The sequence below is a fragment of the Chryseobacterium bernardetii genome (assembly GCF_003815975.1).
GTDB classification, from domain to species: Bacteria; Bacteroidota; Bacteroidia; order Flavobacteriales; family Weeksellaceae; genus Chryseobacterium; species Chryseobacterium bernardetii.
In genome coordinates this window covers 4,989,332-5,047,002 of sequence record NZ_CP033932.1, presented here as the reverse complement: position 1 = coordinate 5,047,002, position 57,671 = coordinate 4,989,332, and the positions used below count along the sequence as shown (strand labels likewise).

At 35.5% G+C, this 57,671-nt stretch carries 49 protein-coding genes, 3 tRNA genes and 1 riboswitch (2 of these 53 running past the window's edge); of the genes, 25 read left to right on the top strand and 27 right to left on the bottom strand.

The features are described from left to right. The 4 genes from EG339_RS22920 to EG339_RS22905 all read left to right on the top strand — a co-directional run. Positions 1–20, top strand: the 3' portion of a protein-coding gene (locus EG339_RS22920) for a hypothetical protein (protein ID WP_123872348.1). The gene continues 6,211 nt to the left of window position 1, outside the view; only the last 20 of its 6,231 coding nucleotides appear in the window; the start codon falls outside the window, past its left edge; the stop codon is at positions 18–20. A gap of 86 nt (positions 21–106) precedes the next feature. Further along, positions 107–1,813 carry a hypothetical protein gene (locus EG339_RS22915; protein WP_123872345.1) on the top strand — a complete coding sequence of 569 codons (1,707 nt, stop codon included), beginning with the start codon at positions 107–109 and terminating at the stop codon, positions 1,811–1,813. A gap of 2 nt (positions 1,814–1,815) precedes the next feature. After that, positions 1,816–3,459: a hypothetical protein gene (locus tag EG339_RS22910; protein ID WP_123872343.1), complete on the top strand. Its 1,644-nt coding sequence runs from the start codon at positions 1,816–1,818 to the stop codon at positions 3,457–3,459. A 2-nt stretch (positions 3,460–3,461) separates the two neighbouring features. After that, positions 3,462–5,027 carry a hypothetical protein gene (locus EG339_RS22905; protein WP_123872342.1) on the top strand — a complete coding sequence of 522 codons (1,566 nt, stop codon included), beginning with the start codon at positions 3,462–3,464 and terminating at the stop codon, positions 5,025–5,027. Positions 5,028–5,162: 135 nt separating this feature from the next. On the opposite strand, the gene EG339_RS22900 is transcribed toward EG339_RS22905, so the two are convergent. Both EG339_RS22900 and EG339_RS22895 read right to left on the bottom strand, forming a co-directional pair. After that, positions 5,163–5,235, bottom strand: a tRNA-Phe gene (locus EG339_RS22900). 281 nt (positions 5,236–5,516) lie between these two features. Then, positions 5,517–5,589: transfer RNA gene (locus EG339_RS22895), tRNA-Phe, on the bottom strand. 223 nt (positions 5,590–5,812) lie between these two features. Between EG339_RS22895 and EG339_RS22890 the strand changes: the two genes are divergently transcribed. After that, the gene (locus tag EG339_RS22890; RefSeq protein ID WP_123872340.1) at positions 5,813–6,244 is read left to right on the top strand and encodes a hypothetical protein; all 432 of its coding nucleotides are present in this window, start codon (positions 5,813–5,815) and stop codon (positions 6,242–6,244) included. A 318-nt stretch (positions 6,245–6,562) separates the two neighbouring features. Here the strand turns inward: EG339_RS22890 and EG339_RS22885 are convergent. The 3 genes from EG339_RS22885 to EG339_RS22875 all read right to left on the bottom strand — a co-directional run bounded on the left by EG339_RS22885 (position 6,563) and on the right by EG339_RS22875 (position 9,847). Further along, positions 6,563–6,635: transfer RNA gene (locus EG339_RS22885), tRNA-Phe, on the bottom strand. Positions 6,636–6,744: 109 nt separating this feature from the next. Continuing rightward, a complete protein-coding gene (locus EG339_RS22880) occupies positions 6,745–8,586 on the bottom strand; it encodes a lysophospholipid acyltransferase family protein (protein ID WP_123872338.1) in 1,842 nt (613 codons plus the stop codon). 22 nt (positions 8,587–8,608) lie between these two features. Then, complete coding sequence (locus tag EG339_RS22875; RefSeq protein ID WP_123872336.1) at positions 8,609–9,847, bottom strand: aspartate kinase; 1,239 nt, start codon at positions 9,845–9,847, stop codon at positions 8,609–8,611. 514 nt (positions 9,848–10,361) lie between these two features. On the opposite strand from EG339_RS22875, the gene fbp reads away from it, so the two are divergent. Together fbp and EG339_RS22865 are read left to right on the top strand one after the other, a co-directional pair. Next, positions 10,362–11,378, top strand: coding sequence for a class 1 fructose-bisphosphatase (fbp, locus tag EG339_RS22870; RefSeq protein ID WP_066690732.1), 1,017 nt, complete (start codon positions 10,362–10,364; stop codon positions 11,376–11,378). Further along, positions 11,378–12,382, top strand: coding sequence for an o-succinylbenzoate synthase (locus EG339_RS22865; RefSeq protein WP_123872334.1), 1,005 nt, complete (start codon positions 11,378–11,380; stop codon positions 12,380–12,382). Before fbp ends, EG339_RS22865 begins: the two co-directional genes overlap by 1 nt. 2 nt (positions 12,383–12,384) lie before the next feature. Here the strand turns inward: EG339_RS22865 and EG339_RS24410 are convergent, their stop codons facing one another. From EG339_RS24410 to EG339_RS22860, 3 genes are all read right to left on the bottom strand, one after another. After that, positions 12,385–12,543 (bottom strand): bacteriocin-like protein, encoded by a 159-nt coding sequence (locus tag EG339_RS24410; protein WP_164465384.1) that lies wholly within the window; start codon positions 12,541–12,543, stop codon positions 12,385–12,387. A 153-nt stretch (positions 12,544–12,696) separates the two neighbouring features. Continuing rightward, positions 12,697–12,861, bottom strand: a complete 165-nt coding sequence (locus EG339_RS24405) for a bacteriocin-like protein (protein WP_164465383.1) — start codon at positions 12,859–12,861, stop codon at positions 12,697–12,699. Positions 12,862–13,334: 473 nt separating this feature from the next. Next, on the bottom strand, positions 13,335–14,465 hold the full coding sequence (locus tag EG339_RS22860; protein ID WP_164466480.1) for an alpha/beta hydrolase: 1,131 nt from the start codon (positions 14,463–14,465) through the stop codon (positions 13,335–13,337). A gap of 155 nt (positions 14,466–14,620) precedes the next feature. Here EG339_RS22860 and EG339_RS22855 point away from each other — a divergent pair, with 155 nt between their 5' ends. Further along, on the top strand, positions 14,621–16,294 hold the full coding sequence (locus EG339_RS22855) for a glutamine--tRNA ligase/YqeY domain fusion protein (RefSeq protein ID WP_123872330.1): 1,674 nt from the start codon (positions 14,621–14,623) through the stop codon (positions 16,292–16,294). A gap of 76 nt (positions 16,295–16,370) precedes the next feature. On the opposite strand, the gene EG339_RS22850 is transcribed toward EG339_RS22855, so the two are convergent. The 3 genes from EG339_RS22850 to EG339_RS22840 all read right to left on the bottom strand — a co-directional run bounded on the left by EG339_RS22850 (position 16,371) and on the right by EG339_RS22840 (position 20,261). After that, positions 16,371–17,267, bottom strand: coding sequence for a 3-hydroxyacyl-CoA dehydrogenase (locus EG339_RS22850; RefSeq protein ID WP_123872328.1), 897 nt, complete (start codon positions 17,265–17,267; stop codon positions 16,371–16,373). Between the two features lie 85 nt (positions 17,268–17,352). Further along, the gene (locus tag EG339_RS22845) at positions 17,353–19,293 is read right to left on the bottom strand and encodes an oleate hydratase (RefSeq protein WP_123872326.1); all 1,941 of its coding nucleotides are present in this window, start codon (positions 19,291–19,293) and stop codon (positions 17,353–17,355) included. An 89-nt stretch (positions 19,294–19,382) separates the two neighbouring features. Further along, positions 19,383–20,261 carry a helix-turn-helix domain-containing protein gene (locus EG339_RS22840; protein WP_123872324.1) on the bottom strand — a complete coding sequence of 293 codons (879 nt, stop codon included), beginning with the start codon at positions 20,259–20,261 and terminating at the stop codon, positions 19,383–19,385. A gap of 304 nt (positions 20,262–20,565) precedes the next feature. On the opposite strand from EG339_RS22840, the gene EG339_RS22835 reads away from it, so the two are divergent. Further along, complete coding sequence (locus tag EG339_RS22835) at positions 20,566–21,747, top strand: MFS transporter (protein ID WP_123872754.1); 1,182 nt, start codon at positions 20,566–20,568, stop codon at positions 21,745–21,747. A gap of 98 nt (positions 21,748–21,845) precedes the next feature. Here the strand turns inward: EG339_RS22835 and EG339_RS22830 are convergent, their stop codons facing one another. Then, positions 21,846–22,826 (bottom strand): YpdA family putative bacillithiol disulfide reductase, encoded by a 981-nt coding sequence (locus EG339_RS22830; RefSeq protein WP_123872322.1) that lies wholly within the window; start codon positions 22,824–22,826, stop codon positions 21,846–21,848. Between the two features lie 222 nt (positions 22,827–23,048). On the opposite strand from EG339_RS22830, the gene EG339_RS22825 reads away from it, so the two are divergent. After that, positions 23,049–23,693, top strand: coding sequence for a hypothetical protein (locus EG339_RS22825; RefSeq protein ID WP_123872320.1), 645 nt, complete (start codon positions 23,049–23,051; stop codon positions 23,691–23,693). Between the two features lie 47 nt (positions 23,694–23,740). Here EG339_RS22825 and EG339_RS22820 read toward each other — a convergent pair whose 3' ends face one another. The 6 genes from EG339_RS22820 to EG339_RS22790 all read right to left on the bottom strand — a co-directional run bounded on the left by EG339_RS22820 (position 23,741) and on the right by EG339_RS22790 (position 30,527). Continuing rightward, positions 23,741–25,033 (bottom strand): glycosyltransferase family protein, encoded by a 1,293-nt coding sequence (locus EG339_RS22820; protein WP_123872318.1) that lies wholly within the window; start codon positions 25,031–25,033, stop codon positions 23,741–23,743. Between the two features lie 101 nt (positions 25,034–25,134). Continuing rightward, complete coding sequence (locus EG339_RS22815) at positions 25,135–27,675, bottom strand: YfhO family protein (protein WP_123872316.1); 2,541 nt, start codon at positions 27,673–27,675, stop codon at positions 25,135–25,137. A gap of 31 nt (positions 27,676–27,706) precedes the next feature. Beyond that, positions 27,707–27,937 carry a hypothetical protein gene (locus tag EG339_RS22810; RefSeq protein WP_123872314.1) on the bottom strand — a complete coding sequence of 77 codons (231 nt, stop codon included), beginning with the start codon at positions 27,935–27,937 and terminating at the stop codon, positions 27,707–27,709. A gap of 65 nt (positions 27,938–28,002) precedes the next feature. Beyond that, positions 28,003–29,052, bottom strand: coding sequence for a DUF6263 family protein (locus tag EG339_RS22805; protein ID WP_123872313.1), 1,050 nt, complete (start codon positions 29,050–29,052; stop codon positions 28,003–28,005). Positions 29,053–29,084: 32 nt separating this feature from the next. Next, positions 29,085–29,828: a 23S rRNA (guanosine(2251)-2'-O)-methyltransferase RlmB gene (gene rlmB / locus EG339_RS22800; protein WP_066694653.1), complete on the bottom strand. Its 744-nt coding sequence runs from the start codon at positions 29,826–29,828 to the stop codon at positions 29,085–29,087. Between the two features lie 228 nt (positions 29,829–30,056). Continuing rightward, positions 30,057–30,527, bottom strand: a complete 471-nt coding sequence (locus EG339_RS22790) for a DinB family protein (RefSeq protein WP_066694648.1) — start codon at positions 30,525–30,527, stop codon at positions 30,057–30,059. 653 nt (positions 30,528–31,180) lie between these two features. On the opposite strand from EG339_RS22790, the gene EG339_RS22785 reads away from it, so the two are divergent. From EG339_RS22785 to EG339_RS22725, 13 genes are all read left to right on the top strand, one after another. Beyond that, positions 31,181–31,639, top strand: a complete 459-nt coding sequence (locus tag EG339_RS22785) for a hypothetical protein (RefSeq protein WP_123872311.1) — start codon at positions 31,181–31,183, stop codon at positions 31,637–31,639. Between the two features lie 4 nt (positions 31,640–31,643). Continuing rightward, a complete protein-coding gene (locus EG339_RS22780; protein ID WP_164466479.1) occupies positions 31,644–38,294 on the top strand; it encodes an RHS repeat domain-containing protein in 6,651 nt (2,216 codons plus the stop codon). 6 nt (positions 38,295–38,300) lie between these two features. Continuing rightward, on the top strand, positions 38,301–38,855 hold the full coding sequence (locus tag EG339_RS22775; protein WP_123872307.1) for a hypothetical protein: 555 nt from the start codon (positions 38,301–38,303) through the stop codon (positions 38,853–38,855). Between the two features lie 435 nt (positions 38,856–39,290). Further along, entirely contained in the window at positions 39,291–40,295 is a 1,005-nt protein-coding gene (locus EG339_RS22770; RefSeq protein ID WP_066694641.1) for an AAA family ATPase, read from the top strand. Continuing rightward, positions 40,295–40,750, top strand: coding sequence for a GNAT family N-acetyltransferase (locus EG339_RS22765; RefSeq protein ID WP_123872305.1), 456 nt, complete (start codon positions 40,295–40,297; stop codon positions 40,748–40,750). The genes EG339_RS22770 and EG339_RS22765 overlap by 1 nt, the downstream gene beginning before the upstream one ends. 103 nt (positions 40,751–40,853) lie before the next feature. Further along, a complete protein-coding gene (locus EG339_RS22760; RefSeq protein ID WP_123872304.1) occupies positions 40,854–41,717 on the top strand; it encodes a DUF58 domain-containing protein in 864 nt (287 codons plus the stop codon). 56 nt (positions 41,718–41,773) lie between these two features. Continuing rightward, a complete protein-coding gene (locus tag EG339_RS22755) occupies positions 41,774–42,670 on the top strand; it encodes a BatD family protein (protein WP_123872302.1) in 897 nt (298 codons plus the stop codon). After that, positions 42,663–43,652 (top strand): VWA domain-containing protein, encoded by a 990-nt coding sequence (locus EG339_RS22750; RefSeq protein ID WP_123872300.1) that lies wholly within the window; start codon positions 42,663–42,665, stop codon positions 43,650–43,652. Before EG339_RS22755 ends, EG339_RS22750 begins: the two co-directional genes overlap by 8 nt. After that, positions 43,652–44,659: a vWA domain-containing protein gene (locus EG339_RS22745; protein ID WP_123872298.1), complete on the top strand. Its 1,008-nt coding sequence runs from the start codon at positions 43,652–43,654 to the stop codon at positions 44,657–44,659. The genes EG339_RS22750 and EG339_RS22745 overlap by 1 nt, the downstream gene beginning before the upstream one ends. Positions 44,660–44,758: 99 nt before the next feature. Further along, positions 44,759–45,505, top strand: a complete 747-nt coding sequence (locus tag EG339_RS22740) for a tetratricopeptide repeat protein (protein ID WP_123872296.1) — start codon at positions 44,759–44,761, stop codon at positions 45,503–45,505. Then, positions 45,505–47,244, top strand: a complete 1,740-nt coding sequence (locus EG339_RS22735) for a BatD family protein (RefSeq protein ID WP_123872294.1) — start codon at positions 45,505–45,507, stop codon at positions 47,242–47,244. The genes EG339_RS22740 and EG339_RS22735 overlap by 1 nt, the downstream gene beginning before the upstream one ends. A 44-nt stretch (positions 47,245–47,288) precedes the next feature. Beyond that, complete coding sequence (locus EG339_RS22730; RefSeq protein WP_123872292.1) at positions 47,289–47,891, top strand: MarC family protein; 603 nt, start codon at positions 47,289–47,291, stop codon at positions 47,889–47,891. Positions 47,892–47,896: 5 nt separating this feature from the next. Then, entirely contained in the window at positions 47,897–48,094 is a 198-nt protein-coding gene (locus EG339_RS22725) for a hypothetical protein (RefSeq protein ID WP_066694630.1), read from the top strand. 482 nt (positions 48,095–48,576) lie between these two features. Here the strand turns inward: EG339_RS22725 and EG339_RS22720 are convergent, their stop codons facing one another. The 5 genes from EG339_RS22720 to EG339_RS22700 all read right to left on the bottom strand — a co-directional run bounded on the left by EG339_RS22720 (position 48,577) and on the right by EG339_RS22700 (position 53,208). Continuing rightward, entirely contained in the window at positions 48,577–49,545 is a 969-nt protein-coding gene (locus EG339_RS22720) for a chorismate-binding protein (RefSeq protein ID WP_123872290.1), read from the bottom strand. 221 nt (positions 49,546–49,766) lie between these two features. Beyond that, positions 49,767–50,195 carry a PaaI family thioesterase gene (locus EG339_RS22715; RefSeq protein ID WP_123872289.1) on the bottom strand — a complete coding sequence of 143 codons (429 nt, stop codon included), beginning with the start codon at positions 50,193–50,195 and terminating at the stop codon, positions 49,767–49,769. Between the two features lie 51 nt (positions 50,196–50,246). Then, on the bottom strand, positions 50,247–50,831 hold the full coding sequence (locus EG339_RS22710) for a 1-acyl-sn-glycerol-3-phosphate acyltransferase (protein WP_123872288.1): 585 nt from the start codon (positions 50,829–50,831) through the stop codon (positions 50,247–50,249). 317 nt (positions 50,832–51,148) lie between these two features. Beyond that, positions 51,149–52,867: a PspC domain-containing protein gene (locus tag EG339_RS22705; protein ID WP_123872287.1), complete on the bottom strand. Its 1,719-nt coding sequence runs from the start codon at positions 52,865–52,867 to the stop codon at positions 51,149–51,151. An 11-nt stretch (positions 52,868–52,878) separates the two neighbouring features. Beyond that, on the bottom strand, positions 52,879–53,208 hold the full coding sequence (locus tag EG339_RS22700) for a PadR family transcriptional regulator (RefSeq protein ID WP_066694610.1): 330 nt from the start codon (positions 53,206–53,208) through the stop codon (positions 52,879–52,881). A 448-nt stretch (positions 53,209–53,656) separates the two neighbouring features. Between EG339_RS22700 and EG339_RS22695 the strand changes: the two genes are divergently transcribed. Both EG339_RS22695 and EG339_RS22690 read left to right on the top strand, forming a co-directional pair. Continuing rightward, the gene (locus tag EG339_RS22695; RefSeq protein ID WP_123872286.1) at positions 53,657–54,361 is read left to right on the top strand and encodes an XAC2610-related protein; all 705 of its coding nucleotides are present in this window, start codon (positions 53,657–53,659) and stop codon (positions 54,359–54,361) included. A gap of 1 nt (position 54,362) precedes the next feature. Then, a complete protein-coding gene (locus EG339_RS22690) occupies positions 54,363–54,953 on the top strand; it encodes an HD domain-containing protein (protein ID WP_123872285.1) in 591 nt (196 codons plus the stop codon). Positions 54,954–55,003: 50 nt separating this feature from the next. Here EG339_RS22690 and EG339_RS22685 read toward each other — a convergent pair whose 3' ends face one another. The 4 genes from EG339_RS22685 to EG339_RS22670 all read right to left on the bottom strand — a co-directional run. Continuing rightward, on the bottom strand, positions 55,004–55,387 hold the full coding sequence (locus EG339_RS22685; RefSeq protein WP_047098292.1) for an acyl-CoA thioesterase: 384 nt from the start codon (positions 55,385–55,387) through the stop codon (positions 55,004–55,006). Positions 55,388–55,503: 116 nt separating this feature from the next. After that, a riboswitch (cobalamin riboswitch) is annotated at positions 55,504–55,684 on the bottom strand. A gap of 33 nt (positions 55,685–55,717) precedes the next feature. Continuing rightward, on the bottom strand, positions 55,718–56,515 hold the full coding sequence (locus tag EG339_RS22680; RefSeq protein ID WP_228459668.1) for a hypothetical protein: 798 nt from the start codon (positions 56,513–56,515) through the stop codon (positions 55,718–55,720). A 32-nt stretch (positions 56,516–56,547) separates the two neighbouring features. Next, positions 56,548–57,210, bottom strand: a complete 663-nt coding sequence (locus tag EG339_RS22675) for an ATP-binding cassette domain-containing protein (RefSeq protein WP_123872283.1) — start codon at positions 57,208–57,210, stop codon at positions 56,548–56,550. A gap of 409 nt (positions 57,211–57,619) precedes the next feature. Then, on the bottom strand, positions 57,620–57,671 hold the 3' end of the coding sequence (locus EG339_RS22670; RefSeq protein ID WP_123872282.1) for an endonuclease MutS2. It continues 2,096 nt past the right edge of the window; the window shows 52 of its 2,148 coding nt (coding positions 2,097–2,148); its start codon lies off the right edge, out of view — the gene reads right to left on this strand; the stop codon is at positions 57,620–57,622.

Below are 57,671 nucleotides of genomic sequence, written 5' to 3'. Positions count from 1 at the left end.
CTTTCATTGTAAGACCTTAATTAACCTTTCACATAAACAATAAAGATAAAACAGTTCCTCCTTACCGGTAGGAAAGGGGGAACTGATTATCAAAAAACAACAAATTATGGCAAAAAAAACAATTGCAGCTTTAAAAGAATATTTTAAGGCTGGAAAGAGACCAACTGAAAGCCAGTTTGGTGACCTTATAGACAGCTATGCAAACTTAGAAGATAAAATTATTTTCCCTGATAATTATAAATATAAAGATTTATACTTCAAATTTCCTCATCAACAACCCGATATGGCGGTAGATATTCTTTTAGGAAATAATTATCTGAATGGGAGTTTAGAAATTGAAATTACAGGTACATATATATACCAGTCAAGTGTGGGGATTATAAAAAAGCAATTTGTGATTGGGCTTAATCCTGATGGTTTTGATTGGTATCCCCCTACAGGAAGAGTTGTAGAAGCAGCAGGAACTATTTTAGATAATATTTATATTGGAGATATTGTATGGGATCCGGTAATACATGAATATAAACTGACCATTTACCACACAAAACCAACAGAAAATTCATATGCTATAAGGATTAAGCAGTTTTCTTATGAGAAAGCATTTGTAGATGAGGTTAGGCTTTCAGACATGTATGTTAAACCATTTGTTGAGCAAAAAAGACATTCAGTATACTATAATGGAAATATTGGGATTGGAACAGATAATCCAAAATCCAAATTAGATGTCCTGGGTAATATTCAGGCTGGTAGAAGTGATGCTACAGAAGGGATTAATGCATTTTCCATCCGTTACGAAAACGGCTCGGTAAATAACTGGGGCTCATTAAGAAGTGGTGCCGAAACGTATATGAGTTATGGGGTAAAAGCGGATAATACAACAGCTTATGGCTGGTTGTCAGGCAGTGGATCCTATCCTAGCTATAAAACAGCAGTAACTGTTGGTGGAGAAGGAATTAAGTTCTTGTCTTCCAGTTATCTGCAGGTAGCTCAGGATTCACCTGTTAACCTTTCTGAGCTAATGAGAATCGCTCCCAATGGAAATGTAGGAATTGGTACAGAAAATCCACAGTATAAACTTGATGTAAGGGGCTCAATTGCGTCGCAGATAGCCAGTAATGAAGGAGGAGCTTTCGTTTTACAGAATCCCAATAAAACAGCATCTGGTACCGCACATCAATGGGCAATTTATAATATGACCGGAGGATATGGGAACGGGCTGCAGTTTTGGAGCTATTCCGCGGATGGAAATAATTATGGATCCAGGATGACTATTGCAGATAATGGAAATGTGGGGATCGGAACTGCAAATCCTCAAGCTAAATTGGATATTGAAGGAGGAATCAATATTACATCCGGATCACCTGTTCAGTTAGCTGGAAATTCTTCATCTCATGGTTTGAAATATAAAAGATATAACACTGATAACTCCTTGCTGGATGGTCCTTTTCTTTATGGATGGACAGGGGGTGCTTTAGGAATTAAGAAAGATAATATTGAATTTAATGTTTTAAGCTGGAAAGAAAGTGGAAATGTAGCCGTCTACGGTAAATTGGAAGCAAAAGACGTAGTTATTACAGCTACACCTACAGCAGATCACGTTTTTGCATCCAATTATAACTTAAGAGAGATTGGTGAACTTGAAAAATTTATTTCTGAAAAAAGTCACCTTCCGGAAATTCCTTCTGCTAAAGAAATGACAGATAGTGGATTATCAGTAGGAGATTTTCAAATTAAACTCCTTCAAAAAATTGAAGAATTAACACTATACATGATCTCCATGAAAAAAGAGATTGATGTTTTAAAAGCAAAATAATCATGGCAAAAAAAACGAATACAGAATTAAAAGAATATTTCAAGGCAGGAAAAAGACCAACTGAGAGTCAGTTTGGAGATTTTATAGATAGTTTTGCTAATCTGGAAGATCAACAGCTGTTTCCTAAGAATTATCTTGAGAAAAGGCTAAGTTTAGATTTTCCTCATAACGTAGCTGATCAGGCTGTAGATATCCTCCTGGGAAACAGGGGAATGTCAGGGAAGCTTGAAATAGAAATTGTGGGAACATGGATGTACTGGAATAGCGTTGGAAATATTAAGAAACTGTTTCAGGTAGGATTCAATCCGGATAACGGAGTGTGGTATACACCCACATCAAGAATTGTAGAAGCAGCAGGACTTATTACGAATCATATTTATATTGGAGACATTGTTTGGGACGCTGCTATTAATCAATATAAAATACCTATTTATCACACTCATTTTTCAGGGAATATATATGATGTCAGAATTACTTATCATTGCCCGTTTGATACGCAGGACTTTAGTGAGGTAAAACTTTCAGATGTTTATACTAATGCTCTTACAGGGCAGAGAGTACATTATATTAACTATAATTATAATCTGGGAGTAGGAACCACTTTACCGGAAACAAGTCTCCATGTAAAGGCACCAAAAGATCAGGGGCACTCCAATGTTGTGGGAGCAATGTTTGATAGAAATGAAGCTGCCGGAGGAAGTAATATTGTACAATTAAAGTATCATTCTACAGCAGATCTTGAACTAAACTCTTTTTTTACCGGAACCAATTTCAGATATGGCTCTTATGGGGATTTTAATATTGTTAATAATATTGATGATGGTACTTATGGTGCTATTAATATGGTTACCAATAAACAAACAAGATTAAGTATAATGCCAAATGGGAATATGGGTATAGGAACCACTTTACCAGAAGCAAAACTACATGTTTTCCAGAACCCAAGTTCAGATCCTATTGATGCCATGACTATTGATGTGGGATCATTTGGAACCTTTCAGAATGCCAATAAGAGCCATTATTTTAGAGTAAGAGATATTGGGGGGAACAATAATGTACCTTTTATTATTAAAGGATCGGGAAATGTAGGAGTAGGTACTGAAACGCCAGCAGCAAAAATGCATCTTGTTTCTAGCTATGTTTTTCCTGACAGTGAAGGAACCTTGATAGTAGGGGATACCTCACAAGTCAATTTAAGATTCGGGTGTGCCGACCGATACAGTTGGATGCAGGGACATGGAACATCACCATTACATATCAATCCTCTCGGAAACAATGTGATTTTAAACAAAGACGGAGGAAATGTAGGAATAGGAACTCAAAATCCCGATCAGAAGCTTACCGTAAAAGGAAAAATCCATGCTGAAGATGTGATAGTAGACATGAATATCCCGGCAGATTATGTTTTTCAAAAATATTTTGAGGGACAATCTTCCATTAGACCAGATTATCAGATGCCAACGCTTAAGGAATTGGAATCTTTTGTCAAAGAAAATAAACATCTTCCGGAGATCCCTTCCGGAGAAGCTATCGTAAAAGATGGCGTTAATCTGGGGGATTTTCAAATGAAACTCCTTCAGAAAATTGAAGAATTAACATTGTATATCATTGCTCTTAAAAAAGAGATTGATTTAAAACCTAACTAATTATGGCAAAAAAAACAATTACAGAATTAAAAAATTATTTTAAAGCAGGGAAGAGACCTACTGAAGATCAGTTTGGAGATCTTTTGGATAGTTATTTACATCTAAGTGACCCAGCAGCATTTCCAGGTAATTTTAAGTATAAAGACCTATCGGTTAAATTTCCAAATCTGGAAAGTAACTTGGCGGTAGATATTTTGTTGGGAAATATAATACAAGGAAATATAGAGATACAGGTTGTAGGAGCTTGGAATAATGAAAATACAGTAGGGGTTGTCAAAAAACAGATTATCATCGGAGCTAACGCTAATGGAGGTATCTGGTATCAGCCTTTATCAAGAATTGTAGAAGCATCGGGACCTATTACAGATCATATTTATCTAGGAGATATTGTATGGGATAGCAGCATAGGTCAGTATAAATTAACACTTTATCATACACGTCAATCCGGGAATACATATGCTATCAGGCTGATACAGCATTGTAATTCAACTGCTGTAGTTGATAAGGCAGTATTGTCAGACATTTATACCAATGTCCTTACCGGGCAGAATAAACACTATGTCAATTACAATGATAACCTAGGAATAGGGACTAAAAAGCCACTAGCCCCTTTAGATATTCAGGGACGAATTTTATTGAATGCCGGCTCTACTGTTGTAAACGGTGTGGGAATTGTTGGGTACACTACCCAATGGGCCAGAGGGTATAACTTTGTATCGCCTGATAGCACACAATATTTAGGAGGTTTTGGTGCATTGGGTACCAATAACCAAATTGATCATTATTTTGTGGGGAAAAATGGCGGAAGTATTGCTAAATTTTTTGCTGCAGATGATCGTATTTTCCTTAAAGGAAATGTAGGAGTTGGAACCGAGGCTCCCTCAGCAAAACTTGATGTGGTAGGAGAAATACTATCAGGAAATAAATCTGCAACAGAAGGAGTTAATGCATTAGCTATACGATATGAAAGTGGCTCATTTAATAACTGGGGTTCTCTAAGAAGCGGAGCAGAAACATATATGAGCTATGGAGTAAAAGCATCATCTGCCACAGCCTATGGATGGGTGTCCAGCAATGCTTCATTTTCTAACTATAAAACAGCAATTACTGTAGGGAATGAGGGAGTGAAATTTTTGGGAAGTACCAATGCACAAACTAGCATAAATTCAGCAGTTACTATGAATGAATTTATGAGAATTACTCCAAACGGTAATGTTGGTATTGGAACTAAGAATCCTGATCAGAAACTTACCGTAAAAGGAAAGATCCATGCTGAAGACGTTGTGGTGGACATGAACGTCCCGGCAGATTATGTTTTCCAGAAGTATTTTGACGGACAATCTTCCTTAAGGCCGGATTATCAGATGCCAACACTCCAGGAATTGGAATCTTTTGTAAAAGAAAATAAACATCTTCCGGAGATTCCTTCCGAAGAAGCTATTATAAAAGATGGTGTTAACCTCGGTGATTTTCAAATGAAACTGCTTCAGAAGATCGAAGAGCTAACCTTGTATGTCATTTCTCAGAATAAAGAAATAGAAAATCTGAAAGCTATTATTGAGAAATAGTACCATTCAATGTAGTCATACAGTATTCTTTAAAATAATAATAACTCCCTCAAATTAATTTGAGGGAGTTTATGGCTTACCAAAATAAGGATGATATAAAAACAAAAAACCTCTGATTAATCAGAGGTTTTAAAGTGGTTTCTCCAGGAATCGAACCAGGGACACATGGATTTTCAATCCATTGCTCTACCAACTGAGCTAAGAAACCATATATTTGTTCGTTTGACTTACTTCGTTGTTTTAAAGTGTTGCAAAAGTATAACATTTTGTAATATCACGCAAATTTTTGAATGTCTTTTTTTAGAAATATACTTCGGTTGATCTGTTTAGAACACCAATGTATTGTCATTCAGTAAGTTGATTTTAGAAAATTCCATTTCTATTGTAAATGTTATTTTGCAGTATTTTATTACCCTATAAAACCATCACTCAGTATTATAATTTGAGCAAATAAAACAAAAAACCTCTGACTAATCAGAGGCTTTCAAGTGGTTTCTCCAGGAATCGAACCAGGGACACATGGATTTTCAATCCATTGCTCTACCAACTGAGCTAAGAAACCATATATTTATTTGTTTGACTTACTTCGTTGTTTTTAAAGTGGTGCAAAACTAATATATTTTTTTTATTCTGGCAATGTTTTTTATGTTTTTTTATTTTAGATCTGATGTTTTTCTTTTATTGAATTGTATATCAGTGTAGTTCGTATAGAAGCAATACAGTCTTTTGAAATAACTGGAAGATTAAATAAATATTTTTATATTTATTGATATTTATAAAATTTAATGGGAAGCACAATTAAACGGATTTTGATTATTGTAGGTATTGGAGCAGTAGTGTATTTCGGAATGAGTTTTTTAGTAGCCTCCTGGATAAGTTATTTCTCTTCAGCGAAAAGGATTAATAGTTTACCGAAGGAAAAGATTCTGTTTACAGCATTAAAAAAAGAATATCATTTAACCCAAATAGAAAGATCTCCTGATACAGAACAGAAACTTTTACACCCTGAAGATACATTGGTTTATACTCTTTACCTCTCTACAATAGTTTGTGATCAGAAAAAAGAAAATATAAACCGAATTTCCAGAGAAGTAGCTCAAAAGATTAATAGCCTCGGTTTACATCAGAATTTCTACAAATATGAATTGTTTTTTTATTGTAAGGAACTTCCTCCAGGACTTCTGAGGTATGAATTTTTAAGAAAAAATCTTAAATAGTTCAGTGTAAAGAAAGTGTTTTAAAAATTCTGATGTGCTGGCTATACCTCATATAGCTTCTTTACCCGAAAATTTAGTTTCATTATTAAAATGCTGTTTTGTCAGTTTATTTGTTTTTTTTCAACTGAGTCATGTTCGGCCATTAAAAATAAAAACTAAGCATATTTCAAGATTTGATATGTTTATGAGCACTGAGTTAGTAGAGGTGTAGGTTTCAACATGTATATAAAACTGGCAGATGAATATTGTACTATAATAAGCAAATCTGGGACCGGATAATAAAACAAAAAAACCTCTGACTAATCAGAGGCTTTCAAGTGGTTTCTCCAGGAATCGAACCAGGGACACATGGATTTTCAATCCATTGCTCTACCAACTGAGCTAAGAAACCATTATATTTTTGTTTGACTTACTTCGTTGTTTTAAAGTGATGCAAAAGTAGTAAGTTTTAGTATACAAAGCAAGTATTCATCGTGCTTTTTTTAATAAAACCTAAAAACCTATTGATTATCAGTTGGATTATTTTCCTGCTCTTTTCTGATTTGGTCACTCATCTCTTCCAATACAGGTTTAATCGTACTTTCAGGAAGATCACTGATTCTGATATACATCAATCCATCAATTGCATCATTGAAGTTTGGATCTACATTAAAAGCAATCACTTTAGCATTTTGTTTGATGTATTTTTTGATCAGGACCGGTAATCTCAATTCAGGTTCAAGGTCATCAATAATTTTATCCAGCTTGTTAAGGTCAGACTCCATTTCCTCAAAGAAGATATTTTTATCACGGTCACGAAGTTTTACCTTATACTCATTTCTCGGAGTAATATACTGAGCTACTGCAGAATCAAAATAATTGGAGCGCATAAACTCGATCATCAGAGATTTGGAAAACTCAGAGAACTTATTAGAAATACTTACTCCTCCCATCAGGAATTTATGATCAGGATTTCTCAGGCAAACATGCACAATTCCTCTCCATAAAAGGAAAAGAGGAAGAGGCTTCTGCTGATATTCCTGGCAGATGTAAGCACGGCCCATTTCAATCACTTTCTTAAAGAAAGGGTGGATGTCCTGTTCAAACTCAAATAAAGAACTCGTATAAAAGCCTTTGATACCATATTTCTTCATTACCTCTCTACCCAATGCCATTCTGTAGGCTCCGGCGAGTTTCTTCTCTGCATTATCCCAAAGGAACAGGTGATGATAATGCTTATCATACTCATCAAGGTCAAACGGAAGATTACTTCCTTCCCCCACTGCACGGAAGGTTAGCTCTCGCTGACGTCCGATTTCCCTCATAATAGAAGGAATTTCCTCATAAGTAGTAAAGTAGATTTCATAATTTCCGTTGCTGAACAACATCTTGTCAGTTCCCCTAAGTTTATCAACATCTTTCATAATGTCTTCAACAGGAGTTTCATCAATGATGTTCTGAACAATATTTTCCTCTTTCAATAAAGGAAATTTAACAGAAAGATTCTGAAGATTAATGCTTTGGGCCAGGGATTTTCTTTTTTCATAGTAAGATTTCATCATATAAACCTTACGTTTCAGAAATTCTCCCAGTTCTTCAATAGTTTCCATCTCATCCATTGCTTTTACAGAAATTGGTTTCCCAATCCTGATCCTGATAGGTTTTTCTCTATCATTCATCATTTCTGCAGGGAGCATAAGCGTCTGTAAGCTTGGGTGAAGCTTTGCTACCTGATAAAAAAGACGGCTGTTCTTGGCATGGAAATACATAGGAACAACAGGCACTTTAGCCATTCTGATTAGCTTAAGTGCCGTTTTTTCCCATTCCTTATCTAAAATTTCCCCATAAGGATTGTTCTTGTTAGAAACTTCTCCTGCAGGGAAAATACCTACACAGCCCCCATTCTGTAAATGCTTGAGGGTTTCACGCATTCCTGAAGCACTGCTGTAAGCTTCTTTTCTGTTTTCAAAAGGGTTTACAGCGATTACGTACGGTTCCATAGGCTTGATCTTTTCCAAAAGGAAATTTCCCATTACCTTAAAATCCGGACGAACCTCTGATAAGATCTTGCACATCAGAATTCCATCAATAGCACCCAGTGGATGATTGGAAACCAGAACAAACGGCCCTGTCTTTGGAATTTTTGCCAGATCTTCTTCAAAAGCTACATAGCTTAGGTTTCTTTCTCTTACAAATGAGTCGAAAAAGTCTTTGCCTTCCTTATCTTTTAATTTGTCGTATAATTTATTTACTTCATTTATTTTAGCAATGCTCATCACAGCAGATGCTATCGGGTTCTTTAGGAACCCAATTTTACTTAAGCCGGAAGCTTTGATCAGATCGTTTTTCGAAATTAAACTCATGTGTGTTTAGTCGCAATTAATATTATTGTGTTACCATTTGAAGCGTATTATTGGAAATTTGTTCCAATAATACATTTTTTTCATGGTAAAATCTATCAATGTGATCCATCTTCGCATTTCTTACTGTGAATAAAGATACATTTTTAATTGCTTCGGTTTTAAAAATTTTTTGAAGCTCTTCGTTAAGTTCTTCAAGGTGATTAAATTTATCTTCCAGACATAAAGCCAGTGAAATGGCAGAATTCTGCATTAGGGAAACCTTGATTTTATATTTAGATAAGTATCCAAATATCAGGCTCATATGGTCTTCCGCAATAAAAGAGAAGTCTCTTGTAGAAATCTTTAAAAGAGCCTGGTTTTCTTTAAGGATATAAGATTCTTCCTGCTGATTCTTGTTTGAAGCGCCTACTTTAGTTCCTTCCTTAGTAGGATCTACAAAAGATTTTACATAAAAAGGAATATTTTTCTGTTGCAATGGCTGCAAGGTTTTCGGGTGAATAACACTTGCTCCATAATAAGCCATTTCAATAGCCTCTTCATAAGAGATATTGGAAAGCAGAGATACATCACTGAATTTTCTTGGGTCTCCCGTCATTACTCCCGGAACATCCTTCCAGATTGTCATCGCTTCAGCATTTAAGCAATAGGCAAAAATAGCAGCAGAGTAGTCTGAACCCTCTCTTCCTAAAGTTACCGTAAAGTTATTGTCATCTGAACCAATAAAGCCCTGTGTTACATAGCATATTTCAGGATTTAAATGAGAAATGAACTCTTCAGTTTTTGCCCAGTCTACAACTCCTTCTCTATAAGAATTATCTGTTTTAATGTAATCTCTGGCATCCAGCCATTGATTGGTAAATTGGATCTCATTCAGGTATTCACTTACAATTTTGGTTGAAATCATTTCTCCACAGCTTACTACCTGGTCATATACGAAGTTGTAATTAGGAGACTTATTTCTTCTTAAGAAAGAATCAATATCGTCAAAGAAGAGATTGATTTCAGCAAAAACCGCATGATTTTCAGGAAAAAGACCCTCCGCAATCTCAATGTGTTTTCGTTTTATCTTTTCAATCTCAGTTTGATAGTTGTCCTTATTGAAATAAAGTTCTACAACTTTTTCCAACTCATTGGTCGTTTTGCCCATTGCTGAAATCACCAGCAAACATTTGGCAAATCCCTGGCTTTTTAGAACCATGGACACATTTTTCACACTGTCGGCGTCTTTTACAGACGCGCCACCAAACTTGAAAATTTTCATTAAATTATTAAAAATAAAATTGTTAGATAAAAATTACATGAGTTTTTTACGGACGTCAAAATTATAAATTTACAACGAGATATGAAATAGGGTGATGAGACCGGGGAATTAAGATTTCCTTAAAATACCCATATTTGAGATATTTGCCAATGATTGAATGCAGGAATAGAGCGGATTAGGATAACTGAAGATTCTTATTTATCCCATACTTTTAATTGATATTTATTTTAAACAGCAGAATGAAAAATTTTAATCTATAACATATGTATTGATAAAAATACACCTAAAACTCTGTTTCTTCATTTTTAATTTGTCTCTCAGTTGAAATAAAATAATCTGAATTTTTCAATGGTTTGGGATAACGAAATGGGAAGTACAATTATAAGCATACACTCCATATTATGTTTTATTGTGTTTGTATTATATTGATATACAGTGTATAATCTCTTTTGTAATTAAATTTTCTTAATGCAAGAAATTTTCCGAAATTTGGGGAAAACGTAAAAAGAAAAATATGTCAAATCAGCCATTACAGACTTTAGGAGAGTTTCTTATCGATAAACAGGACGATTTTCAGTATTCAACAGGTGAATTTTCTCGTCTTCTAAGCGCAATAAGATTGGCTTCTAAAGTGGTTAACAGAGAAGTAAATAAAGCCGGAATTGTAGATATTACAGGTGCTGCAGGAAACCAAAATGTTCAAGGTGAGGAGCAGCAGAAACTGGATGTAATTGCCAATGAAATTTTTATTACAGCTTTGTCTCAAAGAGAGGTTGTTTGTGGTATTGCTTCTGAAGAAAATGATAATTTCATTGATATTAAATGCGGAGAAAACGGTCATTTAAGTAAATATGTTGTGCTGATTGATCCTTTGGATGGATCCTCAAACATTGATGTGAATGTTTCCGTTGGAACCATTTTTTCTATCTACAGAAGGGTTACTGAACCGGGAACACCTGTACAGCTTGAAGATTTCTTACAAAAAGGAGTGAATCAGATTGCAGCAGGATATGTTATCTATGGTTCTTCCACCATGATTGTTTATACAACAGGAAACGGAGTGAACGGATTTACATTGGATCCGTCTTTAGGAACATATTATCTTTCTCATCCTAATATGACTTTTCCAAAAACCGGTAAAATATATTCCATTAACGAAGGGAACTATATCAAATTCCCTCAGGGAGTAAAAAATTACCTTAAATATTGCCAGATGGAGGAAGGCGACCGTCCTTATACTTCCAGATACATTGGCTCCCTGGTAGCAGATTTCCACAGGAATATGCTGAAAGGCGGTATTTATATTTATCCGTCTTATTCTCAGGCTCCTAACGGTAAACTAAGATTGTTATATGAATGTAATCCAATGGCTTTCCTTGCAGAGCAGGCAGGCGGAAAAGCTACGGATGGTTTCAGAAGAATTCTGGAAGTGGAACCTACAGAACTTCACCAGAGAATCCCGTTTTTCTGCGGAAGCATTGATATGGTGGAAAAAGCAGAAGAGTTTATGCGTATTGACAGCGTAAAATAATGAAAGCATCCTACTTTAAATATTTATTAGAATTCAAACGCCCGAGTGGAACATCTCGCGGCGTTTTGCTTGATAAGGAGACCTTTATCCTTGAAATTTCAGAGAATGAAAGGAAAGGAACAGGCGAGTGTGCTATCTTCAGAGGACTGAGTTTTGATGACAGGCCGGATTACGAAGAAAAGTTAAACTGGCTTTGTGGGAATATTAATGAAAACCCAGACTTACTGAAAGAAGAATTAAAAGATTTTCCATCCCTATGGTTTGGATATGAACAGGCTATTCAAAACCTGAAGTTTGGAGGAAATCTTTATTTTCCAAGTGAGTTCACCGAAGGAAAATCAGCTATTACCATTAACGGACTGATCTGGATGGGAGATGTTGGGTATATGGAAGAACAGATCCGGGACAAACTGGAAAAAGGATTTCACTGTATTAAGTTAAAAATAGGGGTTGATTGGAAATCTGAACATATTATTCTTCAGAAGCTGAGAGAAAAATTTTCAAAAGAACAACTTGAGCTTCGTGTGGATGCCAACGGTGGGTTCAGTAAAGAAGAAGCTGTTGCCGTTCTGCAGCAGCTGGCAGATTTACATATCCATTCCATAGAACAGCCTATTAAAGCTGGAAACTGGAATGATATGGCAGAATTGTGTGCTTATACTCCTACGCCCATTGCTTTGGACGAAGAATTGATAGGGATTACAGATCCTCAGGAGAAAAAACAGCTTTTAGAAACCATACGGCCACAATATATTATTTTGAAACCGGCTCTGGTAGGAGGATTTTCCGGTTCTGATGAGTGGATTTCTCTGGCAGAATCACAAAATATTGGCTGGTGGATTACTTCAGCATTAGAAAGTAATATCGGATTAAATGCTATTGCGCAATATACCTTCACAAAAAAAAGTCCAATGCCACAAGGTTTAGGCACTGGAGCTTTATTTACAAATAATTTTGAATCCAGTTTAGATCTCAGAAATGAGCTGTTGTGGTTCAAAATATAGAATCAGCCTAAACAAGTTGGGTTACCTGAGTGTTCCCAATCCCATTCTTTGCAGCATCTGGCTCTGAAGTCCCAGATGTTGCAACCTATTGGCACCACTGGAATATCTCCTCCATGAATATTTTTTAATTCTCTTTTTTCTAGTTTTCTTAAATTTTTCATAGTTGTTTTTTGGTGTTTGGTAATTCAACTTACTCTTGAATATAATAAAAGTCCAATGCTGTAAAGTTTGGCATTGGAGCTTTATATGTGAATCATTTTGAATCCGGTTCAGCCCGGAAAATTAGTTTCATTGGTTCAAAACGATGGTATTTACTAACAATATGGAGGTGGTGAATCCGGACAAGTTGTACCACAATATCCTTCTGCCCACGCCCTGCAGCACCCTTCTGCGGGGTCCCAGTTGTTACATCCCAGTGGAGGTCTTCCGCCATTAATTTGCTTTAATTCTCCTTTGTTTAATTTTCTTAGATTTTTCATAGTAAATATTTTAATTGTTTGATAAGTAAATATCTAAAATCATTTTAAATTATACAACATACGGTGAGTTAATTTATTGATTTTTAACAAAATGATAGAAATTTTATATCAATATGATAAATGTGAGAGCTGGAATGTATTATAATCTTTGATATCAATGAGGCATGAGTAAAAATTCCTGCAAGTATATGAAGGAATTATAATTGGGAAGGAAACATTGAAAAGATAAAGTAATTATAGGGTCGGATAATTATTGTTTTGTGAGTTCTTATTTAACTTTAATTTAAATCACATCTTTTACGAAAATGGCTTTCTTTATATAGGTCAAGATATAAGAAAACCTTTTTTTAATCTTTTTCATGATAAAAAAATTGTAATTCTCTGTTAATTGATTTGGCAATCATTGTGCCATTTGTCAGCTTTGCAGTAATTTTAACATTAGGTTAATTTTATAGTATTTTTTTAATTAACCATTAAGAAATAATTGTGAAAATATTTTCGTTATTTTTAATTCTATTGCTGATAAGGTTCCGGTCAATTCCAACTAAATTTTGAAAAATATCACTCTGTACCAATGAGCTGGAAAGGTATCCCCAATGATTTCCGACTTCAAATTTGAAGCTGTTCAATAGATCGTCTTTCACAAAAGTACAGTCAATGATTGATACAATATCTTTATAAGGAGTAATATCACTCGGACCGTTTTTACCTAGCCTTGGCGTCAGTATGTTCTTGGTAAACTGGGAGATTCCTAATATTACATCCTGCCTGTTCAGATAAATAGAAATTCTGTTGGCAAGCTGTGGTAATTTGTTGAAAGAATCTTCAGAGTCTTCAAATACTTTGTAGGTAACATCAGCATTAAGCAGAATTACCTGATCGATAACACGGAGTATATTTTCCCTTTTAAGACTATACAGCATGCTTTGAAAAACCCTGTTTCCCATAGAATGAGCCATAATGTGAATTCTCTGGTTACATGGTACCAGATCACGGTTAGAGAAAATATCTTTTAAAAACTGAGTATAAAAATAAAAGAGTCTCAACAGTGATGTCCCGGAATTGATGCTGGAAGCTTTGTCATCAAAATAAGTCAGTGGTACAATACTACTGGAAGCCGGCCAGCTGACAAATAAAATATGTTCAATAGGAGATGCAGGATTATCAATGAACAGTCTTTTAAGATCAATCATGGCTTTTAATTCATCATCAAAATCATAAGCATAACCATGGATAAAGATCAATACATCACTTCTGTCTTTGGTAGCAGACATATTTTTATACAGTTCGTAGAACAACCGTTGGGTGCCGCCAAGATTATTGGCTGTAAGATTAGATTCTTTAATTCCCTTCTCGCTCAAAAGAACCTCCAGAACTCCTTCATAGCCTTGTTTTTCAGGTTCGGAAAACAGCTTGTAATTCAGGATATTTCTGTTGGTATAATCTTTTTTCTTTTTGGCTGCAGCAGTAGGTTCCTTATAATTATCAAAATCGCATTTTGCAATCCTGAAATTAGGAATTGAATATTCATCATTGGAAAAAGAATCTACTTTTTCGCCTTTATGACGGACGATTTTACGATTGCTTAAGATATAAACAGCCATAGGCAATAATTTGGTACGATGGTTTTTAGTTTTTTCTAAATTAATGAAAAATACTGAATTACAATGCATAATGCTTGAAAATTATCATTTTCAAAAACGCTTATTTTTCCGTAACTTTGTGCCACTTTTTTTGCTATAAAATAAAAGCTAATTTAATGGAAGAAGAAAAAAAATCACTCAATTTTATTGAGCAAATTATTGAAGAAGATCTGGCAAACGGTTTGAAAAGAGATCAGATCCGTTTCCGTTTTCCGCCTGAACCAAACGGTTACCTGCATGTAGGGCATACAAAAGCCATCTGCATCAACTTCGGTCTGGGTGAAAAATACAATGCTCCCGTAAACCTTCGTTTCGACGACACGAACCCTGAAAAAGAAGAACAGGAATTCGTAGATTCTATCAAGAAAGATGTTGAATGGTTAGGTTTCAAATGGGATAAAGAATTGTATGCCTCAGATTACTTCCAGCAGCTTTACGATTGGGCAGTACAATTAATTAAAGAAGGAAAAGCTTATGTAGATGAGCAGCCATCTGAAGTGATTACCGAGCAAAGAAAAAATCCTGCAGAACCAGGAATTGAATCTCCACATAGAAACCGTCCTGTTGAAGAGTCTTTAGATTTATTCGAAAGAATGAAAAACGGAGAATTTGAAAGTGGTTCAATGTCTCTTCGTGCAAAAATCGACATGGCTTCGCCAAACATGAATATGCGTGACCCGGTTATGTACCGAATTTTGAATAAGCCTCACCACAGAACAGGTACAGCCTGGAAAATTTATCCAATGTACGACTGGGCTCACGGAGAATCTGATTATATAGAGCAAATTTCACATTCGCTTTGTTCTTTAGAGTTTGAAAATCACAGGCCGCTGTATAACTGGTATTTAGATCAGGTTTATGAAGAAGGAAGGGTTAAAAACAAGCAAAGAGAATTTGCAAGGATGAATGTTTCCTATATGATCACTTCCAAAAGAAAGCTACAGAGATTGGTAGCTGAAGGTGTGGTAACAGGATGGGATGACCCAAGAATGCCTACCATTTCAGGAATGAGAAGAAAAGGATTTACTCCAACTTCTATCAGAAACTTTATTGAAAAAGTAGGGGTTGCGAAAAGAGAAAACCTTATTGAAATCCAGCTGCTTGATTTCTGCGTGCGTGAAGACCTGAATAAGGTTGCAAAACGTGTAATGACGGTGGTAGATCCTGTAAAATTAGTTATTGAAAACTATCCTGAAGACAAAGAAGAATGGGTAGAAACAGAAAACAATCCTGAACAGGAAAATGCTGGAACCAGAGAAATACCTTTCTCAAGAGAATTATATATTGAACGTGAAGACTTCAAAGAAGAAGCTAATAATAAATTCTTCCGACTGAAATTAGGAGGAGAAGTTCGTTTAAAATCAGCATACATCATCAAAGCTGAAAGAGTGGAGAAGGATGAAAATGGAGAAATCACAACCATTTATGCTACTTACGATGAGAAAAGCAAATCCGGAAGCGGAACAGAAGAGAGTTTAAGAAAAGTAAAAGGAACACTTCACTGGGTGTCTGCAAAACATGCGATCCCTGTAGAAGTAAGAATTTACAACCAATTGTTTACGGTAGAACAGCCTGATGCTGAAAAAGATGTAGACTTCTTAAATTTCATCAACCCTGAATCTGTAACTACAGTTCAAGGTTTTGCTGAACCAAGCCTGAAGAATGTAGCTGTAGGAGAGCCTCTTCAGTTCCAAAGAATCGGATACTTTACAAAAGATCAGGATTCTACGGATGACAGATTGGTATTTAACCGTACAGTCACTCTGAAAGATTCTTATAAACCTGAATAATCTTTAGGAATTGATAAAAAGAAAAGCAGGACTTAGAAATAAGCCCTGCTTTTTTATGGTTTGATGACTATCAAATCTATTTCAGGAAATTTTTATCTTGATAGGAAGGATTAGGATATTTATAAAATCCTTCACCACTCAGAACACCTAGTTTTCCCTTATCAATATAATCTTGTTTTAATTTTTCAACGGCCTTAATTTTTAAAGGGTCCTGTGTTTCTTCAGCTTCCATTTTGTTGATATTATAAGCAGTGTTAATTCCCACAACATCTAAAATTCCAAACGGACCTGTAGGAGCTCCGGTAGCTACCATCCATGTCTTGTCAATTGTTTCAACATCTGCAACTCCATCCACCCAAAGATTGACAGCTGCACCAAGCAGCGGAACAAGCAGTGAATTGACAATATATCCCGGCTGTTCTTTATAAATTGGTAATGCTACCATACCAATAGCTTTGGCAAACCTGATCACGGAATCAAATACTTCCTGCGAAGTTCCAGAATGACGCATTACTTCTCCGGTATTATGCTTCCATATTTCATTAGCAAAATGGAGCGCTACAAATTGGGAAGGTCTTCCTGTAGCTTCGGCAAACTGGCTCGGAAGAAGAGTAGAAGAGTTGGTTGCAAATACTGTTTTTTCCGGGGCCACCTGGGAAAGTTTGTGATAAAAATCTATTTTAATATCAGGGTCTTCAGGAACTGCTTCTATCAGAAGGTCTGCATCTTTTACGGCTTCCGCAAGATCAGAAGTATAGCCGAGGTTTTTGAAGGTTGTCTCCAATTGTTCTGGTGTGGCATGTAAATCCTTTTGATAGGCTTCACTTAAAGCCTTGAACTTACTTTTGGCTTTTTCCAACACTTCATCATTGATATCATAAACTGTAACCTTAAATCCGTGATAAGCGGTCTGGAAAGCAATTTGATATCCTAATACGCCACTTCCGGCTATTGTTATATTTTTAAAATCCATAAGCTTGGTTTTTGTGTTAAGAATGTTGTTTTAAAAGCTGATGATACAATACTTTTAAAACAACCTTATATTTGTAAATGGGTGATTATCCTTTTATTCCTTTAATCCATTCTTGGAATTTACCAATCTGTTCCATAAAGAAAGATTCATGTTCTTCTTTTTCTTCAGGGCGGTCAACCAGTATATGCTCGAAGTAGGTATTTTTCAGGATTTTTCTTAGAATTCCTTCTCCAAGGAACGGTTTATAATCATTCAAGGCCTGGGTAGCCTTTAATAAATGTCTGATGTCATACTGCAACGGATTGATATCCGGAACCTGCTTGTTAAGGTTAAGAAGATTATATACTGCTATTCTGGCTGTTCTTACTGAGCTTTCCATAGTAAAAACAACATCATTATTGGTTTCTACGAACTGCCCTACCAGACCTAAATTGGTACAGCCTTCAGGAACTACCCGCGGACGGTCTCCTTGGGCTCTCGGCATAAACATAGAAGTGATGTAAGGCATAAACGCGGTACGGACGATCGTGTTTTCAATAACGTTATCTAATTGGTCTGTTATTCCAAGATGATGGCATAATTCTGCAAGGATCTCATTTCCGGTACATTCCGGCATTGTTTTTTTAATATGATTTCCCTGTTTGTCCATCAGTAATGCATATACCCATACTACAAGAATATCATCAGGCTGTGTAGGGAAATGTGGCTGTCTGTTGCAGGTGAAACTCATCACCCAATTAGAGTCTGTAATGGTGATGATACCTCCGGTAGCTGTTTTTCCTGAATAAGGATCATTCACACACAGTTCTTTTAATTTTTCTGTAAAGGCAGAAGGGCGGCATGTTAGAGTAGCAGATTCCCATGAAGATTTTTCAATATGGCTACAGAATTTTTCAGGTTTTCCGAAAACTTCAGATTTAGCTGCAAGGTTTTTCCATAATTTCCATCCGGCACTTTGTCCCGCACTGCTGTTGTCTATGGTTACTTCAGGAACCGTTGTGTTATCCCCGTAGAAAGTACTTTCCGTCATGGATCCTGTAGTTACAATCACATAATCATCTTTACCGATTGGGATTCTTACTTCTTCTCCATTTTGTTCAGTAATGATACCTTCCACTGTTTTCCCTTCCGTATTGATATGAACATCCAGATCTTTTACCAACGTATCAAACTGTATCTGCACACCTTTTTCTACTAAGAAGTTTTTCAAAGGCGTAACAAAGGTATCGTATTGGTTATATTTAGGAAATACAAGGCATGAAAAATCTTTCATTCCATCTATAGCATGAAGGAATCTGTGCATATAAAGTTTTAACTCCAGCAAGCTGTGCCAGTTTTCAAAAGCGAACATAGAACGCCAGAAGAACCAGAAATTACTGTTTAAGAAGGATTCTGAGAAATAATCTTCAATGCTGAGGTCATCAAGTTCTTCTTTTTTCTTTAGTAAAAGCTTGATGATAGCCAGCTGATCTTTTTTCTCCAACCCAAATTTACTGAAATCCTGGATCTGTCCCTGGTTATGAATTAATCTTGCTTTGGAATAATTAGGGTCATTATCATTGATGAGACGGTATTCATCCAAAACGCTGTAAGGAGCTGGCAATTCCAGAGCAGGAATATCCTGGAAAATATCCCATAGATTTTCGTAGGTCATATCCATTTCACGTCCGCCACGGATGATATATCCATCCTTTGTATTTCCGGCTCCATCCAGTGAACCTCCTTCTATGGAAAGCTGGTCAAGAAAAATAATATTTTTACCGGGAACATGCCCGTCACGAATAAAATAGTAGGCAGCAGACATCCCTGCGATTCCGCTTCCGACAATATAGATTTTACTGTTTTCGTAGGATTGTAAAGGAATTCCTTTATTTCTTTGATAGTTTCCGATCTGGTCTGAAAAAGGCATTGTCTTTTCAGGAGTATTAATCTGAACTTCCTTGCTTGAATCCGGTTCGTGGTTTACTTTTCCAAACTGGTCAGAGGCCTTTAAAACTTTGTCGAATTTTGAATTGATCGTACTCATTTTATCTTGTTTTTAATGAACATTATAAAGGTACTTCTATTCAAAATGCGGTATATATCCCTAATGTCAGAATTAGTATCCCGAAATTCCTAAGACTGGATATTTTCAGTTATTCTGTATTCAGAAGGAGAAACAGAAGTATGTTTTTTAAAAAAACGGCCAAAAGCAGAGGCAGAATTAAACTGAAGTTCAAAAGCAATTTCAGAAATAGTGAGTTCCGGATTTCCCAACATTACATAAGCTTCTTTCAACAGGGCTTCATCTATGACTTCATGCGGAGTCTTCCCGCTTGATTTTTTTATGATCTCAATAAGGTATTTGTTGGAGATACAAAGCTGCTCAGCATAAAACTGTACTGTTCTGTGCAGCCGGATATTATCACGGATCAGCCGGTTGAACTTCAGGTAAAGGTCTTTTTTACCTTCTTCTTTATCAGAATCTGTAGAATGTTTGGTATCAAGGATTTCCGCAGTTTCCAAAAGAAGATTGAAAATAATGGTACGGACAATTTCTTCAGTAAATTTGCTCTGTTTTCTGGATTTTTTTTTGAGGTAAGCCAGAAGGTTTTGAAGTATCAGAGAGTTTTTAGGAGTGGTCTTTACAATACTGTATGAACCTTGGGAAAACAGGTTCATTTTCTCAATGATAAAAGGGTTCGATATATTTTTGATCAGAAAATTTTTGTCGAAGAATAACAGTTTCATCATAAAATCCTGACTGGTTTCCAGGAATTTTACAATAGTTGACGGAGCGGCTACCAGAATACTGTGGGCATCTGCTTTATACTGATGATGGTCTATTTCAACACTTACTTCTCCTGCGGTACAGATGCAGAGTGCATAGTAATCCATTCTGAAAGGAACTTTAGGGAATTCAAAAATGGGTTTTCCGGAGGAGATATAGTAGGATTGGCGGCAATCAATATTATAAAAGGAAAGAGTATCGTGTAAGTTCTCGTAGGTTACCATTTTATGTTTTGGTTGATTTTTTATAGGTGTTTTTTTAGATTGAGTACTGAAAAAGCCCTCTAATACTGCAATTTACGAATTTTATTCATGTTTTTAAACTTTATATAGCTGAAATCTTTTGTTTTTATTGAAATACAGTTAATTGTTTGTTTTTATGAATATTATTTATAAAAAGGCTTAAAATAAGGTGTTTGAGGCTATTTTTACCTAACTTTGCATTTTCAAATTTTCCCCTCAAAATATTATTGTGAAACTAATCAACATATACACGAGTTCTTTCAAAGGACTCTCACAGGAGAGTTGGATGCTGGCGTTGGTAATGCTCATCAACAGGGCAGGTTCTATGGTACTTCCTTTTTTGGGAGTTTATATGACAGATCATTTGCATTTCAGTATTGAGAATTCAGGAATTGTCCTTAGCTTTTTCGGAATCGGTTCGGTTATTGGGTCATGGTTAGGCGGCATGATCACTGATAAAATAGGTGAATACAGAGTACAGAGTCTGAGTTTACTGCTAAGTGTTCCTTTATTCTGTATGATTCCCCTGTTCAAAACAGAAATAGGCTTAGCTGGAATTATTCTGGCCCAGAGTATTGTAAGTGAGACTTTCCGTCCTGCAAACTCTGTGGCAATCACAAAGTATGCAAAGCCTGAAAATATAACCAGGGCTTTTTCTTTGAATCGTATGGCAGTTAATCTGGGATTCTCTATAGGTCCGGCATTGGGAGGAATCCTGTCTGCTATTTCCTATGAATTTCTGTTTTATAGCAATGCATTAGCTGCATTACTGGCTGGTTTTATGTATATATGGTTCTTTACAGGCCGTGCAAAACAGGCTAAAAAGGAAGCTAAGAAAGTAAAAGAAGCAATAGAGAATAAAAAAGAAAACTCTCCTTATCAGGATGGTAAATTTTTGATTTATTGCATATTATGCATGCTTTTTGCCATATGTTTCTTCCAGTTATTCAGTACGTTGACCATTTTTTATAAAGATACGGCGCATTTAAGCCAGCAGAATATCGGATATATTCTCGGTTATAGCGGGTTTTTGATTGTTATCCTGGAAATGGGATTAGTACAGATTGCAGAAAAGTACTTTAATCTTGCATTTACAATGCTGATAGGAACTCTTATTTGTGGATTTTCATATGCAATGCTGGCCTTTGACTATAGTATGATTACCCTGTTGGTTTCCATGACGCTGCTTTGTGTGGGAGAAATCTGGACGCTGCCTTTTATGTCAACCATCACGGCATTACGTTCCGGAGCCAATAATAAAGGAGCTTATATGGGATTGAACGGAATGTCATTTTCCATAGCATTTATCATCACACCTTATATAGGAACTTTGATTGCTGATAAATTAGGTTTTAACATTTTATGGATCGGAACCGGCGTGCTGGCAACAGGAATTGCAGCCGCTCTTTATTTTGTTATTCCATGGATGCTTAAGGATAGGAAGAAAGTAGAAGAGGATTGGGTTTAAAATGACCAGTCTTTTTACAGGATATATAAAACCCAACCGTATAAACTCGGTTGGGTTTTTATTCTTTTTAATTTTTCTTAACTAATAAACACAGAAAACTATGAATGGTTTTCAGTTTGTTTGGAGAGTATGGCGCTGACAATCATACTGGCATGAACCCTGGAATTTTCAATAAACCACAGATGGGTATCTTTTCCGCCGCATACTACTCCTGCAAGATAGAGGTTGGGAACATTCGTTTCCATGGTTTTGAGATTGTAAGAAGGATTCAGGCAATCACCATTGAGCTCAATTCCTGAATTTTTAAGAAATTCAAAATCTGGAAGATAGCCTGTCATGGCCAGAACAAAATCATTTTCAATCTCATGCAAATGATTATTTTCATCCTTAAAAATGACAGAATTCTCTTTTATCTCAATCATTTCAGCATTAAAATAGGCTTTAATACTTCCTTCTGCAATCCGGTTTTCAATATCCGGTTTTACCCAATATTTTACACTTTTTGAAATCTCGGAATGGCGGATAATCATAGTTACTTCAGCTCCTTTTCTATAAGTTTCAAGTGCTGCATCCACCGCAGAATTGCTTGATCCAACCACTACTACTTTCTGTCTTGCATACGGATAAGGCTCAGTGTAATAATGTCTCACCTTCGGAAGTTCTTCCCCCGGAATATTCATCAGGTTAGGAATATCATAAAATCCGGTAGCAATCACTACATTTTTTGCTGTATATTTTCCTTTTGTGGTTTCAATATCAAATACATCAGGTGTTTTAGATACGTTGAGCACCTTTTCATAGAGATGGATGTTCAGATTCTTTTGCCGGGCAATTCCCTGATAATATTCCAAAGCATCCTGTCTTCCCGGTTTGGGAGCTGTAGAGATAAAGGGAGTTCCGTCAATTTCCAGCTTTTCTGCCGTTGAAAAGAACCGCATGTATAAAGGATAGTTGTACAGGGAATTGACAATGGTTCCTTTTTCTATGATTACATATTTCAAGTTGTTTTTCTGGGCTTCAATAGCACAGTTGATGCCAATAGGGCCTGCTCCTATAATGAGAATATCCAAAATTTCCATATTCCAAAGGTACGATGTAATTTGGGAAAAATATTCAATAACTGAGAGATAATAAGCATCGAGATAATCGACGGATAAGTTGAGAAAAATAATATGAAAAGAAAAGTTAGAAACTGATATTTTTTAGATTTAATACTCTTTAAAATAGCTGTTAGTCCTACTTTTGAACCCGCCATTGGCATCAGTTTTGGTGCTTTTCTATTGTTTATAAAACTAAAAGATATGAAAAAACTATTAGCTTCAATACTTATATTGAGCCTGGTTGTAGCCTGTAAGAAAGAAGCAGGAAAGCCGGTTCCCAGTGAAATTGATACTGTTACCCGCATAAAACCACTGGATAGTGCTGCCATTGCTAAGGAAAAAGTGAAGAAAGAAGGTGATATTAAAAAGATCAATGATGAGGTTCTGCAGGCTTTAAAAAATAAGGATTATAAAACATTTGCAACATTCATTCATCCTGAGAAAGGAATTACTTTCTCTATGTATGCTTTTGTAGACCCTAAAACGGATAAACATTTTTCTAAAGAAGACTTTGAAAAATACCAGCCCACAAAAACATTATTTACCTGGGGAGCGCAGGATGGCTCAGGAGATCCTTATAAAGCTACAATCAATGATTATCTTGGAAAATGGGTGTTCTCCGGCGATTTTACCGCCTCCCAATATTCTCATGGTAAATTTATAGGTGGTGGAAATTCTCTGAATAATCTTGAAAAAATTTATCCTAATAAAGATTTTACAGAAAACTATATCAAAGGAACTGAAAAAAGCAGTGAGATGGATTGGAAAACACTTCGTCTGGTATTTGAAGAATTTCAGGGGAAATACTACCTGATTGCTGTGGTAAATGACCAATGGACTATTTAAAAGTTATAAGCTGGAAGCCGGAAGGGTTTTGCCTCCAGCTTCCTTTCTTATAAAATTTCCGTCAGTTGTTTCGTTAGGTTTTTTCTTGAAAACTGTTCAATATGATGAGTATTTTCAGATAAATTCCCGTTTTTCCAAAGCTCGAATTTTTCAAGTATAAATCTTTTTACCGTTTCAGAATCGTTATAGCTGAAATGTTTTCCTGCATGGGTTTCTTCCAGTATTTTAGCAACATCAGCCTGATCCGGTCCAAATGAGAGGATGTGTTTTCCGGAAGCCAGATATTCAAATATCTTTCCGGGAATGATCCCTTTTGAAGATTCATTAGGAAAATTGGTGATCAGTAACATTTCTGAAGTTTGCATTTCTTCAACTGCCTTACCATGCGATAGATATCCAAGATTCAAAATATGGTTTTTCAGACTTGAATTTTCAAGGGTATGAAGGACCTTATCATCAATTCTTCCCACGAATTTTAAACTGAAATTCTTAGCAAATTCTGAATTTTCTTTGACCAGTTCATCCAAGATCTTCCATAGATTTTCAGGATTTCTGAGCTGCTCAAGAACGCCAATATAACTTAGGACAAAGGTTTTATTAGTCTCTTTTTCTTCTGCTGTTTTCTTGTTTGAATCGCTTTCATCAAAACCATTGGTGATACAAACAGCATTAGCTCCGGCTTTTCTGAAATTATCAGCATCTGTATAGCTTGTTGCCAAGGTAATATCAGCATTTTTGAATACAGCGCTTTCCTGTTGGCGGTGTTTTTCGTCGGAGCTCTTGGTAAGTTTCAGATGTTTGTAGTAGGAAATCTCCGTCCATGGATCACGGAAATCTGCAATCCATTTAAGATGAGGTAATTTATTTTTTAATCCTAACCCAATCAGGTGAAGAGAGTGGGGTGGTCCGGAAGTTACAATAGTATCAATTTTATTTTCCTCTAAATACTTTTCCAGAAATTTAACAGAGGGTTTTACCCAAAAGACCCTGGCATCAGGAATGAAAAAGTTACCTCTTACCCATATAGACAGCCTGGATTTCCAGCTTTGGTTCTTACCAACATCAAATTGGCCTGCTTTAAATTTTTTGTTGCTTTTATTAAGCTTTTCAGCAAGCTGATAAGGCTCCCAGATCTTTGTTCTTACAATTTCAATGTTTTCAGGAACATCCTTCATCAACGTTTCATCCATCAACGGATAGCTTGGATTTTCCGGAGTATAGATTATTGGTTTCCAGCCAAAATCCGGCAGATATTTGGCGAACTTCAGCCATCTTTGAACACCAGGACCTCCCGCAGGAGGCCAGTAATAGGTGATAATCAATATTTTCTTTTGTTCCATTTTTATGAATCGTCTATTATTCATTTTTCATTCTGAACGAAGCCAGGCATAGTGAATAACCTCATTCTATCTCTTCAGAAGGACACAGTACAATGTTTAAGTTAGGCTTTCTGCTCAACTAAAGTTTCTTTTTTCTTATTCTTATTCATCCAGAAAATCCCAAAGGCTGCCAGTGCAATAAATAATCCGAAGCTTAATAGAGAAATCCATTTTCCTTTTTCAATCACTTCCGGTTCAAATACCATTCTGATATGGTGACTTCCGGCAGGAACGTGTACGGCACGAAGTAAATAATCTGCTTTAATATAAGGAACTTCTTTTTCATCTACAAAAACTTTCCATCCGTGAGGGTAATATACTTCAGAGAAAACGGCCAATTGTGGGGTTTTCGACTGAGATTTAAATTCCAGCTCGTTCGGCTGATAGGTAGTTAAATTGATAAATGCTGTAGAATCTGCCTGAACGGGCTTATTGCTGAAATAAGCCTTATCTGAAGAAGCAATTACAGCTGTTTTTTTGCTGTCAATTTCTCCAATAGATTTAATTTCTTCGTTAGGAGTATCTACAAATTTAAGATCACTTACGAACCACGCATTTCCATTTGCTTTAGGATTCGGAACCACCTGTGGCTGATCCGGACCTCCGAAAACCATATATTTTGCATTCAGTAAGTTTAATATTCTTGGTGTTTTTACAGTATCTGTATTGGAGATATACTCATTCAGTACATCATCATATCTTCTAAGCTTTACAGCATGATAACCACCAATAGATGCTTTAAAGTAAGAGGTATTGGTTTCGCTGGTAACTCCCAGGGTTTGATTGTAAATTCTGTAATGTGCTTTGTCCTTATCTGCAATTGTTTCCAGGGCTTTATTAACGTTTACAGTAGACAAAATAGACTCTAGGTTCGGATTTCCCTGTACTTTTTCAGCTAATAAATCTGAACTTTCTGTCTGGAAAGGATTCTCTGCAAAAATTTTGTCTACATAGTTTTCATCATTTAAATAACGTTTGTTAACGGTCCAGAGATCAAATAAACTTACTAAACCAATCACTAATAAAGCAATATTAGGATTAAGCTTTTTCTTTAAGCTGAAGAACAGGGCGGCGGCGGCAATGGCTACATAGATAAATGCCTTTACAGCATCTGCTTTGAACAGTTTATATCTTTCATCCACTAAATAATCCAGTAGGAAAGGAGGGAAGTAAGTCTTTTCCCCAGCAGTAGAAAACCCAAGTAATGATTTACCGAAGATTAAAAGAATCAATAGGAATCCTAATGTTCCGCCACTTACGTATAACAGAATTTTCTGTTTGTATTCCTCAGTGAGTTTTTCATCCGTAAAGAATCTGTATAATCCTAAAATAGCGATAAGAGGGAATAATAGCTCTACTACCACAAGGATAGACGATGGCGCCCTGAATTTATTGTAAAACGGAACGTAATCAATAAAGAAATCCGACAATGGCATAAAGTTGCTTCCCCAAGCTAATAAGATGGTAAGAATGGAAGCCCCTAAGATCCAGTAACGGTATTTTTTTGATGCAAAGAAGAATCCTAGCAAGGCAAGGAAACATACGATAGCTCCCTGGTAAGCAGGTCCTGAAGTTCCCGGTTGGTCTCCCCAGTAGGTCATTCCACTGAAACCTTTTGAAATTCTGTCCATTTCAGCCTGTGAACCCACATTTTCCTGAACAAGCTCCTGTACTTTATTCATCATTTCCTTAGCTTCAGGTTCCTGGCTTCCGCCTCCCATTAACCTTGGAATGAAAAGGTTTAAGGTTTCCAGTTGCCCGTAGCTCCACATCAGCATACTTTCCTTATCCATTCCGGATTTTCCTGAAGTATGGCTGTCATTGGTTAAGATCTGCTTTCCACGAACGGTTTCCTTTACGTATTCAGAATTGGCCATGATTCTTTGAGAGTTCATTCCGACCCCAATAACACAGGAAGCAGCGATAATTCCTGAAGAGATCAGGAAATGCTTCATCGGTGTTTTTTTCTGGATTGCCCGGATTAGCTCAGAAAGGAATAAAAATCCTAGAGCTAAAAACAGGTAATAGGTCATCTGCGGATGGTTCGCTGCAATCTGTAGTCCCATAAACAGGGTAGTAACAATGAATCCCCAGATGTATTGTTTTCTGATGTAAACCAATAAAATTCCGGCTAAAAGCGGAGCAAAATATTCAATGGTATTTACTTTTCCATTGTGTCCCGCAGCAATAATAATGTAGAAATAAGTGGATAGGCCAAAGAAAGTGGCCCCCAGTAAGGCGTATTTCCAGTTTCTCACCACCACCATTCCCAAAAGGAAAAAACCTGCAAAAAGCAGGAAGAGATAATTCACCGGTCTAGGCAGGAAATTCAGGTTGCTGTCGATTTTTTTGATGATATCGCCTTTAAACTGGCTGCCCATCTGGTAAGTCGGCATTCCCCCGAACATGGAGTCACTCCAATATGTTTCATTTCCTGTGTTAGCTCTATAGTCTAAAAGTTCCTTTGCTCCTCCTCTGTACTGCACAATATCATGCTGGAAAAGCTGTTTCCCTGAAAATACAGGAGTGGAATATAAAAATGCTAAAACTATAAATACTACTAACGAAACTGCAATATAAATTAAGTTTTTATTTTTTGCCATGCTGGTTATTATCTTTTATTTCTTGGATTTTTTACCTTTTGTCATTACTCTCTTTTACCTCTTCATAGTCTACGGTTTCCGCATCCCATTTAAGGTTTTGTTTGTTATTCTTATTCGAGTTTTGAATGTCTTCTCTTGAATTATTTTGCTGTGGGTTATTAAACCTGTAGCTGTAAAATGTCTTAAAGAAAATTCTTTTCAGAATATTCCAGACAAAAAAAATAATAATGGCGGACAGTACTAACTCAAGAATGTACTTCATAATAAATTGATTTAAGGTTGAAAGGGCAAGGGCCAATGTTTGATCCTTACCCTTTTAAGCTTTAATTATTTTGCAGAAGGGTTTACCATTACAGAAGAATTGGAAACACTTTTCATAGATTGAGACTGTTTTCCATCTGAAATAGTTTCTAACTGCGTAGTTTTAACATTGATGTTCTGGTTGATGATCCATCCTGTGTTCTCATCAAATTTGATGGTTCCGTTCTGAGCAAGTTCACTGCTCATGCTGTGGGTAATGGGTCCCTGAGATTTCTTTTCAGTTTTCTTAGGAATACCTCCGGTTACGGCGATTTCAGCAATTCCGTTTCCTAGGCTTTTCAAAACATAGTTTGAAGTTACCTTGATGCTTCCGTTTGGATCTGCATTTTCAGAAGTGGTCCATTTTTCACCTACTTTCACTCCTTTTTTAGGAATGATGGAAAGGTTTTTATTGAACTGATCTTTCAATACTTTCTCATTAAAAGATTCTTTAAGGCTTGCCACAACGCTGGCTCTTTCATTGGCATCTTTAATTAATGTTCCCAGTGTTGTTGAAACTTTAGCATAAACAGCATCAAAACCTGTAATGGAAATCACATTCCCTTTTTTATCCATCTTCATATCAAGTTTGTTGCTGGTAAGTGCTTTGTTGATATTCCAGATCATTTTAAGGTCATCTTCCTTCGGAAGAGCTTGTTTAGTGTCTACTACAACGGTCTTGCCCTGTGCAGACTGGGAGCTTCTTTTAGAAACAAGGTTAAGCGTCATTTCATAAACGTTTCCTTTGATATCGTTTACCGTGAAGTTCATTTCATCCGTAGATTCTGCAGTTGCTGTGATAGACTTTCCCTGAGGATCCGTCATTGTTTTTACATCTCTCTGGTAGGTAGTAAGAGGATATGTTTTCCCTTTTTCAAGTTTGAAAGTCTGAGTAACGATTCCGGCAGAGTCTCTGATAGCAGCATTTTCTGCCACCTTTGCTACAGAATCAGCAGGAACTTCTACTGTCACTGTTTTTCCTGTCTTAGGATCTACTTTCGTGATTTTTGCCGTTTCTTTTTTACAAGATACAAGAGCTATAGATGATAATAGCGCTATTGCTGCTATGTTTTTCATTTTCTAATTTTTTAAGTGTTGTGTTATCGAAATTAATTTATTTTCAGACTCTTCTGTCTCACCGCTTCATAAAGTATGGCCCCACATGCTACGGAAACATTCAGAGATTGAGTTTTTCCTTCAATAGGAAGTTTTATTTTTTCATCAGAATGATGCAATACTTCTTTAGAGATACCTGTTTCTTCATTTCCCATAACAATAGCACATGGTTCTGTGAAATCTACATCATAGATAAGTTTCTGGGCTTTTTCAGATGCTGAAAATACAGTAATACCGCTCTGTTGAAGAAAGTCTACAGCATGAGCAAGGTTGTTTTCTTTACAGATTTTAATATTATAAATAGCTCCTGCAGAAGTTTTGATGGCATCAGAATTGATAGGGGCCGCTCCTTTTTCAGGAATGATAACAGCATCTATTCCTACACATTCTGCGGTTCTGCAGATGGCTCCAAAGTTTCTTACATCTGTAAGTCTGTCCAGAATCAAAAGGAATGGTGTTTTACCTTCCTCAAATAATTGTGGAACAAGATCCTCCACTTTATGAAACGGAACATCCGAAATAAAAGCAACCACACCCTGGTGGTTTTTTCTTGTAAAACGGTTCAGTTTTTCAACCGGAACATAATTGGGACGGATTTTATTTTTCGCTAAAATCGCTTTCAGTTCAGCATAAATAGGACCCTGAAGTGCATTCTGCACAAAGATCTTGTCAATCGTTTTTCCCGCTTCAATTGCTTCAATCACGGGACGCAGCCCGAAAATAAAATCGTCTTTCATTGATTTGTTTAAAATTTTATTGTTAGGGTTCAAAGTTCATTGTTTAAAGTTCAATGTTTTGAGTTTAAGGTTTGTACTTTGTTCCCTTTAAATCTGTTGTATTTAAATATTTTATAAAAGAATTAATCTTTTTACTTAATGCTTCCGTTACTTCAATCAAAGTTTCGGATTTAAAGTTCCTGTCATAAACTCTATAACCTTAAACGGTGAAGTTTAAGCCTTGAACATTTAGTACTTTTCTCCTAAAATTGCTCTTTTCTGCGCCATAACATACCCATAATGTAGGCTTTCATGCATGTTGTTAAAGATAATGGCATCCTGAATGCTCTTCAGATCCATCCCGAAACTTGTAGTATAGGGAGTATAGTCTGAAAAGAAATCGCTGTCATAATCCTTCATTAAAATCTTAGAGGTTTCTGTAAGCAAGAACTCCAGATCTTCTACCTCGGATTTTTGGACATTTAAGTTCGGCAATGTCCCTTTTTTGTAGGTTTCAACCCAATATTTATCAATACGGAAAGGGTTTCCGCTTAAATAATAATGTAAAAGCTGCTGAGTAGCAACGGTATGGGCAATATTCCAGTAAATATTGTTGTTGAAGCCATCAGGAATCAGCAGAAGGTCCTCATGAGATGTGTTTTGGAGAATATCTAAAAGGTTTCTTCTTACTTGTCTGTGTGCTTGAAAATGATAATTCATTTTGCAAAAATTTTAATCACCAAAAATAGTTTAATAAACTGAAAATGACAATTTTTTGGGGAAAGGATTAAAGTAAAAGTTCCATAATGCCGGAAAAATGCATTATTTATTATTTTCTTTTTAAAAGGAAATTTGATAGGATCATAATAGCTTTTAGAAAATTTAACTTTTCCTTTTTGGATATTTATTAAATTTTATGAAGCTAAAAACCCTCCGATGATTTTTGTCAAAGAAGGGCTTTTTATAATTTATTAACTGTTTTTATAAGTTATTTTATCCTCAGGAAGGCTTTTTCAGGAAGACCTGTTTTTTGTTTTTATTGAAACTGAATGTTTATTTTATTTCTATATGTCAATAAAAAAACTCTAAACGGGATTATTGTAGAAACACTTTGAGTCATTTATTATTATCCAGATTATGAAATAATTTCTCATCATTTTTCTTTTCAAGCAAATCAATATCTTTCAATCAGAGAATATATGGTTTTTATAATTGTTACTATTCTGTTATAGCTCTGTATCTGTGTTTATGGTGTTTAATATGGTTGTATATGAGATGTTTATATGTAAATAATAGACTCTAACTATTGTGATATATGTTTGAAATATGTATATTCACTGTTCAATAACCATTAACAATCAAATTTCAAAAACATGAGAAAGAATTACTTGAGTGTATTATTCTTATGCAGTACGTTGGGAACATTGTATGCACAACAAACAGAAGTCTATTTTAAATATGACGAATCAGGTAACCAAAGGTATCGGGGACCAGATTCAGCCGCAAAACAAGCTGCTGAAGGATCTAAAACAACATCTTTAACCCTGTCACAAATGATGGATGAAAAAACATTCTGGAAACAGATTCGTTTATATCCTGTTCCTGTAAATGATATTCTTACTATTGACTGGACTGAGGAGGCCGATAATCTAATCCAGTCTGTCTCGCTTTATCAACACAGTACCGTTCATTGGAAGTTCCAGCAAGAAAATTTACCTGGTCTAAACAAACATTTAAAGATTAATATGACTGGTTATGATTTTGGGGTATATGTGTTACGCTTTACTTTAAAAGATGGAAAAGTTTTTAGTAAAAATATCACGAAAAGATAGTATTATGAAGAAATTTTATAACAAGAAAATAAATTTATTTTCAAATATTATATTATCCTGTATATTGGGGTTTTCACAGATAGTTTTAGGACAGAGTTTTCATGATACCAAAGGAAGTATTGATGTTACTTCATCAGGACAGTTACAATATACAGTTCCTATTGCTTTACCACCAGGTATTAAAGATACTGCTCCCAACCTGGATATGACATATTTAAGCAGCTCGGGAAATGGAATCGCTGGTTTTGGTTGGAGTGTCTCAGGAATTACAACAATCACAAGAACTGGAAGGACCATTGATAAAGACGGTGAACTGAAAGGAATTCAATTGGATTACTCCGATTATTATAGTTTTAATGGGCAACGATTGATCTTAAAGACAGGAGAATATGGGAAAAATGGAGCAGAATACGTTACTGAAAAGTATTCTAACGCAAAAATTAAGTCTTTAGGCTCAATTACCGGATTACCATGGCAAGGTCCGGAATACTGGGAAATAACCTTTGAAGATGGTTCCCAGGCTTGGTATGGAGGTGTTTCTTCTGGAAACAGTACAGCCAGATCTCCAATAGAATACAATATTGTAAAATGGAGAGACAAAAAAGGAAATTATATTTCTTATAATTATACCCAAAGTGGTAATATTTCTCTTTTATCCAATATCCAATGGGGAGGAAATGAAGAATTAGGAAAAACTCATTTTAATCAGGTTAATTTTTTTTATGGTTTAAGGAATGTTAAGGAATCTTCTTATATCAAAGGAGTTTCATTAATTCAGGATAAAAGACTGTCACAAGTTACTGTACTTTCTAATAATCAATTATTTAAAAATTATTCTATACAATATTCCACAACACAGAATATTATAAATAATGACCCGAATAATAAAATTAACTATGATTTTGTTGAAAAAGTTATTGAGACAAACTCAGCCGGAGAAGATGCCAACCCTGTTACATTCTCTACAAAACCTTTAGCAACATCTACAAGTGAAAGTAATTTTGGAGACTTCAATAATATTGTGACTACAGGAGATTATAATGGAGATGGCTTAGTAGATTTCATTGTGATGCAGCCAGCACAAAATGGTAGACCTGATGGATACTATATTTATTTTGATGCAGTTAACAGTAGCAGCCCGTCTTTTGTATATTTGGGCTCTTCGAGTACGTATTGGCCGAGCAGTAGCTTTACCACATTTAATATAAAATCAGCAGATAATTATGTTAAAACAAAGCAAGGATTGATTATTTCAAAGACAAACAATGAATATAATCCTCCCTCTACAGGAAATGTAGAGCTAAAATATTACTCTATAAAAAGTGATGCTTCGGTACTTAATACCTATAATAATCCTTTAGTCTTAGAGTATTCCAAAACGGTACCATCAACAAATTATCTATATAATAGTTCTTTATATCCACCTGAAACTGACCCTGGATATATGGGAGGATTAGAGGTTTCTCATTCTTTAAATTTAAAAGAAGTTGACATTGATTCCGATGGAATGTCAGAATTGCTTATGTCAATAGAGGATAAAAAATGCAAATATGTTGTCATTGTTCCTGATCCACCTAAAGGGAGGTGGCAGTGCAAGTCGTTAGGGTACAGGTATATAGTTGTAGATAATGACGATATACAGAATAATACAGTTCATATTATTCCCGGAACAACTCCAAAAAATATCCTTGGCAAGGGTGGAATTATGGATTTTGATAATGACGGAAAACAAGATGTCATTTTTATTGATCCTACGGGGACAAACACTAATGCTACCTTCTATACCAAAAGTTATATTAATGGAAGTGTTGGATCAAAAACATCAGGCACTCCGGTAAATAACTTGATGCAATATGAATTAAAGAAGCAGAATAACAATTATACCATTGAGCTAAAGAAAAATCATACAGTTAAAGGATTGGCAGACGGTATACAATTTGGTGATCTGAACGGAGATAAAAATATAGAAGTACTGCTTCCTCTTCATGAATATGCGGTTAATGATGAATATACTCCTGGATGGTCTATTTATTTGAATACTGGAGTCAATTTAGAAGAAAGCTTACAAGGATTGATGCTTTATAAAAAAGATATTGTATCAAGACCTGATATTATTTCAACAACTTCCATTATAGATCTTGATAATGATGGAAAAGGAGAAATTGTAAATTCCTACACTTTTTTCAGTAATATCAATACCAACCTCCAAGTTAATTGGAGATTGGACAGCTATTCAGAACCGTACTATAATCCATATGACAGTGAGTTTAAATGGCGTTTTAATGAGAAAAGGCTGATGTCTTCCGAAAGGCCAAAGTCAGTGGTAAGTCCTTTATTCGGAGATTTCAGAGTGAACAACTCTTCATCCAAAGTGCTGTTTTTATTAAAATCTACTACAGCTTCCAATGAGAGAAAACTTGTAAGCTATCAGCACTATAATTTAAATTCAGATAAGAATGTCTCTTCCATCTCACAGGCAAACCTTCAATATGATATAGATTACAAAGAGCTTGATCCTGCTATCAATGCCAATATCTATGCTCCGGTAAAGAAAGAGCCATATCCTTATGTAGAAATGGATAGACTATCTCAAACTTTTGCGGTATCCCAGATCAGAATGGCAGGACGAAAACAGGATTTCCGGTATAGAGGATATATAGCCAATTTGCACGGAAAAGGAGTGATAGGCTATCGCCAAACCGCTCGGTCTTCCTGGTATGCGGATGGTTTTGAGAATACCAAAATATGGAGCGGTGTGGAAATAGATCCACTCAATGATGGATTACCTGTTAAAGAATGGAGTATCAGAACGAATAATGAGAACCAAATATTTCCGGCAGACATTTCTGAGAATAATACACAACTGCTAAGCTTTAAGTCAACCTTGTACCAAACGGATAAGCTGTTTAACGGACAAGTAGTAACTATTGTAACAGCTTCCGATAAACCGAAAATAGTAACAGCTATTATTCCTAAATCCAATAAGAAAAAGGACTTTTTAACCGGAACGGTTACAGAAAGTACCATAACCTATGGGGATTACTATCTTCCGGTGCAGAGTGTAGCGAATACAAATAGTGGTTATGGAATTGTAACCTCTACTTATGAATATACACATAACCCATCGGGAGTTGGTGCTGATTATTATATTGGCCGCCTTAAAACAAAGACCGACCAGACTTCCGCTTACGGAGATACCCAATCTGCTAAGGAAGAATATGCTTATGAAAATAACGTGTTAAAAACTTTAAAAACGTGGAATAGGGATAATACAGGTTTTTTATTGGAAACCTATGGTTATGATGGTTTTGGAAATATTACTCAAAAAGTAATAAGTAACAGTATTGATGCCCAAACCCAAACGGAAACAAGCTTGTATGAGCCTAAAGGAAGATTTGTTATAAAGAAAATTGATAATTTAGGACTAGAAACAAATATTACATACAATAACAGGGGGCAGATTTTAACGCAGACTGACCCTCTTGGTAACAGTCTTACTAATACTTATGATGACTGGGGTAAATTATTATCTACCAATACCAGTTTAGGAGGAACAACTACCTATCAGTATGAAAAAGACTTCTTTTCTAATAAGATCGTTATTCAAAATGATCCCGATGGTGATATTTCAAAGAAATACACCAATACATTGGCACAGGAATACATGGTTTCTACCAAATCTTTCAATCAGGGTTACTTTGTGTTAAAAGCAAATCAATATGATGTACTGGGCAGAAAAATAAAAGAATCTGAGCCGTTTTATGAAGGGCAGGGTGTAGATTTTTGGAACACCATTACTTATGATGATTCTGTATTCCCTGCCAAAGTAGTAGCTACATCATTTAATGGGAAGCAAATGGAAACTGCCGTTTCAGGTTTTACCACCACCGTTAAAGAACTGAACGGTTATGGAAGAACCACATCTAAAACTGTCGATGCGTTAGGAAATGTAGTTTCTTCAGCAGATAAAGGTGGAACAATCACATTTGCTTACAATGCAGCTGGAGAACAGATTAAAGCACAATATGGTGAGAATATTGTTACGACAAAGTATGATTCATGGGGAAGGAAATCTGAATTTAATGATCCATCCAACGGGCTGTACAAATATGAATATGACGGATTTGGACAGCCGAAAAAGACAACCAGCCCGAAAGGAACAAAAGAATATACATACAATAATTTAGGACAATTAATTACCCAAAAAGAACTATCCACAATCGATGGCGGACAGACAACTAATAAGTTAATTACCTTTACTTATGATACCAAAGGCAGGCTTACCAAAAAATCAGGTACTATAAAAGGGCAGGCGTTCAGTTCCAATATTACTTATGATCCGCAAGGAAGAGTATTGTCTACTTCCGAGAGTAGTAATGGTAGAAGTTATATACAGAAAGGGATTACATATGATGATAAAGGTAGGATTGTATCTTATGAAAAAGAATTACATGGAGGGGTTACTACCAAAGTTGCCATAGAAAATGTATACAGTGCATGGAATGGTGAATTATACCAGATAAAGGATAAAACGACAGGAAAAATTCTTTGGGAGCTGAAAGAAGCTGATGCCAAGGGACATGTGATGAAAGCCAAATTAGGGTCAGTAGACATTAATAATGTTTATGATACCAATGGTTTCTTAACTCAGGTTAATCATTCGTCGGAAGTAAGTCCAGATATCCTGCAGCTTTCTTACTCTTTTGATGCAATTAAGAATGAATTGAAGAGCAGAACTACCGGAGGAGACTTCAATATTGTAGAATCCTTTGATTATGATGATAACAACCGCCTTGTCAACTGGACAAATCCAGTAACTGGTATTAAGCCTTCTTTAAACAGGAATGTTTATGATGTGAAAGGTAGGATTATGGAAAACGATCAGGTAGGTATAATGAAGTTTGAGAATTCTGCTAAGATTTATCAACTTACCGGAATGAACCTGAATGCAGCCGGAACACAGAATTATAACAACGACCTGATTCAAAGCATTGTTTACAATGAAAATAATGATCCGGTACAGATCAATGGGGAAAAAGCACATGTCAGTTTTGGATATGGACTAGAAAGCACAAGACAAAGTGTCTATATTGAAGAATTAAGACCTTCTCCAATACCCGGTAAGCCACAACTTACATGGCAAAGCATATTAAATAAATTTTACAATGAAGATGCAGATTTTGAAGTAATAGTAGATCTTATAAATTTAAGGGAGAAGCATATCATATACATCGGAGGTAATCCTTATGAATCTAATATTATCTATGTTAAAGATTACAATGAGAGCAATGGGTCTTATAAATTTTTGCATAAAGATTATATAGGAAGTATTTTGGCGATCAGTGATGAAGCCGGAAATAAAGTTGAGCAAAGACATTTTGATGCTTGGGGTAATTTTACTCATCTCAAAATAGGGAATGCTCCTGTGATTACAGATAAAGCACTTATTGCTGAAACTTCTTTACTTATTGACAGAGGTTATACTAGTCATGAACATTTTATGGACGTTGGAATCATCCACATGAATGGCAGGTTATACGATCCTCTATTGAGAAGATTTTTAAATGCTGATGAAAATATACAGGATACTTACAATACCCAGAATTATAATAAATATGGATATGTATTAAATAATCCATTGATGTTTAGTGACCCGAGTGGAGAGTTTGCTTTTGCTGCTTTTATTCCTATAATTTTAGGGGCGTTAAAAGGTGTTATCATTGGTGGTTTAATTTATACAGCTATGGCAGTTGTTACCGGGAATGCCAGTAAAGCAGGGTTCTTAAAAACTGTACTTACCTCTTTTGTCACCGGAGGTATAGGTTCCGGAGTAGGAGCACTCAATGTCTTTGGAAATGGTTTCTGGGGTACGGTAGCGCAGGGCGCTGCCCTTGGTGCAGCAGGAGGTGCAGTGGACGCTGTAGTAAACCAAAGGAATGTTTTACAGGGAATTTTAAAAGGAGCAGTAATTGGTGGTGCAGTGGCAGCGGTGAGTTATACAGTGAATTATTTTGTAAAATATGGAGGAATGAAACCTGAAGCTAAATTTTATGATGGGCAAAATAATGGAAATGTAGACAGTTCTTTAGAATATTCAGATAAAACTTTAAAAGATATGCGACATGAGGCAGGTTATGATTCTACACAAATGAATCGTTATAGAGTAGGACAAGATGTAGCAGGATCAGACTATTACTCTCAATCGTCAGATGGCTTTTTCGAAATGTCTAACGGAAAAGCCTATGCATATACAACAAGACCTAATTTTTTTACAATGAAATCTACTATTCATTATGCTAAGGCAGCATTTGCTTCAAAAGAACTTCTTTTTACAACTATGGCACATGAAACTGCACACTCATATGCAATGTATGGTGGTAATGCTTTTATAAAGTATTTGCACGATAAAAAAATATTCAGTTCGTATACTACAGCAATAGGTGATTTAGGACATGCTGCTATATATGATTTGGAAAATTACCTTTCCGCAGTTAATAAATTTCCAGCTAATCCAGCTATTGGTATGGATAAAGACATTATTTTAAATACTATTAATAATAATATCACGGGTAATAATTTAAAAGAATTCAATATGCTAAAGAAATTCTTATTACCTGTATTTAATAGAAAATTAGGTGTTAAAACTTATCCTTAATAAAAAATGAAAAATTTACTACCATTAATAATTATTTGTTTTTTTTCTTGCGAGAATAAAACAAATAAACAAGATTGCATAATTGATTTTGAAATAAGTAAAAATACAGTTAATTCTAAAGGAATTATTAGTGATTTAAAATTTCAAAAAAACGTTTTAAAGATTTCTATTTCTAATTTGAGAAATGATACATTACATTTTCCAGCTCCACGTTTATTTTTTGTAAAAGAAATCATAAAACAAAATATTGAAGAATCTAATAATGTAGTTACTAAACAATTTATCCCTAATATTATCACAGACAGAGTTACGGCTTATTGTATTACAGAAGATAATAAGAAACAAATTGTAAGCATTGATTCTTCAAAAACAAGAGATATGCAACAATATGGATTTAAGCTTGCACCAAAAGCAAAATATATAGTCGAATATTTATTGAATTGTAAAGCCTCAGATCCTGAAAAATATAAAATAGTCTTTTTTGAAAGCAGTAGATTTAATGATAGTAAATATGAAAAAATAAAATATCCGGAAAATGGGTATATAGAAATTAAAAAATAATATGAAAAATATTGTAATAATATACTCTTATTGACTTTAAGTTCCTGCTCGAAAACAAGGATTATCTCATTAAGAGTAATGGTATTTTAGTAAAACAGAAGAGGTTGTCTCACTTTGAGACACCTCTTTTTTAATTTATATATTCAAAATACTAATATCTTTTCCATCCGAAAAATAATGTTCTTACTACAGTAAGCTTTTAGTTTTTATTGATAATCTTTAACTGTAAGGTGTTGTAAATTTATATATAATGAGTTGAATAGTACTATAAAAGGTTAAATGTAGCAATAGGATTATCATAATAAAATGTATTCCCAATTCAAAAAGATTTGTTAAACCCGGAATTTTTAACAAACTTTAACTCAAATATGGCATTCATTATGTTGATTAATGCAAGTATTTATCAGAAATTTACCACTTATTTTAAATCAAGCTATGTCAGATACATATCAAGCCGAGGATATCCGTCAGTTGACGGAAAAAGTAAAAGAAAAAAACTACTTATTTTCTCTTCTGAGACAGGAAATCAACAAGGTGATTATTGGGCAGGAATACATGGTAGACCGTCTTTTAGTCGGGCTTTTAGGAAATGGTCACGTTCTTCTTGAAGGAGTTCCGGGATTAGCAAAAACCCTAGCCATCAAAACCCTGGCAGATGCTGTTCATGGTGAGTTCTCAAGAATTCAGTTTACACCGGATTTACTTCCCGCAGACGTTGTGGGAACTATGATTTTCAATATCAAAGACAATGATTTTTCTATAAAAAAAGGCCCGGTATTCGCAAATTTTGTTCTTGCGGATGAGATTAACCGTGCTCCTGCAAAAGTACAGTCGGCACTTTTAGAAGTAATGCAGGAAAAGCAGGTCACTATTGGTGATGAAACCATGAAGCTTCCAAAACCATTTTTGGTACTGGCTACTCAGAACCCGATAGACCAGGAAGGAACTTATCTGTTACCGGAAGCACAGAGTGACCGTTTTATGCTGAAGTGCACCATTGATTATCCTGCTTTTGAAGATGAAAGACAGGTGATGAGGATGGTTTCAACTTCCCATCAGCCAACGGTAAAACCAGTGATCTCACTTCAGGATATTGTAGATGCAAAAGAACTGATTAACCAGATCTATTTAGATGAAAAAATAGAAAAATATATTCTGGATATGGTTTTTGCAACACGTTACCCAGAAAATTATGGTTTATCAGAACTTAAAAATTATATCAGTTTTGGAGCCTCTCCAAGAGCATCCATCAACCTTGCAATTGCTTCAAGAGCCTATGCATTCTTAAAAGGAAGAGCCTTTGTAATTCCTGAGGATGTAAAAGCATTGGCTAAGGATGTATTGAGACATAGAATGGGCTTAACCTTTGAAGCTGAAGCCGAAGAAATCTCAACGGAAGAGATCATTAACAGAATTTTAGCAAAAATCCAGGCACCATAATGAGTGATGTTATAATAAGAAAAGCAGTTCAGGAGGATTGTGCTTCCATGTTAGAATTAATTAAAGAATTGGCAGAATATGAAAAGGCACTCCATGAAGTAACAGTAACACTGGATGAATTTACCGAAGATGGCTTTGGAAAATCTCCGGTCTGGGGCGCTTTTGTTGCAGAGCTGAATGGTGGAATTGTTGGAATCTCATTGTATTATGACAGATATTCAACCTGGAAAGGGCGAAGACTCTATCTTGAAGATCTGGTAGTTACCGAAAAAATGAGAGGAAGGCAGATAGGGAAGCTTCTGTTTGATGCCACAGTAGAATATGGAAAATCCAATGCATACAGCGGAATGGTTTTCCAGGTGTTGAACTGGAACGAACCTGCCATCAATTTTTATAAAAAATACAGTCCAAAGTTTGATGACGAATGGTTGAATGTATCTATTGAGTTTAAGTAAGAATTAAAGCATCAGGATGTAGGATATGAATCCGGAAACTTGTCCCTCGAATTCCGAAAAACCTTAAACCCAAAACTTTCAACTTTAAACATAACAAGCCTCTATGCAGATAAAAGATATTGTAAAAAAAGTAAAGCAGATAGAAATCCGTACCAGAAAAAAGACGGAGGCTGCTTTAATGGGGCAATATCACAGTGCCTTTAAAGGACAGGGGATGACTTTCTCAGAGGTCCGCCCATATCAGTTTGGTGATGAGATCAGAAGAATAGACTGGAATAAGACCGCACGTTTCCGTGAGCCATTTGTAAAGGTAATGGAAGAAGAAAGGGAATTAACCATGATGCTTGTAGTGGATATTTCTGCCTCTATGGATTATGGAACAAAAGCCCAGCTGAAAAGAGAATATGTGGCAGAAATTGCTGCCAGCTTAGGATTTTCAGCCGCCGGAAACAATGATAAAGTGGGATTGATTCTCTTTGCAGATAAAGTATATAAAGTAATTCCGCCTCAAAAAGGAAGAAAGCATATTCTTTCTATTATCAGCAATATTCTTACAGCAGACTATGTTCCGGCAGAATCTAAAATAGATAAGGCACTGGAATATATGATGGGAATATTTAAAAGAAAATCTTTGGTATTCCTGTTCTCAGACTTTCAGGACGAATATGATTCTAAAATGCTGAGAGTGGCCTCAAAGAAACATCAGCTGCTTGGGATGAGGATCTATGATGAAAAAGACAATGAAATTCCTGATGTAGGATACACATTGCTGTATGATGCTGAAACAGGAAAAGAAATATGGGCCAATACATCCAGTGCAAGATGGAGATATACCTTTGCAGAAGCTCAAAAGCAAAAGCTGAGAGCCCTGGAGGAAGATTTTGCCAACAGTTCGGCCAGTTTTATGAATGTAAATACCGGCTCGGATTATTCAAAATTGTTGTATAATTATTTTCAGAAAAAATAACGGTGGGTTTTTCCCGCCCATAAACATCAGGCTTTAGCCTTTATTATTATTTAACATTGAAAAAAATACTTTTAATACTATCTTTTCTAGTCTGTGCAAATGCTTTTTCACAGATACTATCCTCCAATGTAGAGAAGAAAACTATTGCTCTGGGAGAAATCAATCATCTTGTTATTAAGATTGATAATCTACATAATGAGCAGGTAAGCTCTGCAGCTAAAAATGAGTTGCTGCCTTTTCACTTTGAAGAAACCAAAGACAGTATCGGCCAAAATGCCAATTCCTATGAAAGAAAAATAGAATTTGCAGTTTTTGATGAAGGTAAGTTTACCATTCCTGAACTGGAATTTAAAGTCGGAGATAAGATACTGAAAACCATTCCTTACGAAATAGAAGTCATTAATACGGCGCAGAAAGCAGATCAGATTAATGATATCATGAAAAATAAGGAGGTAAAACTTGAGGCTAAAGATTATTGGGAACTGTACAAGTTTTATATTCTGGCGGCAATAGCAGCCATTGCTCTTATTATTGCCATCATCATGATTGTAAAATGGGGTAAAAAAGCAAAAAGCTCACCAGTGGTAGCTACGAATCAGACATTGAAGGAACTGGATTCCCTTAAAAAGAAAAAATATATTGAAGGTGGTAACTTCCGCTCATTTTATGTGGAACTTATTGAGATTTCAAGAAATTTTATTACCAAACAATATCACCTTCCTGCAAATGTTCTTTTAACAGATGACCTTATTGACGTATTGAAAAAGAATAATACCATTTCTCAGGATAACGAGAAAATTATAGAAGAAGTATTCCTGAGAGGAGATCTTGTGAAGTTTGCCAAGACCTTCCCGGATCAGGTAACTATGGAGAAAGACTTCGCAGATATCAGAGACTTTGTGAAAAGATCTTCCCAAGATTTAGAATTCGAAAACTTAAGAAAGGATGTTTGATTTTGAGTTTTACAGTCCGTGGTTTTTGCTGCTTTTTCTGTTGTTTATTCCTCTTATTATAAAAGATGCGGGTAAAAAGAAAAGAAAAGGTATAAAAGTCCCTACCATAAAAAATATGGGGATAAGCAGCATACAAGGCGTTCTTTTCTTTTTGAAGATATCAAAATATATCATACTTTCAGCACTTATTATTGCTATGGCAAGGCCCAGAACCTTTACCGTTTCGCAGGATAGGGATGATACCAAAGGAGTAGATATTATGCTGTCTATTGACGTTTCACTCAGTATGCTGGCAAAAGATTTAAATCCGGACCGTATTACTGCTCTTAAGGATATTGCCGTTAAATTTGTTCAGAAGCGCCCCAATGATAGGATAGGAGTGGTTGCTTATGCTGCAGAAGCATTTACTAAAGTTCCTGTTACTTCAGACCATCAGGTAGTGATTGATGAAATTAAAAATCTTAACTCTACAGGTCTTGAACCCGGGACAGCCATTGGAGAAGGGCTTTCCGTTGCAGTGAATCATTTGATTAAAAGTAAAGCCAAAAGCAAAGTGATCATTCTGATGACGGATGGCGTAAGCAATATTGAAAATGCAATCCCGCCACAACTTGCTGCAGAACTGGCAAAAAATAATAATATAAAAGTATACACTATTGGTATTGGAACAAACGGCTATGCCCTGATGCCAACAGCCGTAGACTTTTTCGGTGACCTTATTTTTACAGAAGCAGAGGTGACTATTGATGAAAATACATTGAGAGAAATTGCTCAGACTACAGGTGGAAAATACTTCAGAGCTACTTCCAACAGCAGTCTTGAAGAAGTATATGATGAGATCAATCAGTTGGAAAAATCAGATGTAAAAGTATCGAAGCTGTACAACTATGAAGAGTATTTCAAGATCTTCCTGTGGATCGCTTTAGCAATACTGGTCCTGGATGCTTTAGTAAGATGGGTATTTTATAAAATTTTAAGCTGATGAGTTGGTCTTTAGGAAATTACTGGTATTTATTGTTACTGTTGCTACTGCCGCTGTTAGCTTCCTTTTTGGTCCGTTTTTTAAAATGGAGAAAGAAAAAAAGAGAAATATTTGCAGCCAGCCAGTTTCATGATCATTTATTTGAAAAGAATTCAGGATTTACAAAATTTTTTCCTGCTTTATATCTGTTGGGAACATTATTTCTGATATTTTCAATTATTGATCTTCTGAATGGTTCCGAAGAAGTTAAAAGCAATCAGAGATTGAATAACGTGATCTTTATGTTGGATGTATCCAACTCAATGAATGCCGAAGACATTGAACCAAGCCGTCTTACGGAAGCCAAAAACCTGATGATGCAGACCATGTCAAAAATGAAAAACGATAAGGTCGGAATTGTCATTTTTGCAGGGCAGGCTATGTCCATTATGCCTTTAACAACAGATTATAACTCTGCGGAAACCTATATTGGAGCTATTGAAACCAATTCTATGAAGATCCAGGGGACAGATTTTCTGAAAGGGATGCAGGCAGCCGCTGAGAAATTCAAAAATGTAAGCAAAGGATCAAGGAAAGTTATATTATTGAGCGATGGTGAAGATAATGAAGGGAACGATAATGCAGCCATAAGACTTGCCAATAAAGAAGGAATAACCATTACCTCTGTAGGAATAGGAACAGATGAAGGAGCGCCGGTTCCTGTTTATAATGACGGACAGCTGATGGGCTATAAAACAGATGTCAACGGAAGTACTGTTATTTCCAAAAGACAGACAGAGGCTTTGAACAAGATGGCAGGCTCTACAGGAGGAACGTACATTGATGGAAATAATATCAACGAAGCTCCGGACAGGATTGTTGATGCCATCAATAAGAAGTCTTCAGGATCTGAAACATTAGTAAAATCACAGAATGCAAATCATTATTATCAATATTTTTTAGCAGTATCTATCCTGTTTTTCTTTTTAATTTATATTTTTAATCCCAAAAATGATTTCAATCTATAATTTTCTGCTGTTTATAGAAGAAATTCTACAGGTACTTTAACCCAATTTTAACAAATAAAACTCTGTTTCTTAACATATAAAGGAATAATTTTGCAGGTAATGAATACTAAAACCATATTTTTATCGTTTATAGTTGCTTTCTCGTTCTCAGGCTTTTTGTTTGGGCAGGAAAATTACAGGACTTTAGTTCATGAAGGCAATCAGAAATTTGACGGTAAAGATTATGATGGAGCTTCTTCCAAGTATATGGAAGCTGTAAAATCCAATGATAAAGATTTTACAGCTCACTACAATATGGGAAATGCCCTATACAAAAGTAAAAAATATGAAGAAGCAAAAGCAGAGTTCGAAAAAGCACAGCAGCTTTCACAGACTCTTCCTGATAAGGCAGCTGCCCTTCATAATTTAGGAAATACCTATATGCAGATGAATCAGCCGGAAAAAGCGGCCGATTATTATAAAAAATCGCTTAAACAAAATCCCTATAGTGAGGCTACCCGTAAAAATTATGAAATTGCCAAGCTGAAGGAAAAAGAAAAGCAGCAAAACCAAAACGAGCAGAATAAATCCGGAAAAGGAGGCGGTAGCGGTAACGATCAGAACAAAGGTGAAGATCAGAAAGGTGATAATAAAGACCAAAGGCAGGATCAGGGAAATGGCCAGCAGAACCAAGGTAAAAGTGACCAGGGCAATCCTCAGCAGAAACAGAACAATGAGGGTAGAATGCCAAAAAATCTTGAAAATCAGCTCTTAGATAAAATAAACGAAAAAGAAAAAGAAACCGCCAGAAGAATTTTAAATAAAAATTCTTATTCGATGCCCGAAAGCAACGAGAAAGATTGGTGATGAAAGACAAATTGATTTACATATTGCTTACTTTAGCATCCGTAATTACTTACGGACAGGTAAATCTTTCTCTTGATGCTGATAAAACCGAGTATGGTGGCAAGGATATCGTAAACCTTACCATCGTTCTTGAACTGAATGGAAGTGACCTTGTTCAGCAGACAGGTTTCCAGCTTCCGGACCTTTCAAAATTCAATATTATCGGCAGTGGATCTGTAACCAATACGGTGATTGATCCCGCAACCAATACCCTTATTACTCAAAAAGTATCCAGAATTGCTCTTGAGCCTAAGAAAAAAGGAAAGATCAAAATCGGGTCAGTACTGGTTACCGTTAATAACAGAATCTACAAGACCGAACCCTTCGACGTTAATATACGCGATATTGTCGAAAAGAAATCTTTGGCCAGCAATACGTCTAATGAGGTATATCTGAATATGGAGATTGAAGACAGGGATGTATATCAGGACCAGCCTACCATTGCTGTCCTGAAAGTATATTCCAGAAATATGGATAATCTCAGAAAAGTAAAGAATATCCGTCTTCCGCAGCAGGACAATATCAATGTACACCCTATCAATTTCAATAAATCGGAGATTGATCCGTCTGATAACGGAAATATGGCATCCCAGGTATTGGCGATGTTTATGGTATTCCCGAATGAAGCCGGATACGTTGAGGTTCCGGGTGTATCCGCATCGGTAAGTACTTATTCCAATAAAAATAAAATAGTTTCCAATAAAGTAAAACTTAACGTAAGAAAACTTCCTGAAGGAGCGCCTGATGGTTTTACAAATGCAGTAGGAAATTTCAATGTGAGTGTTTATAGCACTACAAAAGAAAAGCCTGAGGCTAAAAAACCACTGAATGTTGTAGTAAAGGTTGCCGGAGAAGGAAATTTACCGGATATGGTACTTCCGAAAATTGCAGCGTCACCAGACTATGAAGTTTTTGCCCCAAAAATCACTTCAAAAGTTTCACCGGGTACATCCGGAATAAAAGGAGAGATTTTAGCTAATTATGTAGTAATTCCTAATAAATCAGGTATTATTTCTATTAAGACAGAACCATTCGCTTTCTTTAATCCCGAGAACAGAGAATATGTGGATATGGGACAGAAAAAACTGGATGTAAACGCACTTTCTCACGATCAGGTATTGGAGGCTCGTTCTACAGTAGAAAAAGTGAATGAGTATACCAATAACCTTTTGGAAACAGTAGATACTCCGGTTCTGAAAACCACTTCATTTAAAGTAAAAGAGAAAAGTAAATTCCACTGGAATATTCTTTTAACCAATATTGCTATTCTTTTAGGCTTATTTGTTGCATATCTTTTATTTAAAACTTGGCAAAAAAAACGTACATTAGTTAGGGAAACCGTATCTCAAAAACCATTGGGTTCAGTGGCTGAAACGGAAAAAGAGATCAGAGAATTGCTGAAAACGGATATCAATGATTATTTTGGTTATCTTGAAAACCTTAAAGATAACGAAGAGTATGAAAAGTTTTTTGTTACACTGGAGGATTTGGATCAGGAAGTAAGGAATCAGTATTTTCAAGGCTCTGTTGCGGAGTTTAAGACTTTTCTTGAAAAACACAAAGGTTCTTCATTAGCTGAAGAATATGCGAAGCTGCAACAGAAAATTCAGATGGAGAAATTTTCTCCTGTGAAATCTCACGATGGTATAGAAGAACTTTTGAAAACAATTGTTAATTTATATTCACAAATTAGCAAATAATTAATTTATTTTCATATTTTTGCGAAATTTTTAATTACAAAGAGATGGAAATTTTTGATGGTTTTTCTTTTAAAGAGGTCGTTACCAGCTTTATGGTTCTTTTTGCCGTTATTGATATTATCGGTTCAGTTCCTATTATAGTAAGCCTTCAGCAGAAGTTTGGCAAGATTGAAGCTGGAAAAGCAGCGATTACTGCCGGGGCAATTATGATTGTTTTCCTGTTTGTAGGGAATAAAATTTTAAAACTGATTGGAGTAGATGTGAATTCCTTTGCCATTGCCGGAGCTTTTGTGATTTTTGTCATAGCACTGGAAATGATTTTAGGAATTGAGATCAATAAAACAACTGAAGCAAAGGCAGCATCCATCGTACCTATTGCATTTCCATTGGTTGCGGGAGCAGGAACATTAACAACAGCACTTTCCCTCAGATCTGAATTTCATGATATTAATATTATTTGCGGAATCATTCTTAATACAATTTTCGTATATTTGGTGCTGAAATCAGCGAAATGGTTGGAGCGGAAAATAGGAGATGCTACTTTGATGATTCTTCAGAAAGTTTTCGGTATTATTCTTTTAGCGATTTCAATTAAATTATTCACTGCAAATTTTGCCCAATTGGTGCTGAATTATGTTAATTTTTAAAAATTATGAAGAAGTTTTATAAAGTATTTTTAGTACTGTTCATCGTTTTCATCGCTATTAATTTGTATGCTATTAACTGGCAGAATGACCTTATCGCAGATGAAGACAACATTAAGTTTGTATTTTCTGCATCAGCTGCTGCAATAGGTCTTATCCTGCTTTTTGTAATGGATACCTGGAGCCGAATTGGTGTAAAGAAGTAAATTAAATATTTATATAGATATAGCCTCTTTCGTTTTGAAGGAGGTTTTTTTGTGGATAAAAAATAAAAGATTTTATCGTTAACCAGCTATTATACGTTTGGCTATCAACATCAATAGGGGAAGGCAGGCTTTAATTTTCAATAGTTTTTATAGGATTAATAATAGTTTGGATTCCTACGGAATGACAAATACTGTTTATATCATGTACTTTAAGGACCAAAACTTTTTTTGTCATTCCGTAGGAATCTCGATAAAGCTATTAGTAACAATTTGAAAGATACAAGATACTGTCGCTAAACAACCATTATCCATATGGATCTTTGCATCAATAGAGGGGCTTTAGCCCGCCTAAATAAACCCATTAAAAATTCATCTGGTTTTTAGCCAAAAACTTATTATTGAAATATTCCATGATTCAATAAGCTTTCCCAAGAAAATCTGTGATAATCTGTGGTTATAAAGAAGTAATGCTCCCTGTTCTTTTAAGAAACAACGAGGTTTTTCAAAATAGCTTCAGATTTCAGCTCCGTTTCCGTCCATTCCTTTTCCGGATTGCTTTGGGAAGTAATTCCACCACCTACAAAAACATGTACAGAATCTTTGTACAATCTTGCACATCGGAGATTTACAAAATAAAGAACATTCTCATCAGTTTCCACTTTAATATAACCTGCATAAAATTCGCGGGGGAATTTTTCATACTTTCTGATATTTTCATTACAAAAGTCTTTAGGAATACCACACACTGCAGGAGTAGGGTGGAGATCCTGAATCAGGTTGTCAAGATCGTCAGGTTTTATGATCGTCTTAAAATCGGTACGAAGGTGCTTGATATTTCCGGAAACGTGATCATATGTTGCAGACTGTACAACCTGGGCTGAATAATTTTTAAGAATATTCTGAATATAAGTGGTGACGGGTTTCTGTTCTTCAATCTCTTTTTCCGTCCATTCTTCAGTAGTTGGAAGAGTTCCTGCCAGAGCCATGGTTTCAAACTCATGGGTGATCTTATTAAACATACCCAAAACTTCTGAAAAGGCTCCCATCCACGCATTTTCCCCATCATTAAACAAATATCTGAAAGCATTGGGGTAAGTTTTACATAAATTGTCAAAACTAGCCTTATAATCAACCTTATTAAAGTCTGTAAAGATCTTTCTTCTTGAATATACCAGTTTGGGAAGATTATTTTCTTTAATAACTTCAATCACCTGCTCTAAGGTCCTGCAATATTCTTCCTTGGTTTCTGCTGTAAAATCCGTTCTATCTTTTGTCAGGATTTCATTAGAGATGGAAACGTCCTTAAACTTTTCAGGATCAAATTTGATAATATTACCATTAAAGCTGATCTTATGAAGGCTGTTATAAGAATAAAAATCCACAGCGTTTCTATCGGTTGTTTCCTCTACAGTATGCAGTCCTTCGTTGAAGGGAAGTTTGAAATAAATCATGAGTTATGAACAGATTTTGAAAATCACTACCGGAAATAATTTAGGAAATTCCGAAGTTGATTTCCTTTCTGCAAAGGTATTATTAGTCTGAAAGATGTCAAAATTATAGGAGCTGTTTTTTTAAGTTAACATTGTACATGAAACAGAAAAAACAAATAGTTGCAGTATGGAGACAAAAAAAGCTCAAAAAGTGAGCTTTTTTTATTTTTATGTGGTTTAATCTACTTATGAATAATATTATTTGTCATAGTAGTATGATTGATGAGCGTTCCTTTTTCATCCCTGATCTCAATTTCGGAAACGTGCATTGTTTTTCCTTTTCTGATGAAGCGCGCAGTAGCTGTTACAATCCCATCCTTTTTACTTCTCAGGTGATTGGAGTTGATATTGGTTCCTACACCATAATATTTATCACCGTCAATGAAAATATTAGACAGGCTTGACCCCAATGTTTCAGCTAATACACAGCTTGCTCCACCGTGCATAATTCCAAAAGGCTGGTGCGTTCTCGGAAGCACCGGCATGGTAGCGGTAAGGGTTTCATTTTCGAGATCGATATCAATGAATTTGATTTCCATTGCTTTTGCCAGGGTTTCATCACCCCAGTTATTGATGAATGCTAATATTTCTTCTTTTGTCTGACCTTTCATTTTTTATAATAGATAAGAGATGATTGATAATGATGAAAAGGGAATATTTTTTTACTCTCCCGTACCCATAATATTGGGATTCCAGTTGGCCGGAACCTTAGGCACAATATCGTTTTTTACATAATAATCCTGAATTTCCTGCATGATTTCAGCAAACGGAACAGATGCAATTCTTTCGTAAGGAATAGTATAGCCCAGGTATACAATTTTTCTCTTGAAATCACCGGCAGCCAGTACAATAGGAACTTTTGCGGCCAAAGCCATGTGGTAGAATCCTTTCCTCCATTTCGGAACCCAGCTTCTTGTTCCTTCCGGAGTGATCACAAGGCTGAAATCTTCCTTGGCAAATTGATTGGCTACAAAATTCACCAGGTCATTTTTCTGGCTTCTGTCAATGCCGATACCTCCAAGCCCCTTTACAATGCCTCCATACCATGCTTTGGTGTGGGCATCTTTGATGATAATTTTTAAAGGTTTATTTAAGGACCAGTAGGCAAAATTTCCTAAAATGTATTCCATATTGTGGGTATGTGGTGCTACTACCAGGATACATCGGTTCAGGACGTTAACATCACCCTGGAGAACAACTTTCCATCCTAATAATTTTAACATCAGTTTGCCTATCAGCTTTTTCATAGATTCTTGGATTAAAAAACAAAAAGTATAACCAAATATTGGTTATACTTTTACAAATATATTGAAATATTATTGCTCTTAAAACAAACCGTTGATTAAATCTACGATTTTCATTACGAATTCCATTGCAAATTGTATCATGATAAGAGTGTTTTTAGTGTTTATTTGGTTATTAAATTTTTAACTATACGAAATTATAACAATTTTTCCACATAGAGAACTAAATACTAGTTTTTTTTCACATTTCTGAGAGAAGAATGGTGTGAATTTCAAACGGTTGCTTTCCATTCACACCTTCTACCACTCTCTGTAGTTAATTATTTAGTTTGTATGGATATTTCGTTTTTTCCGTCTTTTATTTTGATGTCCACATCCTTGTTGATTTTTTTGATATCAGATGCTACGGAATCAATAACTTTCTTAGCCTGGCTGTTCGGAACTTTTTTACCGTTAATGATAACACTGTCTTTATCATCAGAGTTGTATTCTATGCTTGAACCATTTACCGTAATTTTATTTTTTTCGATTCTGATTCCGTTGTGATTTTCATCTCTGTCCTGGTCATCATCATCCATGCCATCTCCGTTCAGGTCACCGTCAAAATCAATTCTGTCTTTTTTAACAGGAATTACGATTGTTTTCTGAGGAACCACCAGCTCATAATTTACTCTGTAATCTCTGAATCTGTGGTCATACGGATATTTAATGTAGTTCGGCAGCATTACTTTATTATCAATAACCTCTACAGGTACTGTTACCTGAATTGGGAAGTTATAACCATTTCCTTCCTTTTTAATGATAAGATAAGGTGTCTTTACTTCCGGTTTTCTTGTAACTTCTACAGAAATATAATCTTCTTCATACACTGACTTTTTATCAGAATAGATGTCATCATCATAAGCTTTATAAGTCTGTGGAATACTTACCTGTTTTACGTCTACATATACAGTATCTGAAGTAGTATTGATGGCCACGTTTTCAATATCTTCTTTGCTGCCTTTATAGATCAGGTTTTTCTTGGCCATGCTGATTCCGAAATAAGTTCCCAGACCTATCAGAAGAAGGAATAACCCGCCAACTACCCATCCAAGATTTCTCAGTTTCGTTTTTGGAGAGAATATCTTAATGCTTAATAAGCTGAAAAGGATAGCAGGAATTAAACTTCCTATAATCATGATGGCTGCCAGTACTTTATCCAAACCATTATCATCCATATAGAATCTGATCTGATTAGCTCCGGGGAAATCTGTATCCATTCCGAAAAGGGCAAATAATACAAATACTCCAATAATGCTTCCTACTGCCACCAATACTGAGAATGCCCCGATTATATATTTGAACACGTTCCAGATCCCGCTGCTGGCATTGTTGATGTAAGGCTTGTTTTCGTTGTAGATTTCTCCGACCCTCTGAGTAGATTCATTGGCAAACTGTACCAATTTATTAGACTCATTCTTAAGATTGTCGAAGTTCATAGGCTTTCCCTGCATCTTCAGGAAATCTGAAGCGGTTTGTGCTTTTGGAAGTACCAGCCAAAGGATCAGATAAAGCAGTAGAATCACTAAAGCGCTTCCTGCCGCAGGAATCATCACCAGGAAAACAACTACCCAGATGATTCTCATAGCAGTAATATCCATTCCTACATAATGTGCTAAGCCTGCACAAACCCCGGCAATTTTCTGCTTTTCAGGGTCACGGAATAATTGTTTTTTGTCTGTATAATTTCCCCCTGTATGGGTATTCTTAGTGGTGTTTTTTTCAGAAAAATAAGCTTCTTCCTGTTCCTCAATTTTCTCAGGAGTTCCGATCTGAGCAATTACTTTTTCTACATCTGTATCATTAATTACTTCACGTTTTCCCAGAGAATCTCTGAAGATCTCCACCATTCTTATTTCTATGTCATGCATTACCTCATCTGCTTCAGAAGCATCCAGTGAGCTTCTCAGAGCGTTCAGGTAATCGCTGAGCTTTATATATGCGTGTTCTTCTATCGTAAAAGAAAAACCTGCGAGTCCTATTGAGAGTGTTTTATTCATAGCTTTGTTTTTTAATGTTGTTGAGTGATTTGGTTTACTGAAGCGGTAAGCTCATTCCACGTATTTTGAAGTTCATCCAGGAAAAGTTTCCCTTTTTCTGTGATCTGATAATATTTTCTGGGCGGCCCGCCTGTAGATTCTTCCCATCTGTAAGAGAGAAATTCTCCGTTTTTAAGTCTTGTAAGAAGAGGGTAGAGGGTCCCTTCCACTACATCCAGTTTTCCTTTTTTCAGTTCATCAATAAGATCAGAAACATACATTTCACGATGATTGATGAGACTTAGAATACAGAATTCCAGAATTCCTTTTCGCATTTGCGCTTTGGTATTTTCAGTATTCATCTTTGATAAGTTTTGTTAATTAAGGTTATATTTTTAGAAAAATGCCCCTAGCTAGTTGAGCCTATTCTAATTTTACATTACAAAGATATGTAATTAAAATGGTATTATGCAATACAAAGTAGTGAAATTTTGAAAATAAATTTGTTAATAATTTGATAATCAGTGTAATAAATTTTTAATAATCTTTTGAAGATTTTTATTTTAGAGGAAGAAATCTTTAGAAAAGGCTAAAAAATTAATAAATTTTGGAAAAATGAAATCATTCTGGCTGGTTAAGATCAAAGTTATCCTGTAATAGAATGTTGTTGTTTGCTATGATTTAATGGTGTTTAATCAATCATCATTATCACTTATCTATTTGTCTAAAAACATTTGAGTTTTGAAATCGGGGTTATGATTCGTATTTTTGTTTGAAAGTTTTTATAAAACATTTGAATCCAATATTACTATGAACATGAATATTTTGAATTATTACAGGAGTTTATCCGCCTTTATACTATTAGGTCCATTGTGTTTCGGGCAATATAAGTTTGAGATTAAGGACGCTTCGAAAAATTATGATGCCATTATCCATATAGACAATTGTTTCGATGGGAAATGTATGGATAAAGGAACTGTTGAATTATTTAACAGCAATAACACCAAAGTACAGACTTTTACATCAGATAATTTGGTACTCCATCTTGGGGAAGGGCAGAAACTGGAGCGTGGGAAAATAATACCGCTAACAAAGGAACAGAGCCCTCTTATTTTTGATGACTTTAATTTTGACGGAACCGAAGACCTCGCTATAAGAAACGGAAATATGGGAAATTATAGTTCAGCATCTTATGATGTATATGTATTCAATAGTACAAGAATGGCTTTTGTAAAAAGTAAAGAACTTACAGAGCTGGGATCAGATAATTTTGATTTTTTTGAAACAGATCCGGTTCGTAAACGTCTTATTGCTTTCGGAAAATCAGGATGTTGCAATCTTTTTACAACAGAATATGAGGTGGTTCCAAATAAAGGACTTAGTAAAGTGCTTGAAAAAGAAGAGGACAGCAGCGAAGAGGGGTATGTAAAAGTTACCACAAAAGAAAAGAAAAATAATAAATGGATTACCAGAACCAAGGTGTATCCGGCAGATCAATATAACAGAGAAAAGTAAGATGAAGATTCAAAAAGAGATTGATTTTATCCTGGCAGTAGATGCCCTGAAAAACGTACAGAGAAGAAATTACAATGCAGATGATTCCCGAAGAGAAAATACAGCGGAGCATTCTTGGCAGATTATTATTTTAGCACAGATTCTTTATCCTTATGCAAAAAACCGTGCAGATATCGATTTGTTGAGAGTGATCAGAATGCTTTCCATTCATGATCTTGTAGAAATTGAAGCAGGAGACACCTTTCTTTTCGATGAAGCAGCTATGGTAGGGAAGTTTGAAAGAGAAAAGCTCTCTGCACAGAAGATCTTCGGAATCCTGGATGAGCCTCTGCGTACGGAATTTTTTAACTTATGGCTTGAATTTGAGGAAGAAGCTACACCAGATGCTATTTTTGCATGTTCTATTGACAGGATCATGCCTTTCATTCTGAATTCACATACTTCGGGGAAAAGCTGGACAGAAGCCGGGGTTACTGAAAAACAGATCAGAAATATGCTTGAAACGGCCATTACCAGAGCTTCAGATGAAATGGGCGAGGCTTTTGAACTGCTTTTGAACAGAAGCCTTGAGACAGAGAAAGTCTTAAAATAAAAATTTATAAAAAGTTTCGGGCGGCCTTTGGCCGCCCTAAATTCTTCTATTTATAGTATTTGGATTGGTTTCTTAAATTCATCAATTGCTACAAAAGTAAAATCACCCACAATTGCTTTTTCTCTTTCGTAAGAATACATCTGTTCAGTATAGATCTCAACGCTTACTTTCATACTGGTTTTTCCAACGTATGAAACTTTTCCGATCAGTTCTACGATAGTTCCGGCAGGAATAGGCTTTTTAAAATCGATCTTGTCACTGCTTACTGTTACCACTCTCTTTCTTGCGAAACGGGTAGCTGCAATGAAGGCTACTTCATCCATCAGCTGCATGGCAGTACCCCCGAAAAGGGTGTCGTAATGATTGGTTGTGTTAGGAAAAACCGCTTTAAAGATTCTGGTTTCGGCAGCTTCAATTCTTTCTTCTGTAGTCATATTTCATTATTAATTAAAGCGAAATGAAATGGTATCAAAACAACAGAATAATAACAGGAACTTTGGAAATCCCTGAAACAATCCATCAGATCAATAAAACTTCAAATCGCGAAAGTTTCTTGTTTAAGAAATCGGCAGGTCTCCTGACTTGTAACATCATTTATCTCCTTCCCATGCCTCGCACAGTGGATCTTTTGATAAAGACTTTAGTTACTTACAGTTGCGCGACAGTCCGTGATTTTCACACGGTTCCCTTTTAATCTGCGGTTATGCAGAACCGGTTTCTGTGATGAATAAGCGTTAAAACTTTTCGGTGCAAAAATAATGAATTTATTCCGGATTATGATAAATAATCTGGCTGATTACTCTTCCCTTTTTGATGGTCCACAGCGTTGTATATCTGTTTTCTCCGGAACCATTGATCATATAAAGAAAGATATTGTCGTTATCCAGGGAAGTTACCCCCACATTGTTGAAATCCATTGTAGGCTGGAACATATTTTTGATGGCTTCTCTTACAAAAACAGAACCTCTTCCTGGCTGTTGAAGTCTTATGGATTTAATTTCCGTCATTCCTTCAGGAAGATCATTGCCAATTCCCCAGGGCTTTACTTTATCTATAGTAAGAAGTTTTCCTTCGGCATCTTTTTCTTTTTTGCGATAGCCGGCATTGGACGGATAAATATCAATAACAACTTTACTCCTTTGGGCTGTAGGAATTTTCGGATCGGAATTATCTGTGAAAATAAGAGATCTTCCGTTTTTAGATTTGGAAGGGGTATAAGCTGGAAGCTGATCTATAAAGGCAATACGTTCCTTATTTACCATCCCTTCCTTGTCAAGGGTTTCATATCGAACAAACGGTTTGTCTTCGTCCTGCTTTTCAGGATATTTAATCCAGATCCATTCCGTTTCTCCCGGAGCAGGTTTTACATAAACAAAAACATCTCCTTTACGCATACGGATCTTATCAACAATTTTTCTGTAATTATCCTTATGTACACGTACATTAGCATACCCTTCTTCAGCTTTTACAACACCAAAAGGAACTTTATTCTGACCTTTAACGTAAGCTAAAGAAAAAATACTGAATGCAGATAAGTAAAATGCTTTGTTTATTGAAATCATTATAACAGATTTTTAATTCCCAAATATATAAATTAAATGCTTTTCGGAAGATAATTATACCGTTGTAGTTCTTTTAAATCTTGTATTGGCTTTAAATATCCGTTGGAAAGAAGGTATATATCATTTGAAATATCAAAAATATCCAGGTAATTATGATCTGAAATAATAATACCCTTGTTTATCATTTGTAAGCGGATCAGTTTTTTTAACTCTTCGGATATTTTAGGTGAAAGACTATGAAAAGGCTCATCTAATAAAATAAAGTCAGAATCAGAATGAATGATAAGAAGCGCTTCAATTATTCTAAGTTCGCCTAAGGAAAGGTTTTTAGGTTTCTCATGCAGAAAAGGCTTGATAAGACTTGAAGAATACAGTAAGTCTGTATTTTCCTTATTGCAGAAAAGCGGAATCAGTTTCTTGATTTTCTCATTTTTAGGTAAAAAGGAATTTTGAGGCAAATAAGAAATTTTATTCCTTCTGTCAGACAGATTTCTTAAAACTTTATCATTACATTTTATAAACTGGGTATCACTACTAATGGTACCGAAAATAATCCGGAGTAAAGTAGACTTTCCGGAACCGTTTCTTCCCAATAATCCTATAATCTGACCAGTTTTACAGCCCAGATAAATATCTTGTAAAATAGGCCTGCCATCAAAAGATTTTGTAATACTGTCAATATGGAGCATTTTCATAAGAACTGTGTAATAATCTCTATAAGTAGACTTAAAGATAGGGTGATTCCCCAAAGAAATAATCTTGAAAATCCAAAATTAGCATAGAAATGATATTCATTTTTAAATCTTAATTCATAGACAAAGTAATGAAGAAGGGGAAAAATTAAAAGAATGCTTAACCCAAAAGTTTGAATGTTGAGCGAGAATAAAAAAATGAGCAGCAAAATAAAGAAGGCTGCAGGAATAATCAGTTTTTTATAAAAGATCCAAAGGACAGAAAAATTTTTGGTCATAGCTGTGATTCGTAAATTTTGACCAAAAATACAGAAATGGATAATAACTAAAAAGAGAGCATCCTCAGACACTCTCTTCCATTATTGTATTCAGTTAATTTCCCAGTTCAAAGATCAATGCATTTTCAAGCCGATTAGATTCTCTCTAATTCATCCGCATCAATCGTTGTTTTGAAAGTTCCATAA

Excerpts from the sequence above, each read along its gene's own strand:
- EG339_RS22915 (WP_123872345.1), top strand. The coding sequence starts at position 107 with ATGGCAAAAAAAACAATTGCAGCTTTAAAAGAATATTTTAAGGCTGGA.
- EG339_RS22910 (WP_123872343.1), top strand. The coding sequence starts at position 1,816 with ATGGCAAAAAAAACGAATACAGAATTAAAAGAATATTTCAAGGCAGGA.
- EG339_RS22905 (WP_123872342.1), top strand. The coding sequence starts at position 3,462 with ATGGCAAAAAAAACAATTACAGAATTAAAAAATTATTTTAAAGCAGGG.
- EG339_RS22890 (WP_123872340.1), top strand. The coding sequence starts at position 5,813 with ATGGGAAGCACAATTAAACGGATTTTGATTATTGTAGGTATTGGAGCA.
- EG339_RS22880 (WP_123872338.1), bottom strand. The coding sequence starts at position 8,586 with ATGAGTTTAATTTCGAAAAACGATCTGATCAAAGCTTCCGGCTTAAGT.
- EG339_RS22875 (WP_123872336.1), bottom strand. The coding sequence starts at position 9,847 with ATGAAAATTTTCAAGTTTGGTGGCGCGTCTGTAAAAGACGCCGACAGT.
- fbp (WP_066690732.1), top strand. The coding sequence starts at position 10,362 with ATGTCAAATCAGCCATTACAGACTTTAGGAGAGTTTCTTATCGATAAA.
- EG339_RS22865 (WP_123872334.1), top strand. The coding sequence starts at position 11,378 with ATGAAAGCATCCTACTTTAAATATTTATTAGAATTCAAACGCCCGAGT.
- EG339_RS24410 (WP_164465384.1), bottom strand. The coding sequence starts at position 12,543 with ATGAAAAATTTAAGAAAACTAGAAAAAAGAGAATTAAAAAATATTCAT.
- EG339_RS24405 (WP_164465383.1), bottom strand. The coding sequence starts at position 12,861 with ATGAAAAATCTAAGAAAATTAAACAAAGGAGAATTAAAGCAAATTAAT.
- EG339_RS22860 (WP_164466480.1), bottom strand. The coding sequence starts at position 14,465 with ATGGCTGTTTATATCTTAAGCAATCGTAAAATCGTCCGTCATAAAGGC.
- EG339_RS22855 (WP_123872330.1), top strand. The coding sequence starts at position 14,621 with ATGGAAGAAGAAAAAAAATCACTCAATTTTATTGAGCAAATTATTGAA.
- EG339_RS22850 (WP_123872328.1), bottom strand. The coding sequence starts at position 17,267 with ATGGATTTTAAAAATATAACAATAGCCGGAAGTGGCGTATTAGGATAT.
- EG339_RS22845 (WP_123872326.1), bottom strand. The coding sequence starts at position 19,293 with ATGAGTACGATCAATTCAAAATTCGACAAAGTTTTAAAGGCCTCTGAC.
- EG339_RS22840 (WP_123872324.1), bottom strand. The coding sequence starts at position 20,261 with ATGGTAACCTACGAGAACTTACACGATACTCTTTCCTTTTATAATATT.
- EG339_RS22835 (WP_123872754.1), top strand. The coding sequence starts at position 20,566 with ATGCTGGCGTTGGTAATGCTCATCAACAGGGCAGGTTCTATGGTACTT.
- EG339_RS22830 (WP_123872322.1), bottom strand. The coding sequence starts at position 22,826 with ATGGAAATTTTGGATATTCTCATTATAGGAGCAGGCCCTATTGGCATC.
- EG339_RS22825 (WP_123872320.1), top strand. The coding sequence starts at position 23,049 with ATGAAAAAACTATTAGCTTCAATACTTATATTGAGCCTGGTTGTAGCC.
- EG339_RS22820 (WP_123872318.1), bottom strand. The coding sequence starts at position 25,033 with ATGGAACAAAAGAAAATATTGATTATCACCTATTACTGGCCTCCTGCG.
- EG339_RS22815 (WP_123872316.1), bottom strand. The coding sequence starts at position 27,675 with ATGGCAAAAAATAAAAACTTAATTTATATTGCAGTTTCGTTAGTAGTA.
- EG339_RS22810 (WP_123872314.1), bottom strand. The coding sequence starts at position 27,937 with ATGAAGTACATTCTTGAGTTAGTACTGTCCGCCATTATTATTTTTTTT.
- EG339_RS22805 (WP_123872313.1), bottom strand. The coding sequence starts at position 29,052 with ATGAAAAACATAGCAGCAATAGCGCTATTATCATCTATAGCTCTTGTA.
- rlmB (WP_066694653.1), bottom strand. The coding sequence starts at position 29,828 with ATGAAAGACGATTTTATTTTCGGGCTGCGTCCCGTGATTGAAGCAATT.
- EG339_RS22790 (WP_066694648.1), bottom strand. The coding sequence starts at position 30,527 with ATGAATTATCATTTTCAAGCACACAGACAAGTAAGAAGAAACCTTTTA.
- EG339_RS22785 (WP_123872311.1), top strand. The coding sequence starts at position 31,181 with ATGAGAAAGAATTACTTGAGTGTATTATTCTTATGCAGTACGTTGGGA.
- EG339_RS22780 (WP_164466479.1), top strand. The coding sequence starts at position 31,644 with ATGAAGAAATTTTATAACAAGAAAATAAATTTATTTTCAAATATTATA.
- EG339_RS22775 (WP_123872307.1), top strand. The coding sequence starts at position 38,301 with ATGAAAAATTTACTACCATTAATAATTATTTGTTTTTTTTCTTGCGAG.
- EG339_RS22770 (WP_066694641.1), top strand. The coding sequence starts at position 39,291 with ATGTCAGATACATATCAAGCCGAGGATATCCGTCAGTTGACGGAAAAA.
- EG339_RS22765 (WP_123872305.1), top strand. The coding sequence starts at position 40,295 with ATGAGTGATGTTATAATAAGAAAAGCAGTTCAGGAGGATTGTGCTTCC.
- EG339_RS22760 (WP_123872304.1), top strand. The coding sequence starts at position 40,854 with ATGCAGATAAAAGATATTGTAAAAAAAGTAAAGCAGATAGAAATCCGT.
- EG339_RS22750 (WP_123872300.1), top strand. The coding sequence starts at position 42,663 with ATGTTTGATTTTGAGTTTTACAGTCCGTGGTTTTTGCTGCTTTTTCTG.
- EG339_RS22745 (WP_123872298.1), top strand. The coding sequence starts at position 43,652 with ATGAGTTGGTCTTTAGGAAATTACTGGTATTTATTGTTACTGTTGCTA.
- EG339_RS22740 (WP_123872296.1), top strand. The coding sequence starts at position 44,759 with ATGAATACTAAAACCATATTTTTATCGTTTATAGTTGCTTTCTCGTTC.
- EG339_RS22735 (WP_123872294.1), top strand. The coding sequence starts at position 45,505 with ATGAAAGACAAATTGATTTACATATTGCTTACTTTAGCATCCGTAATT.
- EG339_RS22730 (WP_123872292.1), top strand. The coding sequence starts at position 47,289 with ATGGAAATTTTTGATGGTTTTTCTTTTAAAGAGGTCGTTACCAGCTTT.
- EG339_RS22725 (WP_066694630.1), top strand. The coding sequence starts at position 47,897 with ATGAAGAAGTTTTATAAAGTATTTTTAGTACTGTTCATCGTTTTCATC.
- EG339_RS22720 (WP_123872290.1), bottom strand. The coding sequence starts at position 49,545 with ATGATTTATTTCAAACTTCCCTTCAACGAAGGACTGCATACTGTAGAG.
- EG339_RS22715 (WP_123872289.1), bottom strand. The coding sequence starts at position 50,195 with ATGAAAGGTCAGACAAAAGAAGAAATATTAGCATTCATCAATAACTGG.
- EG339_RS22710 (WP_123872288.1), bottom strand. The coding sequence starts at position 50,831 with ATGAAAAAGCTGATAGGCAAACTGATGTTAAAATTATTAGGATGGAAA.
- EG339_RS22705 (WP_123872287.1), bottom strand. The coding sequence starts at position 52,867 with ATGAATAAAACACTCTCAATAGGACTCGCAGGTTTTTCTTTTACGATA.
- EG339_RS22700 (WP_066694610.1), bottom strand. The coding sequence starts at position 53,208 with ATGAATACTGAAAATACCAAAGCGCAAATGCGAAAAGGAATTCTGGAA.
- EG339_RS22695 (WP_123872286.1), top strand. The coding sequence starts at position 53,657 with ATGAACATGAATATTTTGAATTATTACAGGAGTTTATCCGCCTTTATA.
- EG339_RS22690 (WP_123872285.1), top strand. The coding sequence starts at position 54,363 with ATGAAGATTCAAAAAGAGATTGATTTTATCCTGGCAGTAGATGCCCTG.
- EG339_RS22685 (WP_047098292.1), bottom strand. The coding sequence starts at position 55,387 with ATGACTACAGAAGAAAGAATTGAAGCTGCCGAAACCAGAATCTTTAAA.
- EG339_RS22680 (WP_228459668.1), bottom strand. The coding sequence starts at position 56,515 with ATGATTTCAATAAACAAAGCATTTTACTTATCTGCATTCAGTATTTTT.
- EG339_RS22675 (WP_123872283.1), bottom strand. The coding sequence starts at position 57,210 with ATGAAAATGCTCCATATTGACAGTATTACAAAATCTTTTGATGGCAGG.